The organism is Erwinia aphidicola (genome assembly GCF_024169515.1).
GTDB lineage: Bacteria > Pseudomonadota > Gammaproteobacteria > Enterobacterales > Enterobacteriaceae > Erwinia > Erwinia aphidicola.
Map to the genome: position 1 here is coordinate 1,951,135 of NZ_JAMKCQ010000001.1, position 57,671 is coordinate 2,008,805.

Annotated in this window: 46 protein-coding genes, 6 tRNA genes, 3 rRNA genes and 1 pseudogene (1 of these 56 running past the window's edge); 44 read left to right on the top strand and 12 right to left on the bottom strand. The window is 55.6% G+C overall.

The genetic code is table 11. From position 1 onward, the window contains the following. The first annotated feature begins 219 nt into the window (after positions 1–219). The 8 genes from J2Y91_RS09050 to corA all read left to right on the top strand — a co-directional run bounded on the left by J2Y91_RS09050 (position 220) and on the right by corA (position 9,739). The gene (locus J2Y91_RS09050; protein WP_133622254.1) at positions 220–2,775 is read left to right on the top strand and encodes a class I adenylate cyclase; all 2,556 of its coding nucleotides are present in this window, start codon (positions 220–222) and stop codon (positions 2,773–2,775) included. A 104-nt stretch (positions 2,776–2,879) separates the two neighbouring features. Continuing rightward, on the top strand, positions 2,880–3,089 hold the full coding sequence (gene lptM, locus J2Y91_RS22985; protein WP_099753797.1) for an LPS translocon maturation chaperone LptM: 210 nt from the start codon (positions 2,880–2,882) through the stop codon (positions 3,087–3,089). 27 nt (positions 3,090–3,116) lie between these two features. Then, a complete protein-coding gene (gene dapF, locus J2Y91_RS09060; protein WP_048914376.1) occupies positions 3,117–3,941 on the top strand; it encodes a diaminopimelate epimerase in 825 nt (274 codons plus the stop codon). Beyond that, complete coding sequence (locus J2Y91_RS09065) at positions 3,938–4,648, top strand: DUF484 domain-containing protein (protein ID WP_048914365.1); 711 nt, start codon at positions 3,938–3,940, stop codon at positions 4,646–4,648. The genes dapF and J2Y91_RS09065 overlap by 4 nt, the downstream gene beginning before the upstream one ends. Further along, positions 4,645–5,553: a tyrosine recombinase XerC gene (xerC, locus tag J2Y91_RS09070; RefSeq protein WP_048914366.1), complete on the top strand. Its 909-nt coding sequence runs from the start codon at positions 4,645–4,647 to the stop codon at positions 5,551–5,553. The genes J2Y91_RS09065 and xerC overlap by 4 nt, the downstream gene beginning before the upstream one ends. After that, positions 5,553–6,269, top strand: a complete 717-nt coding sequence (gene yigB / locus J2Y91_RS09075) for a 5-amino-6-(5-phospho-D-ribitylamino)uracil phosphatase YigB (RefSeq protein WP_253537924.1) — start codon at positions 5,553–5,555, stop codon at positions 6,267–6,269. The genes xerC and yigB overlap by 1 nt, the downstream gene beginning before the upstream one ends. 59 nt (positions 6,270–6,328) lie before the next feature. Continuing rightward, positions 6,329–8,491 carry a DNA helicase II gene (gene uvrD / locus J2Y91_RS09080; protein ID WP_048914368.1) on the top strand — a complete coding sequence of 721 codons (2,163 nt, stop codon included), beginning with the start codon at positions 6,329–6,331 and terminating at the stop codon, positions 8,489–8,491. A gap of 288 nt (positions 8,492–8,779) precedes the next feature. Further along, positions 8,780–9,739 (top strand): magnesium/cobalt transporter CorA, encoded by a 960-nt coding sequence (gene corA / locus J2Y91_RS09085; RefSeq protein ID WP_048914369.1) that lies wholly within the window; start codon positions 8,780–8,782, stop codon positions 9,737–9,739. Positions 9,740–9,787: 48 nt separating this feature from the next. Here the strand turns inward: corA and J2Y91_RS09090 are convergent, their stop codons facing one another. Next, the gene (locus J2Y91_RS09090) at positions 9,788–10,513 is read right to left on the bottom strand and encodes an ankyrin repeat domain-containing protein (RefSeq protein WP_133622251.1); all 726 of its coding nucleotides are present in this window, start codon (positions 10,511–10,513) and stop codon (positions 9,788–9,790) included. A gap of 230 nt (positions 10,514–10,743) precedes the next feature. Here J2Y91_RS09090 and J2Y91_RS09095 point away from each other — a divergent pair, with 230 nt between their 5' ends. Next, on the top strand, positions 10,744–11,787 hold the full coding sequence (locus J2Y91_RS09095) for an AbrB family transcriptional regulator (protein WP_048914370.1): 1,044 nt from the start codon (positions 10,744–10,746) through the stop codon (positions 11,785–11,787). Position 11,788: 1 nt separating this feature from the next. On the opposite strand, the gene J2Y91_RS09100 is transcribed toward J2Y91_RS09095, so the two are convergent. Continuing rightward, positions 11,789–12,259 carry a thioesterase family protein gene (locus tag J2Y91_RS09100; protein ID WP_099753792.1) on the bottom strand — a complete coding sequence of 157 codons (471 nt, stop codon included), beginning with the start codon at positions 12,257–12,259 and terminating at the stop codon, positions 11,789–11,791. Between the two features lie 172 nt (positions 12,260–12,431). Here J2Y91_RS09100 and pldA point away from each other — a divergent pair, with 172 nt between their 5' ends. Together pldA and recQ are read left to right on the top strand one after the other, a co-directional pair. Further along, on the top strand, positions 12,432–13,307 hold the full coding sequence (pldA, locus tag J2Y91_RS09105; protein ID WP_048914372.1) for a phospholipase A: 876 nt from the start codon (positions 12,432–12,434) through the stop codon (positions 13,305–13,307). 69 nt (positions 13,308–13,376) lie between these two features. Beyond that, positions 13,377–15,209 carry an ATP-dependent DNA helicase RecQ gene (gene recQ / locus J2Y91_RS09110; protein ID WP_048914373.1) on the top strand — a complete coding sequence of 611 codons (1,833 nt, stop codon included), beginning with the start codon at positions 13,377–13,379 and terminating at the stop codon, positions 15,207–15,209. A 32-nt stretch (positions 15,210–15,241) separates the two neighbouring features. Here recQ and rhtB read toward each other — a convergent pair whose 3' ends face one another. Beyond that, the gene (gene rhtB, locus J2Y91_RS09115; RefSeq protein WP_253537926.1) at positions 15,242–15,865 is read right to left on the bottom strand and encodes a homoserine/homoserine lactone efflux protein; all 624 of its coding nucleotides are present in this window, start codon (positions 15,863–15,865) and stop codon (positions 15,242–15,244) included. A gap of 113 nt (positions 15,866–15,978) precedes the next feature. Between rhtB and pldB the strand changes: the two genes are divergently transcribed. Continuing rightward, positions 15,979–16,971 (top strand): lysophospholipase L2, encoded by a 993-nt coding sequence (pldB, locus tag J2Y91_RS09120; protein ID WP_253537928.1) that lies wholly within the window; start codon positions 15,979–15,981, stop codon positions 16,969–16,971. 59 nt (positions 16,972–17,030) lie between these two features. Continuing rightward, the gene (gene yigL, locus J2Y91_RS09125) at positions 17,031–17,831 is read left to right on the top strand and encodes a sugar/pyridoxal phosphate phosphatase YigL (RefSeq protein WP_253537930.1); all 801 of its coding nucleotides are present in this window, start codon (positions 17,031–17,033) and stop codon (positions 17,829–17,831) included. Positions 17,832–17,869: 38 nt separating this feature from the next. Here the strand turns inward: yigL and glpQ are convergent. From glpQ to metR, 4 genes and pseudogenes are all read right to left on the bottom strand, one after another. Next, positions 17,870–18,919: pseudogene (gene glpQ / locus J2Y91_RS09130) on the bottom strand (glycerophosphodiester phosphodiesterase). Between the two features lie 14 nt (positions 18,920–18,933). Further along, positions 18,934–20,280, bottom strand: coding sequence for a glycerol-3-phosphate transporter (gene glpT / locus J2Y91_RS09135; protein ID WP_048914380.1), 1,347 nt, complete (start codon positions 20,278–20,280; stop codon positions 18,934–18,936). A gap of 357 nt (positions 20,281–20,637) precedes the next feature. Further along, positions 20,638–21,120 carry a YehS family protein gene (locus tag J2Y91_RS09140; RefSeq protein ID WP_048914381.1) on the bottom strand — a complete coding sequence of 161 codons (483 nt, stop codon included), beginning with the start codon at positions 21,118–21,120 and terminating at the stop codon, positions 20,638–20,640. A gap of 98 nt (positions 21,121–21,218) precedes the next feature. Further along, positions 21,219–22,157: an HTH-type transcriptional regulator MetR gene (gene metR / locus J2Y91_RS09145; protein WP_048914382.1), complete on the bottom strand. Its 939-nt coding sequence runs from the start codon at positions 22,155–22,157 to the stop codon at positions 21,219–21,221. A gap of 136 nt (positions 22,158–22,293) precedes the next feature. Between metR and metE the strand changes: the two genes are divergently transcribed. Beyond that, positions 22,294–24,564, top strand: coding sequence for a 5-methyltetrahydropteroyltriglutamate--homocysteine S-methyltransferase (gene metE / locus J2Y91_RS09150; RefSeq protein WP_133622246.1), 2,271 nt, complete (start codon positions 22,294–22,296; stop codon positions 24,562–24,564). Between the two features lie 47 nt (positions 24,565–24,611). On the opposite strand, the gene J2Y91_RS09155 is transcribed toward metE, so the two are convergent. Next, positions 24,612–25,448 carry a dienelactone hydrolase family protein gene (locus J2Y91_RS09155; protein ID WP_048914384.1) on the bottom strand — a complete coding sequence of 279 codons (837 nt, stop codon included), beginning with the start codon at positions 25,446–25,448 and terminating at the stop codon, positions 24,612–24,614. Positions 25,449–25,735: 287 nt separating this feature from the next. On the opposite strand from J2Y91_RS09155, the gene udp reads away from it, so the two are divergent. The 9 genes from udp to tatD all read left to right on the top strand — a co-directional run bounded on the left by udp (position 25,736) and on the right by tatD (position 33,823). After that, a complete protein-coding gene (udp, locus tag J2Y91_RS09160) occupies positions 25,736–26,497 on the top strand; it encodes a uridine phosphorylase (protein WP_048914385.1) in 762 nt (253 codons plus the stop codon). 178 nt (positions 26,498–26,675) lie between these two features. Continuing rightward, positions 26,676–28,205: a DNA recombination protein RmuC gene (gene rmuC / locus J2Y91_RS09165; RefSeq protein WP_133622244.1), complete on the top strand. Its 1,530-nt coding sequence runs from the start codon at positions 26,676–26,678 to the stop codon at positions 28,203–28,205. A 74-nt stretch (positions 28,206–28,279) separates the two neighbouring features. Beyond that, positions 28,280–29,035, top strand: coding sequence for a bifunctional demethylmenaquinone methyltransferase/2-methoxy-6-polyprenyl-1,4-benzoquinol methylase UbiE (gene ubiE / locus J2Y91_RS09170; protein WP_048914387.1), 756 nt, complete (start codon positions 28,280–28,282; stop codon positions 29,033–29,035). A 12-nt stretch (positions 29,036–29,047) separates the two neighbouring features. Beyond that, complete coding sequence (ubiJ, locus tag J2Y91_RS09175; protein WP_133622243.1) at positions 29,048–29,653, top strand: ubiquinone biosynthesis protein UbiJ; 606 nt, start codon at positions 29,048–29,050, stop codon at positions 29,651–29,653. After that, a complete protein-coding gene (ubiB, locus tag J2Y91_RS09180; protein WP_048914389.1) occupies positions 29,650–31,287 on the top strand; it encodes a ubiquinone biosynthesis regulatory protein kinase UbiB in 1,638 nt (545 codons plus the stop codon). The genes ubiJ and ubiB overlap by 4 nt, the downstream gene beginning before the upstream one ends. Positions 31,288–31,405: 118 nt before the next feature. Beyond that, complete coding sequence (gene tatA / locus J2Y91_RS09185; protein WP_048914390.1) at positions 31,406–31,657, top strand: twin-arginine translocase TatA/TatE family subunit; 252 nt, start codon at positions 31,406–31,408, stop codon at positions 31,655–31,657. 3 nt (positions 31,658–31,660) lie between these two features. After that, positions 31,661–32,209 (top strand): Sec-independent protein translocase protein TatB, encoded by a 549-nt coding sequence (gene tatB, locus J2Y91_RS09190; RefSeq protein WP_048914391.1) that lies wholly within the window; start codon positions 31,661–31,663, stop codon positions 32,207–32,209. Beyond that, the gene (gene tatC / locus J2Y91_RS09195) at positions 32,199–32,963 is read left to right on the top strand and encodes a Sec-independent protein translocase subunit TatC (protein ID WP_048914392.1); all 765 of its coding nucleotides are present in this window, start codon (positions 32,199–32,201) and stop codon (positions 32,961–32,963) included. The genes tatB and tatC overlap by 11 nt, the downstream gene beginning before the upstream one ends. An 80-nt stretch (positions 32,964–33,043) precedes the next feature. After that, on the top strand, positions 33,044–33,823 hold the full coding sequence (tatD, locus tag J2Y91_RS09200) for a 3'-5' ssDNA/RNA exonuclease TatD (RefSeq protein WP_133622240.1): 780 nt from the start codon (positions 33,044–33,046) through the stop codon (positions 33,821–33,823). 45 nt (positions 33,824–33,868) lie between these two features. On the opposite strand, the gene rfaH is transcribed toward tatD, so the two are convergent. Beyond that, complete coding sequence (gene rfaH / locus J2Y91_RS09205) at positions 33,869–34,357, bottom strand: transcription/translation regulatory transformer protein RfaH (RefSeq protein WP_048914394.1); 489 nt, start codon at positions 34,355–34,357, stop codon at positions 33,869–33,871. A gap of 393 nt (positions 34,358–34,750) precedes the next feature. Between rfaH and ubiD the strand changes: the two genes are divergently transcribed. Both ubiD and fre read left to right on the top strand, forming a co-directional pair. Then, positions 34,751–36,235 (top strand): 4-hydroxy-3-polyprenylbenzoate decarboxylase, encoded by a 1,485-nt coding sequence (gene ubiD / locus J2Y91_RS09210; protein WP_253537932.1) that lies wholly within the window; start codon positions 34,751–34,753, stop codon positions 36,233–36,235. A gap of 45 nt (positions 36,236–36,280) precedes the next feature. After that, positions 36,281–36,982 carry an NAD(P)H-flavin reductase gene (fre, locus tag J2Y91_RS09215; RefSeq protein ID WP_048914396.1) on the top strand — a complete coding sequence of 234 codons (702 nt, stop codon included), beginning with the start codon at positions 36,281–36,283 and terminating at the stop codon, positions 36,980–36,982. A 90-nt stretch (positions 36,983–37,072) separates the two neighbouring features. On the opposite strand, the gene fadA is transcribed toward fre, so the two are convergent. Continuing rightward, entirely contained in the window at positions 37,073–38,236 is a 1,164-nt protein-coding gene (gene fadA / locus J2Y91_RS09220) for an acetyl-CoA C-acyltransferase FadA (RefSeq protein WP_133622239.1), read from the bottom strand. 10 nt (positions 38,237–38,246) lie between these two features. Then, positions 38,247–40,433, bottom strand: a complete 2,187-nt coding sequence (gene fadB / locus J2Y91_RS09225; protein ID WP_133622238.1) for a fatty acid oxidation complex subunit alpha FadB — start codon at positions 40,431–40,433, stop codon at positions 38,247–38,249. Positions 40,434–40,619: 186 nt separating this feature from the next. On the opposite strand from fadB, the gene pepQ reads away from it, so the two are divergent. The 11 genes from pepQ (at position 40,620) to birA (ending at position 52,630) form a co-directional block, all read left to right on the top strand. Further along, on the top strand, positions 40,620–41,951 hold the full coding sequence (pepQ, locus tag J2Y91_RS09230; protein WP_133622237.1) for a Xaa-Pro dipeptidase: 1,332 nt from the start codon (positions 40,620–40,622) through the stop codon (positions 41,949–41,951). Beyond that, positions 41,951–42,562, top strand: a complete 612-nt coding sequence (locus J2Y91_RS09235; protein ID WP_133622236.1) for an IMPACT family protein — start codon at positions 41,951–41,953, stop codon at positions 42,560–42,562. Before pepQ ends, J2Y91_RS09235 begins: the two co-directional genes overlap by 1 nt. A gap of 28 nt (positions 42,563–42,590) precedes the next feature. Further along, on the top strand, positions 42,591–44,042 hold the full coding sequence (gene trkH / locus J2Y91_RS09240) for a Trk system potassium transporter TrkH (RefSeq protein ID WP_048914401.1): 1,452 nt from the start codon (positions 42,591–42,593) through the stop codon (positions 44,040–44,042). 14 nt (positions 44,043–44,056) lie between these two features. Then, positions 44,057–44,593, top strand: a complete 537-nt coding sequence (hemG, locus tag J2Y91_RS09245; protein ID WP_133622235.1) for a menaquinone-dependent protoporphyrinogen IX dehydrogenase — start codon at positions 44,057–44,059, stop codon at positions 44,591–44,593. A gap of 409 nt (positions 44,594–45,002) precedes the next feature. Continuing rightward, positions 45,003–46,543, top strand: a 16S ribosomal RNA gene (locus J2Y91_RS09250). A 73-nt stretch (positions 46,544–46,616) separates the two neighbouring features. Then, a tRNA-Ile gene (locus J2Y91_RS09255) sits at positions 46,617–46,693 on the top strand. A 154-nt stretch (positions 46,694–46,847) separates the two neighbouring features. Beyond that, a tRNA-Ala gene (locus J2Y91_RS09260) sits at positions 46,848–46,923 on the top strand. A 207-nt stretch (positions 46,924–47,130) separates the two neighbouring features. Continuing rightward, positions 47,131–50,036: ribosomal RNA gene (locus J2Y91_RS09265) — 23S ribosomal RNA — on the top strand. A 213-nt stretch (positions 50,037–50,249) separates the two neighbouring features. After that, positions 50,250–50,365, top strand: a 5S ribosomal RNA gene (gene rrf / locus J2Y91_RS09270). Together the 16S, 23S and 5S rRNA genes with 2 tRNA genes alongside form the textbook arrangement of a ribosomal RNA operon. Before the next feature lie 268 nt (positions 50,366–50,633). Continuing rightward, on the top strand, positions 50,634–51,671 hold the full coding sequence (murB, locus tag J2Y91_RS09275; RefSeq protein WP_133622234.1) for a UDP-N-acetylmuramate dehydrogenase: 1,038 nt from the start codon (positions 50,634–50,636) through the stop codon (positions 51,669–51,671). Beyond that, complete coding sequence (gene birA, locus J2Y91_RS09280; RefSeq protein WP_253537935.1) at positions 51,668–52,630, top strand: bifunctional biotin--[acetyl-CoA-carboxylase] ligase/biotin operon repressor BirA; 963 nt, start codon at positions 51,668–51,670, stop codon at positions 52,628–52,630. The genes murB and birA overlap by 4 nt, the downstream gene beginning before the upstream one ends. Positions 52,631–52,653: 23 nt before the next feature. On the opposite strand, the gene coaA is transcribed toward birA, so the two are convergent. After that, a complete protein-coding gene (coaA, locus tag J2Y91_RS09285) occupies positions 52,654–53,604 on the bottom strand; it encodes a type I pantothenate kinase (protein WP_048914306.1) in 951 nt (316 codons plus the stop codon). A 485-nt stretch (positions 53,605–54,089) separates the two neighbouring features. Here coaA and J2Y91_RS09290 point away from each other — a divergent pair. From J2Y91_RS09290 to rplK, 8 genes are all read left to right on the top strand, one after another. Then, positions 54,090–54,165 (top strand) — tRNA-Thr (locus tag J2Y91_RS09290). 20 nt (positions 54,166–54,185) lie between these two features. Beyond that, a tRNA-Tyr gene (locus J2Y91_RS09295) sits at positions 54,186–54,270 on the top strand. Between the two features lie 212 nt (positions 54,271–54,482). Then, positions 54,483–54,557, top strand: a tRNA-Gly gene (locus J2Y91_RS09300). 6 nt (positions 54,558–54,563) lie between these two features. Next, positions 54,564–54,639: transfer RNA gene (locus J2Y91_RS09305), tRNA-Thr, on the top strand. Positions 54,640–54,764: 125 nt separating this feature from the next. Further along, positions 54,765–55,949, top strand: a complete 1,185-nt coding sequence (gene tuf / locus J2Y91_RS09310; RefSeq protein ID WP_133622231.1) for an elongation factor Tu — start codon at positions 54,765–54,767, stop codon at positions 55,947–55,949. A gap of 269 nt (positions 55,950–56,218) precedes the next feature. Then, positions 56,219–56,602 carry a preprotein translocase subunit SecE gene (secE, locus tag J2Y91_RS09315; protein WP_048914308.1) on the top strand — a complete coding sequence of 128 codons (384 nt, stop codon included), beginning with the start codon at positions 56,219–56,221 and terminating at the stop codon, positions 56,600–56,602. Between the two features lies 1 nt (position 56,603). Then, entirely contained in the window at positions 56,604–57,149 is a 546-nt protein-coding gene (gene nusG, locus J2Y91_RS09320; protein ID WP_017803043.1) for a transcription termination/antitermination protein NusG, read from the top strand. Positions 57,150–57,307: 158 nt separating this feature from the next. Further along, on the top strand, positions 57,308–57,671 hold the 5' portion of the coding sequence (gene rplK, locus J2Y91_RS09325; RefSeq protein ID WP_012439921.1) for a 50S ribosomal protein L11. The gene runs 65 nt beyond the window's last position; 364 of the gene's 429 nt are visible here — the first part of the coding sequence; the start codon lies at positions 57,308–57,310; its stop codon lies beyond the right edge, outside the window.

Sequence of the window (57,671 nt, forward strand, 5' to 3'; positions counted from 1 at the left end):
ACACGGACGTATTGCAGTAGGTTGAACGCAAAATGTGCTAAACTGTTAAGTAGCGCAACTTTCTTTACGGTCAATCTGCCAGGTGTTAGATTGATCACGTTTCCAGCAAAATTCTGCACGACTATTTTTAAAGCAAACGGCAGATTTCGGAAACCGAACTTTTATATACCCTTTTCAGTCCATAAGGGTGTAAGCACTGGGACAATCAGGCGAGACGTCTTGTACCTCTACATTGAGACACTGAAACAGAGACTGGATGCCATTAACCAGCTGCGCGTTGACCGCGCACTGGCCGCTATGGGACCTGCATTCCAACAGGTTTACAGTCTGCTGCCGACCTTATTACATTGTCATCATCCGCTGATGCCGGGTTACCTTGAAGGTAACGTTCCACATGGCATCAGCTTCTACTCGCCTGATGAAAGCCAGATTAGCTATCTTAATGATTTGGAAGATAAATCCGGATCTCTTGCCGCCATTCCCGCCGCGGGTGAAATGCCGATTACCGGTGTTTACTCCATGGGCAGCACCTCCTCTATCGGCCAAAACTACACTTCTGACCTCGATATCTGGGTCTGCCATCAGTCGTGGCTGGACAATGACGAGCGCCTCAGCCTGCAAAAAAAATGCACCCTGCTGCAGAAGTGGTGCGCCTCAATGGGGGTGGAAGCCAGCTTCTTCCTGATTGATGAAAACCGTTTCCGTCATAATGAGAGCGGTAACCTGGGTGGAGAAGACTGTGGTTCAACCCAGCACATTCTGCTGCTTGATGAGTTCTATCGCACCGCCGTGCGTATGGCGGGCAAACGTATTCTGTGGAATATGGTGCCGCGTGAAGAGGAAGAGCATTACGACGACTACGTGATGTCGCTGTATCAGCAGGGGGTTCTGACGCCCAACGAGTGGCTCGACCTCGGTGGGCTTGGCACGCTGTCGGCGGAAGAGTATTTCGGCGCCAGCCTGTGGCAGCTGTATAAAAGTATCGACTCGCCGTACAAAGCCGTGTTGAAAACCCTGCTGCTGGAAGCCTATTCATGGGAATATCCGGCCACCCGCCTGCTGGCAATGGATATCAAACAGCGCCTGCACGATGGAGAAATCGTCTGCTACGGGCTGGATCCTTACTGCATGATGCTGGAGCGGGTAACGCACTATCTGACCAGCATTGACGACCACGCACGCCTTGATCTGGTGCGCCGCTGTTTCTATCTGAAAGTGTGTGAGAAGCTCTCACTCGCGACAGAGGATGCCGGCTGGCGCCGCGAGATCCTCAGCCAGCAGGTAAAAGAGTGGGGCTGGGACAGCGCACGTCTGGCGATGCTCGACAGCCGAGCCGACTGGAAAATCGGCCAGGTACGCGAAGCGCACAACGAGCTGTTAGACGCGATGATGCAGAGCTATCGCAACCTGATCCGCTTTGCGCGGCGCAACAATTTAAGCGTGAGTGCCAGCCCGCAGGATATTGGCGTACTGACGCGTAAACTGTATGCCGCGTTCGAAGCGCTGCCGGGGAAAGTCACGCTACTGAACCCGCAGATCTCCCCGGATCTCTCTGAGCAGCACCTGACCTTTATTCACGTGCCTAACGGCCGCGCCAATCGTGCAGGCTGGTATCTGTACAACCAGTCGCCGGATATGAGCTCGATCATCAGCCATCAGCCGCTGGAATATAACCGCTATCTCAATAAGCTGGTGGCGTGGGCATGGTTCAACGGATTGCTGACCAGCAAAACAAGGCTGCATATTAAAGGCAATGAGATTTGCGACCTGGCGCGTCTGCAGGAGCTGGTGGCCGATGTGTCACACCATTTCCCGCTGCGCCTGCCTTCTCCGACGCCCAAAGCGCTCTACAGCCCCTGCGAAATTCGCCATCTGGCCATTATCGTCAATCTCGAATATGACCCGACGGCCGCGTTCCGCAATCAGGTGGTTCACTTTGATTTCCGCAAGCTGGACGTGTTCAGCTTTGGCCAGCAGCAGCAGTGCCTGATTGGCAGCATCGATCTTCTGTACCGCAACTCGTGGAATGAAGTGCGTACCCTGCATTTCAACGGCGAGCAGTCGATGATCGAAGCGCTGAAAACCATCCTCGGCAAAATGCATCAGGACGCCTCACCGCCGGACAATGTTGAGGTGTTCTGCTACAGCCAGCATCTGCGCGGACTGATCCGTACCCGCGTGCAGCAGCTGGTGTCCGAGTGTGTTGAGCTGCGTCTCTCCAGTACCCGCCATGAGCCGGGCCGTTTTAAAGCGCTGCGCGTGGCGGGCCAGACGTGGGGGCTGTTCTTTGAGCGCCTCAGCGTGTCAGTACAGAAGCTGGAAAATGCCGTGGAGTTCTACGGTGCTATCTCCAATAACAAGCTGCACGGCCTGTCGCTGAAGGTGGAAACTGACCAGGCGCGCTTACCGGCAGTGGTGAACGGCTACGCCAGCGAAGGGATTATCCAGTTCTTCTTTGAAGACACGCGCGACGATCGCGGCTTCAATATCTATATCCTCGACGAAACTAACCGCGTTGAGGTTTATCACCATTGCGAAGGCAGTAAAGAGGAGCTGGTGCGCGACGTCAGCCGCTTCTACTCCTCTTCACACGATCGCTTCACCTACGGTTCCAGCTTTATTAACTTCAATCTGCCGCAGTTCTACCAGATTGTGCCGCTTGACGATCGCTTCCAGGTGATCCCGTTTCGCAGTCAGACTCTGACCCAGCTGTGCGCCACGCTACCGGAAAGCGGCTCCAGCGAAGATTACGCCCAGCGCTATCAGATGCATTAATAGCGTCACGGCGGCTTCTGCTGCGCGATTCGCTTTTCCTGTTGCTTTTCGAACTTCAGCTGCGATGATAGACAGCATTAGGTATCTTTCACGAGCAGAAAAGAATGAAGAAAACGATTTGCCAGCTGGCACTGTTACTGACTGTCGTCAGCCTGGCGGGATGCGGGCTAAAAGGGCCGCTCTATTTCCCAAAGGATGAGCAGCCGAAGTCACAGGTGACCCAACCGGTCCAAACCACGCCATCAACGACGCCATCCACCGATACCGGGCAAACGCCTGCAAGCGGCGGGACGAGTGTGCAACCGGCTCAGTAACCCATGACGCACCCGGCGGAGCAGAAAATGCAGTTCTCAAAAATGCACGGCCTTGGCAACGACTTTATGGTTGTGGATGCCGTCACGCAAAACGTCTATTTCTCTCCAGAGCTGATCCGCCGCCTGGCCGATCGTCATCTGGGGATCGGCTTTGATCAGTTGCTGATCGTCGAACCGCCTTACGATCCCGATCTCGATTTTCACTACCGTATCTTCAACGCCGACGGCAGTGAAGTAGCGCAGTGCGGCAATGGCGCCCGCTGTTTTGCCCGCTTTGTGCGCCTGAAAGGGCTGACCAATAAAAGCGATATTCGCGTCAGTACGCAAAATGGCCGCATGGTGCTGAGCGTCAACCAGGATGAACTGGTGTGCGTGAATATGGGCGAGCCGAATTTTGAGCCGCAGCAGGTGCCGTTCCGCGCCAACAAAGCTGAATCAATCTATCTGATGCGCGCCGCTGAGCAAACGGTGATGTGCGGCGTAGTGTCGATGGGTAATCCTCACTGCGTGCTGCAGGTTGAAAGCATTCAGACCGCCACGGTCGAGGTCCTCGGACCGGTGCTGGAAAGCCACGAGCGCTTCCCGGAGCGCGTTAACGTCGGCTTTATGGAAGTGGTCAGCCGTGAACACATTCGCCTGCGCGTCTATGAACGCGGCGCGGGAGAAACCCAGGCCTGCGGCAGCGGCGCCTGTGCGGCGGTGGCGGTGGGAATTCAGCAGGCGCTGCTGAGCGATAAAGTGCGGGTCGACCTGCCTGGCGGCACGTTGCACATCGCCTGGAAAGGTCCGGGGCATCCGCTGTACATGACCGGGCCAGCCACTCACGTTTACGACGGGTTTATTCATCTATGAAATATGTCGGGGAGCCACAGCAGGAAGAGAGCGAACTTCTGCTGGACGATCGCGCCGTCAGCGATTTTCTGCTGCAAAATCCAGACTTCTTTATTCGCAATGCGCGCCAGGTTGAACAGATGCTGGTACCGCACCCGGTCCGCGGCACCGTGTCGCTGGTCGAGTGGCAGCTGGCGCGCCAGCGCAACCATATCCAGCAGCTGGAAGAAGAGATTACGCTGCTGATGGAGCAGGCGAGCGCCAACCAGCAGCTGTTCGATCGGCTGTTTGCGCTGCAGGCGCAGTTGGCTTCGGCCCCGAGCCTGCATGAGATGCTGAATCGTCTGCACCGCTGGGCGCGTGAATTTGGGCTGGCCGGGGCGAACATCCGCCTGTTCAGCGAGAAATGGCATATCGGTGCGCCATCCGATTTCACCCAGCTGGCGTTGCCGCGTCAGGCTTTCGAATCCGTGCGCATTCAGCGTCTTGGCAAGCAGAATCACTATCTCGGCAGCCTCAACGGCCCTGAACTGCTGCTGCTGTTACCGCAGGCGAAAGCCATCGGTTCAGTCGCCATGTCGCTGCTGGGCGAAGAGGGCGACCTCGGCGTGTTGATCTTCAGCAGCCGCGACAGCCAGCACTATCAGTCCGGGATGGGTACCGTCCTGCTCCAGCACCTGGCGCTAATGCTGCCGCAGCTGCTGTCGCGCTGGATTGAGCGCGTGTGAGCAGCGAATCGCCTCTGCAACCTGCCGTAGAGGGCTTCCTGCGTTACCTGAAGGTTGAGCGCCAGCTCAGCCCGCTGACCCAGATCAACTACCAGCGCCAGCTGACGGCAGTGATCGCCCTGCTGGACGAACTCAAGGTCAGCGACTGGCCGCGCCTCGATGCCGCGCTGGTACGTTCGCTGGCTGCACGCAGCAGCCGCAGCGGACTGAAACCCGCCAGCCTGGCGCTGCGCCTCTCTGCGCTGCGCAGTTTTCTTGACTGGCTGATTAGCCAGGGCGTGATTAAAGCGAACCCGGCGAAAGGGGTGGCGACGCCGCGTGCGCCGCGCCACCTGCCGAAAAATATTGATGTCGATGAAGTGGATCGCCTGCTGGAGATCGACCTTAACGATCCGCTGGCGGTGCGTGACAGGGCGATGCTGGAAGTGATGTACGGCGCAGGGCTGCGTCTGTCTGAACTGGTCGGTATCGACCTCGGTCATCTCGACCTCGCGACGGGTGAAGTCTGGGTGATGGGTAAAGGCAGCAAAGAGCGCCGCCTGCCGATTGGCCGCACGGCGGTGCTGTGGCTTGAACACTGGCTGGCGCTGCGCGAGCTGTTTGCACCCGAAGATAACGCGCTGTTCCTGGCGAAACAGGGCCGGCGTATCTCGGCGCGCAATGTACAGAAGCGCTTTGCCGAATGGGGCGTGAAGCAGGGGCTGTCGGGCCACGTACATCCGCACAAACTGCGCCACTCTTTTGCCACGCATATGCTGGAATCCAGCGGAGATTTGCGTGCGGTGCAGGAGCTGCTGGGTCATGCCAACCTGACCACCACCCAGATCTATACTCATCTCGACTTTCAACACCTGGCGTCGGTTTACGATGCTGCTCATCCCCGTGCGAAACGAGGAAAATCCTGATGCACTTTTACCGACCACTGCGCCCGATTGCGGCGATGACCTTCGATCTCGACGATACCCTGTATGACAACTCACCGGTGATCCGTCGTACCACTAAAGAGTCCCACGCTGCGCTGCAGGCGCATCATCCTTTACTGAAGGATTACAGCGTTGAACAGTATCAGCAGGTGCGCGATCGCCTGCTGGCCGCCGAGCCGGAAATCTATCATGACGTTAGCGAATGGCGCCGCCGTGCGGTTGAGCAGGCGATGCTGGATGTCGGTATTGCTGCGACCCAGGCCGCCAGCGGCTCGCGCGAGGTGATGGACGTGTTCGCCCACTGGCGCAGCCAGATCGACATTCCTGAAGAGACGCACCAGACGCTGACCGCGCTGGCCAAACGCATTCCGCTGGTGGCGATCACCAACGGTAACGCTGAACCGCATCTGTGCGGGCTGGATCACTACTTCCAGTTTGTGCTGCGTGCCGGTCCGGACGGGCGTGCTAAACCGTATCAGGATATGTATCAAACGGCGGCTGAAAAGCTGAATCTGCGTCCTGAGCAGATCCTGCATATCGGTGACGATCTCACCACCGATGTTGCCGGTGCGGTTCGCTGCGGGATGCAGGCGTGCTGGATTAACCTGCGTGAAGGGAATCTGATGCATATCGACGATACCCGCCTGCTTCCCACGCTGGAAATTTCGCAGTTGGCTTCTTTAACTGCGCTTGTATAATAAGCTGGTTAAATATCCAGTGGGTGGCCTGACGCCGCCCCCGATCTCCGACGGTGCCTATGGACGTTTCTGACCTGCTCGACAGCTTGAATGATAAACAACGCGAAGCCGTAGCCGCCCCGCGCAGCAACCTGCTGGTGCTGGCCGGTGCCGGCAGTGGTAAAACCCGCGTGCTGGTGCATCGCATTGCCTGGCTGATGGCGGTTGAAAACTGTTCTCCGTATTCGATCATGGCCGTCACCTTCACCAATAAAGCGGCGGCGGAGATGCGCCACCGCATCGAGCAGCTGATCGGCACCAGTCAGGGCGGCATGTGGATCGGGACCTTCCACGGCCTGGCGCACCGCCTGCTGCGTGCGCACCACCTCGATGCTAACCTGCCGCAGGATTTTCAGATCCTCGACAGTGAAGACCAGCTGCGCCTGCTTAAGCGCCTGATCAAGGCGATGAACCTTGATGAGAAGCAGTGGCCGGCCCGCCAGGGGATGTGGTACATCAACGGCAAAAAAGATGAAGGGCTGCGGCCGAAACATATTGAGAGCTACGGCAACCCGATTGAGCAGACCTGGCTGAGGATCTACCAGGCCTATCAGGAAGCCTGCGATCGCGCCGGGCTGGTGGACTTCGCCGAGCTGCTGCTGCGTGCACACGAGCTGTGGCTGAACAAGCCGCATATCCTTAATCACTACCGCGAGCGCTTCACCAATATTCTGGTGGACGAGTTCCAGGATACCAATAACATCCAGTACGCCTGGATCCGCATGCTGGCGGGCGACAGCGGCAAAGTAATTATCGTCGGCGATGATGACCAGTCAATCTACGGCTGGCGCGGGGCGCAGGTGGAAAATATCCAGCGTTTCCTCAACGATTTTCCCGGCGCGGAAACTATCCGTCTTGAGCAGAACTACCGCTCGACCAACAACATCCTTAAAGCCGCCAACACCCTGATCGCTAACAACAACGGGCGCCTGGGTAAAGAGCTGTGGACCGAAGACAGCGACGGTGAACCGATCGCCATCTACTGCGCGTTTAACGAGCTGGACGAAGCGCGCTTTGTGGTAAACCGCATTAAGGTGTGGATGGAGAACGGCGGCGCGCTGAACGACTGTGCCATTCTCTACCGCAGTAACGCCCAGTCGCGCGTGCTGGAAGAGGCGCTGCTGCAAACCAGCCTGCCTTACCGGATTTACGGCGGGATGCGCTTCTTCGAACGGCAGGAGATCAAAGATGCGCTGGCCTATCTGCGTCTGATCTCTAACCGCAACGATGACGCGGCATTTGAGCGCGTGGTGAATACGCCAACGCGCGGTATTGGCGACCGCACGCTGGATGTGGTGCGCCAGACTTCGCGCGAGCGCCAGCTGACGCTGTGGCAGGCTACGCGTGCGCTATTGCAGGAGAAAGCGCTGGCCGGGCGTGCTGCCTCCGCGCTGCAGCGCTTTACCGAACTGGTCGACTCGCTGGCGCAGGAAACGGTTGAGATGCCGCTGCACGTACAGACCGACCGGGTAATCAAAGACTCCGGCCTGTGGATCATGTACGAGCAGGAGAAAGGTGAGAAGGGCCAGGCGCGTATTGAGAACCTTGAAGAGCTGGTAAACGCCACGCGCCAGTATGCCTATCAGGATGAAGATGAAGATCTAATGCCGCTTCAGGCGTTCCTGTCCCATGCCGCGCTGGAAGCGGGTGAAGGCCAGGCTGACAAATGGCAGGATGCGGTGCAGCTGATGACCCTCCATTCGGCCAAAGGGCTGGAGTTTATGCAGGTGTTTATCGTCGGCATGGAAGAGGGGATGTTCCCGAGCCAGATGTCGCTGGATGAGGGCGGGCGGCTGGAGGAAGAGCGTCGTCTGGCCTACGTTGGCGTGACGCGTGCCATGCAAAAGCTGACCCTGACCTATGCGGAAACCCGACGTTTGTATGGCAAAGAGGTGTATCACCGTCCGTCGCGCTTTATCGGCGAGCTGCCGGAAGAGTGCATCGAGGAGGTTCGCCTGCGCGCCAGCGTTACCCGCCCGGTGAATCATCAGCGCATGGGCACGCCGGTAGCACAAAACGACAGTGGCTTTGCCCTTGGTCAGCGCGTGCGCCACGCCAAGTTTGGTGAAGGGACTATCGTCAATCTGGAAGGCAGCGGCGAACACAGTCGTCTGCAGGTCGCGTTCCAGGGGCAGGGCATAAAGTGGCTGGTTGCGGCCTACGCGAAACTGGAAACAGTCTGATACTTTACGGGCGCGTGGCCTGCTTGACGGCTTTTTCGTCTCAGCGTAACATGCGCCCACCATTACCCTTAGAGGACACCCGCCTTGGACACACCCAGTACATACTGGCTCATTGACCTGCTCACCAGGTACAACTCCTAAGGCTATCCTCCTTTGCCGATAGCCTTCGTGGTTGTTGGCGACCCCCGTATATCGTCGCACTGAGTCAGTTTTGCTCGCTGACTGAAACGCTTGTTTCCCGTGTTCAACGCTTTGTCCCATTTGTTGTTACGAATTGGGAGTACAGCTATGCTGAGCGCATTTAAACTGCATCAAAACCGTCTGACCCGCCTTGAACTGGATGATGCTGATGCCAGTGAAGAGCTGACGGGGTCCGTTTGGGTCGACCTGATTGAACCCGAAGAAACCGAGCGTGACCGTGTGCAGACCGAACTGGGTCAGAGCCTTGCGACACGTCCGGAACTGGAAGATATCGAAGCCTCGGCGCGTTTCTTCGAAGACGAAGATGGCCTGCATATCCACTCCTTTTTCTTCTATGAGGATGCGGACGATCACGCGGGTAACTCCACCGTGGCGTTCACCATCCGCGAAGGGCGACTCTACACGCTGCGCGAGCGTGAGCTGCCGGCGTTCCGTCTCTACCGCATGCGCGCCCGCAATCAGACGCTAATCGACGGCAATGCCTTCGAGCTGCTGCTTGACCTGTTTGAAACCAAGATCGAACAGCTGGCGGATGAGATTGAAAATATCTACAGCGACCTGGAAAAGTTGAGCCGCGTGATTATGGAAGGGCAGCAGGGTGATGCCTTCGACGAAGCGCTGTCGACGCTGGCGGAGCTGGAAGATATTGGCTGGAAAGTGCGCCTGTGTCTGATGGATACCCAGCGCGCGCTTAACTTCCTGGTGCGCAAGGCCCGCCTGCCGGGTAACCAGCTGGAGCAGGCGCGCGAGATCCTGCGCGATATCGAATCCCTGCTGCCGCACAACGAGTCGCTGTTCCAGAAGGTCAACTTCCTGATGCAGGCGGCAATGGGCTTTATCAATATTGAGCAGAACCGCATTATCAAGATCTTCTCGGTGGTTTCGGTGGTATTCCTGCCGCCAACGCTGGTGGCTTCCAGCTACGGGATGAACTTTGAATTTATGCCGGAGCTGAAGTGGAGCTTTGGCTATCCAGGGGCGATTACCCTGATGATCCTGGCGGGGCTGGCACCTTACGCCTACTTTAAGCGTAAAAACTGGCTGTAAGATAAGAGTAAAAACCCCGCGTTCAGCGGGGTTTGCTTACGTAGACAATTACTGGCAGCTTGAACGACCGGTTTTATTGTTAACTGCACCGTTGCTGATGAGCAGCTGTGCCACATCATAAAAACCTTTCTCACAGGCCACGCTCAGCGAGCTGGTTTCATTACCGGTAGTGCTGTTTTTCACCACCACATTCAAATCGGGTTTGAACTGCAGCGCCCATTTTACAAAGTCGTAGCGGCCATCCACAGCGCCGACGAGGAATAATGTCTCCCCGTCTGATTCACGCGCATTCCAGTCGGTCTCTTTTTTTAACTTCTCGTAGAGATAGCTAATCACTTCGACGTGGCCCCCCATCACGGCAGACTTCAACGCGTTGTACACATCGGCGCGGTCAGTGGCGCGAATATCGGCCCCTTTATCCACTAAATAGTGAACAATGTCGCTATAACCAATGAAGGCCGCCCAGCCCAACGCGGTTTGCCCCTGTGATGCCTCGTCTTTAGCTTCAAGATTCTGACCCGCTTCGACCCGTTTTTTAATCTCGGCCAGATTCCCCTGCTTCACCGCATCAAACCACGCTGCATCCGGTCCGACAGAGGGCTTGTCATAGAAGGTGCGGTGCTGAAGAAGGTTAGGGTTAGCAATAAGGTACATTTCGTTAAAGCTGAGACGAAACTTTGAGTAATCAACCTGCATCAGCGGGTCGCTGTCGGCCGATACTGCGGTTGCCGATGCGCCTATCAGGGTGAGCATCACCATAATTCTTTTCAACATGTCCTTTCTTCCTTGTTAACTCATTATCAGTAAATAGCAGCACGACTCAGCTCATTAGCCTCGCGCTGAGGTTAAGGCTGACGAGGTTTCTCATCAGACGCGGCATTTTGCCACGGTTAGGGATGGTTGATGCGGCGGGACGATGAATACAAGACGGGTCCTGGGCTGGCGCATCCCGGCGGTAACGCGTACTCTTTAACCTCTTCTTTCAATAGATAAAGTTTTACTCTATGGAACGCATTTCCCTGCACGGGCAGTGGGCGATTCTGCTTGGCGTCTCGCTGTTACTCGGTTTTATACTCCAGACTTTTCACGTACCGGCGGCGCTGCTGCTTGGCCCGATGATTGTCGGCGTGGTAATGGGGCTATGTGGTGCAACCATCCGCATTGATAAACGTATTTTCGTGCTGTGCCAGGCGGTACTGGGCTGCATGATCGCTCAGAGCCTGTCGCCATCTATCCTGCAACCGCTGATTGCCGACTGGCCGATAGTGCTGGCGGTATTGATCCTGACGCTGGCGGCCAGTGCGCTCTCCGGGTTTTTACTGGTGCGCTTTAGTAGCCTGCCGGGGCCGACCGGGGCGTGGGGATCCTCCCCTGGCGGGGCATCCGCCATGGTGGCGATGGCAGGGGACTTTGGGGCTGATACCCGGCTGGTGGCATTTATGCAGTATCTGCGGGTACTGTTTGTCGCTACCGCTGCCGCCATTGTGGCGCGTATCGGCTTAGGCGACAGCGCACATGCGGCCGATACTGACTGGTTTCCCGCACTTGGCTCGCCGTTTGCCGCCACGATTGGCGTGATGCTGCTGGGCGCATTTCTCGGGCAAAAGTTTCGCATCCCTTCCGGCGCACTGCTGCTCCCGGCGATTATTGGCGCGACATTGCACTCCAGTGGAACGCTGAGTTTGCAGGTGCCGGAGTGGCTGCTGGCGCTGGCCTATGCGCTGATTGGCTGGACCGTCGGGCTGCGTTTTACCCGCCCGGTATTCCTGCTGGCGTTGCGCACGCTGCCGCAGATGGTGATATCGATAATTGGTCTGATGCTGCTGTGTGGCGCGATGGCATGGATGCTGACCAAAACGCTGCATGTCGATATGCTCACGGCCTATCTGGCAACCAGCCCCGGCGGGTTGGATACCGTGGCGATCATTGCGGCCGGCAGCCGGGTGGATATGGCGTTTGTGATGGCGATGCAGACGCTGCGCCTGTTTACCATTCTGTTCACCGGCCCGGCGCTGGCACGTTTTCTCTCGCGCTATGCGCGCAGCTGACTCAGCCAATCATATAGGTGGCCGTGGCGCTGGCGATATGCAGGCCCGCATCGTTATGCAGTTCGACGCGCGCCACCGACACTTTATTACCGCCGCGCAGCAGGCTGCTGCTGGCGATAAAGCGCTCACCGCGCCCCGGACGCAGGTAATCCACCCGTAAATCGATGGTGCCCATGCGCGATAATCGCTGGCGCAGCTCCTCTTCGGTAATACTCTCCTGGCGGGTCAGCGCGCTGGTGACGCACACCAGCCCGGCGGCGACATCCAGCACCGATGCAATCACCCCGCCGTGCAGGATCTTCTGCGCGGAGTTGCCGACCAGCATCGTCTGGTTGGCCAGGCTAAGCTCGGCGTAATCGGACTCCAGCCGGTCAAGTTCCAGCCCCAGGGCGCGATTGAAGGGCATGTGGTAGACAAAAATTTCACCGATCAGGCGGCGGGCGGCAGCCTGATCCATAGGTACTGCTGACATTATCGGCTTTTCCTGTGATGCGTGCTGAGTGAAAGTCAGGTTAACGGAGTGTGTATATTATGCTTCGTTGTTAGTGCTTTCCACTTTCGAAAATGAGCACTAATCCCTCATGATTTTTCTGTGTAGAATGGCGTGCTTTTTATTCAATCATTCGCCTCTCTGGGAGAACCCTATGGCTCTGCTGAAAGGATTGCTGGCGTCAGCAATTCTGTTTCCTACATTAGTGCTGGCTCAGGAAGCCACGGTTAAAGTGATTCATGACCGTCCTGCGGTGAAGGGCAGTATTATTGCCAACATGCTGGAGAAACACGACAACCCGTTTGTCCTGTTGCCTTATGAAAGCAACTATCTGCTGTATACCGATACCAGCAACATTAATAAGGAAGCGATCGAGTCTTATAACTGGGACAAAACGAAACACGATGAAGTGAAGTTTCAGCTGAGCCTCGCATTCCCGCTGTGGCGCGGCATTCTCGGTGAAAACTCGGTGCTTGGCGCATCCTATACTCAGAAATCCTGGTGGCAGCTCTCTAACCGCAGCGCCTCTTCGCCGTTCCGCGAAACTGACTACGAGCCACAGGTCTTCCTCGGCTGGGCAACAGACTACAGCCTGGGCGGCTGGACGCTGCGCGATGTGGAAACCGGTGTGAACCATCAGTCCAACGGCCGCTCCGACCCAACCTCGCGCAGCTGGAACCGCGTCTATGCGCGTCTGATGGCGGAAAACGGCAACTGGCTGGTGGAAGTGAAACCCTGGTACCGTATTCCAGAAAATGAAAATAATGACGATAACCCGGATATCACTAAGTACATGGGGTATTATCGCCTGACGGTGGGATATCAGTGGGGCGAGAGCATCTTCAGCGTGAAGAGCCAGTATAACTGGAACAGCGGCTACGGCGGCGCTGAACTGGGCTGGAGCTACCCAATGACTGAGCATGTGCGTTTTTACACGCAGGTGTATAGCGGTTATGGTGAATCCCTGATCGATTACAATCATCGTCAAACGCGCGTCGGTGTCGGCGTGACGCTCAACGACCTCTTCTAAGGTCGCCGCTTACCGGGCAGGCACTGCCGCCCGGTTAAAAATTCAGTCACTTCAGATTTTGGGGACAATGTGTCTACGGCAGCAGTCATCAATAAAGAAACGCTGGCAGAGCAGGTATTACGCGATACCTTCGGCTACCAGCAGTTTCGTCCGGGGCAACAAACTATCATTCAGGAATCGCTTAACGGCCGCGACTGTCTGGTAGTCATGCCGACCGGCGGCGGAAAATCACTCTGTTATCAGATCCCGGCGCTGGTGCGCGAAGGGCTGACGCTGGTGGTGTCGCCGTTGATCTCGCTGATGAAAGACCAGGTGGACCAGCTGCTGGCAAACGGCGTGGCGGCAGCCTGCCTCAACTCGACGCAGAACCGTGAAGAGCAGCAGGAAGTGATGGCGGGCTGTCGTACTGGCCGCATCCGCCTGCTGTACATTGCGCCTGAACGTCTGATGATGGACAACTTCCTCGACCAGCTGACGCACTGCAATCCGGCCATGCTGGCGGTCGATGAAGCTCACTGTATCTCCCAGTGGGGCCACGATTTCCGTCCGGAGTATGGCGCTTTAGGCCAGCTGCGCCAGCGCCTGCCGGATGTGCCGGTGATGGCGCTGACCGCGACCGCCGATGAAACCACGCGTAACGATATTGCCCGCCTGTTACAGCTTGACGATCCGCTGATCCAGATCAGTAGCTTTGACCGCCCCAATATCCGCTACACGCTGGTGGAAAAATTCAAACCAACCGAACAGCTGCTGCGCTATGTGCAGGATCAGCGCGGTAAGTGCGGCATTATTTACTGTAACAGCCGGGCAAAAGTGGAAGACACCGCAGCCCGACTGCAAAGCCGTGGGCTCAGCGTCGGGGCTTATCATGCCGGAATGGATAACGCTCACCGTGCGCACGTGCAGGAAGCGTTTCAGCGCGACGATCTGCAAATCGTGGTGGCGACCGTCGCATTCGGCATGGGCATCAACAAACCCAACGTGCGCTTCGTGGTGCACTTTGATATCCCGCGTAATATTGAATCCTACTATCAGGAAACCGGCCGCGCCGGGCGTGACGGTCTGCCTGCTGAAGCGCTGCTGCTGTACGATCCGGCCGATATGGCCTGGTTACGTAAGTGCCTGGAAGAGAAAGCGCCAGGCCCGCTGCAGGATATCGAGCGCCATAAGCTGAATGCGATGGGCGCGTTTGCCGAAGCGCAAACCTGCCGCCGCCTAGTGCTGCTGAACTACTTCGGCGAAGGCCGTCAGCAGGCGTGCGACAACTGTGATATCTGCCTCGATCCGCCGCGCCGCTACGACGGACTGGTGGAGGCACAGAAAGCGCTGTCCTGCATTTACCGCGTGGGTCAGCGTTTCGGGATGGGCTATATCGTCGAGATCCTGCGCGGGGCCAACAACCAGCGCATCCGCGATATGCAGCATGATAAATTGCCAGTCTATGGCATTGGCCGCGAGCAGACGCACGAGCACTGGACCAGCGTGCTGCGCCAGCTCATTCACCTCGGTCTGGTGACGCAGAACATTGCGATGCACTCGGCGCTGCAGCTGACCGAAGCCGCCAGGCCAATTCTGCGCGGGGAAGCGCCGCTCCAGCTGGCGGTGCCGCGCCTGGTCAGCATCAAGCCGCGCAGCAGCAGCCAGAAGTCGTTCGGCGGCAACTACGACCGCAAGCTGTTTGCCAAACTGCGCAAGCTGCGTAAAGCGATTGCGGATGAAGCGAACGTGCCGCCATACGTGGTGTTTAACGATGCGACGCTGATTGAAATGGCGGAGCAGATGCCGATTACCGCCTCAGAGATGCTGAGCGTGAACGGGGTCGGTCACAAGAAGCTGGAACGTTTTGGCAAGCCGTTCCTGGTGATGATCAAAGAGCACGTCGACGGCGACGATGTGGAGTAATCCGTAGGGGCGGGCATGCCCGACCCTGTTGGTTACGCTATTCTGCGCGCCGAAGCCAGCAGTGCACCCACCGCGATAAACAATCCGCCAAAGGTCCGGTTCAACAACTTCATCTGATGCGGGCCTTTAATCCACACCGCAATGCGCGTCGCCAGCGTGGCGTAGCCAATCATCACAATGATATCGACCACCACCGTGGTGACGCCGAGCACCAGATACTGCATCGCCTGGGGCTGATGCGGAATAATGAACTGCGGGAACAGCGCGGCGAGGAATATGATGCTCTTCGGGTTGGTCAGATTGACCAGCACGGCGCGGCGAAACAGCTTGCGGCGTGGCATCGCCTTCGCCACCGCGCTGAGATCAATCGCGCCGGATGAGCGCCACTGCTGAATGCCCAGCCACACCAGATAGGCGGCACCCGCCCACTTAAGAACTTCAAACGCCAGCACTGACTGAGAAAACAGCGCGCCCAGCCCGACGCCGACCAGCACGATATGCAGCGAAAGCCCGACCTGCAGCCCGGCAATGGAGGCCAATGCACCGCGATAGCCGTGGCTGATGCCGGTACTCATGGTGTTAATCGCCCCGGAACCGGGCGACAGGCTTAAGATGCTGGTTGTTAATAAATAGGTCAGCCACCATTCGATGGTCATGGGGTAAAGCTCCCTGAAAACGCTCAATTGTGACACAATACGACATTGTTGAATGTTGCGCTATGGGTAACAATGTCCGCTGCCCGCAGTTTGTCTCTTCTGGGAAACGCCCGATGGAACATCTTAAAAACAGCTGGCTGACGCGGGAGAGAGCCTTCGCCGCTTTTGCCACCGGCCCGCTGCTGGATTTCTGGAAGCAGCGTGAAGAGGGTGAGTTTGCCGGCGTGGAAAATGTGCCTATTCGCTATGTCCGCTTCATCTCCCCGCAACACGATAAAGTTATTTTGCTGTGTCCCGGCAGGATTGAAAGCTATGTGAAATATCCCGAGTTGGCCTACGACCTGTTCCACAGTGGGTACGACGTGGTGATTATCGACCATCGAGGCCAGGGGCGCTCCGGTCGACTTCTTGCTGATTCACATCGCGGCCACGTGGTGGAATTTGAAGATTACGTCGACGATCTGGAAACCCTGTACCTGAAAGAGATCGTCGCACGCCACTATCGTCACCGCTACGCACTGGCCCACTCGATGGGCGGGGCGATCCTCGCACTGATGCTGGCGCGTCAGCCAGCAGCCTTCGACGCGGTGGCGCTGGCATCGCCGATGTTCGGCATCTATCTGCCGATGCCGCTGTGGATGGCGCATCAGATCCTTAACTGGGCGGAGAAACGCCCGGCGGTGCGCGATGGCTATGCGCTCGGCACCGGAAAATGGCATGCGCGCCCCTTTGCCATCAACGAGCTGACGCACAGCCGCGAACGCTATCGCCGTAATCTGCGCTTCTACGCTGACGACCCGGGGCTGCGCGTCGGCGGACCAACTTATCACTGGGTGCGTGAAGGCGTGCGCGCCGGGCAGAGCATCCTCAGTCAGGCCGCGCAGATTGCCACGCCGCTGCTGCTGCTGCAGGCGTCAGAGGATAAGGTGGTGGACAACCGCGCTCAGGATCTGTTCTGTCAGACGATGGTGGCGGCAGGCCAGCCCTGTGCCGGCGGCAAGCCGTGGGTGATTGACGGTGCCCGGCACGAGATCCTGTTTGAGAGCGACCGCATGCGTGCCGAAGCGCTGGAGGCGATCCTCACCTTCTTTGCACGCCACCCGTAAGTGGCCAGTATTCAGTGACCGGCGGGGAGTTCCGCCAGAAAATGTTAACCAGAGGATTTATGTTCCATATTGTTGCTTCAGACCTGGATGGCACGCTGCTGTCACCGGATCACACCCTTTCTCCTTTTGCACGCGAAACGCTACAGCTGCTGACGCGTAAAGGCGTGCACTTTGTCTTCGCCACCGGTCGTCACTACATTGATGTGGCGCAGATGCGCGACAGCCTCGGCATCGACGCTGACATGATCACCTCAAACGGCGCGCGCGTGCACAACACCGCCGGTGAGCTGGTGTTCAGCCATAATCTGGATGAAGATATCGCGCAGGAGCTGTTTGCCATGCAGCACGCCAACCCGGATATCTACACCAACGTCTATCGCGATGAAGAGTGGTTCCTTAACCGCCATCGTCCGGAAGAGGTGGATTTCTTCCGCGAATCAGACTTTAACTACCAGATTTTTCAGCCGGGCCAGCTGCAGACCGACGGTATCAGCAAGGTGTTCTTTACCTGCGCGATCCCTGAGCTGCTGGTGCCGCTGGAGCAGGCGCTGATGGCGCGCTGGGGCGACCGGGTAAATGTCAGCTTCTCGCTGCCGACCTGTCTGGAAGTGATGGCGGGCGGCGTGTCGAAAGGGCACGCGCTGGATGCCGTCGCAAAATCGCTCGGCTATTCGCTGCAGGAGTGCATCGCCTTTGGTGACGGCATGAACGATAAAGAGATGCTGAGCATGGCGGGTAAGGGCTGCGTGATGAGCAACTCGCATCAGCGCCTGAAGGATATTTTGCCGGAGCTGGAAGTGATTGGTTCAAATGCCGATCTGGCGGTGCCGAAGTATCTGCGCGAGCTGTTTGACGTCTAAGCTTTTAAAACGGGTCAGGCATGCCTGACCCCTACGTTTTATCGTCCTAAAAAATGCACCGCTTTATCCGGGAAGTCGGTAAACAGCCCGTCGACGCCGGCCTTGTGATAGAGCAGGTCATACAGCTGGTCGACATCACTGACATACGGCGGCAGCTGATCGGCGCGCACGGTTTAAGGGTGCACCACCATCTTATTCAGATGTGCTTCTTTGACCATGTCGGTGAAGCGCACGTCGCCGCGCTGCGATCCGTCCGCTATCAGCATGTGGTAATCCGGCCCGATACCGTCGGCATACTGCGCAATCGTCTTCATCGCGCCCGGTTTAAACATCCAGTCGTAGCTGTAGTTAACCCACTTGCCGTTCTGCTGCTCCTGGGTTTCATCCCATTTGGTATAGGCAATCAGCTGCACCAGCTTGAGGTTCATCGCGCGCTGCGGCTCCAGCTCAGTTTTGATGCGCTTCACTTCGTTATAGTCAAAGCACTGCAGATAAACCTTATCGTCCTTGCCGCTGTAACCGTATTGCTTCAGCACATCCAGCACCTTCGCCGAGATGTCTTTGCCCTCCTTACGGTGGAACCACGGTGCTTTGATTTCGGTATAGATACCGATGTTCTTGCCGGTGGAGTGGTTCAGACCCTGGATAAACTCCAGCTCCTCCTCGAAGGTGTGCACGCGGAAGTCCGATTTTCCCATCGGGAAACGACCGGGGAAGGTCTGCACTTTTTTGCCGTTCTCAATCTCAAACCCTTCGCTGAATTTGAGGCTTTTGATCTCGGCCAGCGTAAAGTCGATGGCGTAATAGCGCCCGTCGGGACGGGCACGCTGTGGGAAGCGCGTGGCAACATCGGTGACGCGATCGAGGTAGTGGTCATGCAGCACCACCAGACGATCGTCTTTGGTCATCACCAGATCCTGCTCAAGATAATCGGCACCCTGGGCGTAGGCCATCGCCTTCGCCGGCAGCGAATGTTCCGGCAGATACCCGCTGGCCCCGCGATGGGCAATCACGATGGGTGCGGTACTCGCGGCAGTAGCCGCGAGAGAGGTCGAAAGCAGTAAAGTTGCGATAACGTTTTTCAACATAATGGCGTCTCCTTTCAGCGAGTTTTCAGTGCCTGCTTGTGTTTGTTCTCACTTACCATGGTCATAAACAGCAGGATCACTGCCAGTACGCAGCCGCCGATCATCACCATAAAGCCGCCGTCCCAGCCGAAGAAGTCCACGGTGTAACCGACGATGGCGCTGGCCGCGACGGAGCCGCCGAGGTAGCCAAACAGCCCGGTGAATCCGGCCGCCGTCCCTGCCGCTTTCTTCGGTGCCAGCTCCAGCGCATGCAGTCCAATCAGCATCACCGGGCCGTAGATCAGGAAGCCGATAATCGTCATACACGCCATATCAACGCCCGGATTGCCGGCCGGGTTCATCCAGTACACCACGGTGGCAATCGTCACCAGTACCATAAAGAACACGCCGGTGGCACCGCGATTGCCCTTGAAGACTTTATCCGACATCCAGCCGCACAGCAGCGTCCCTGGAATACCGGCGTACTCGTAGAAGAAGTAGGCCCACGAAGATTTATCCAGCGTGAAGTGCTTCACCTCTTTCAGGTAGGTCGGTGACCAGTCGAGGATGCCGTAACGCAGCAGATAGACGAACACGTTCGCCAGCGCGATATACCACAGCAGCTTGTTGGGCAGGATGTACTGCATAAAGATCTGTTTCGCCGTCAGCTCTTCTTCATGCTTTTCATCATAGTCCGGCGGATAGTCGTTCTTATACTCTTCAATCGGCGGCAGGCCGCATGACTGAGGGGTGTCACGCATTAAAGCAAAGGCAAAGATGGCGATAAGAATGGCGCCGAAGGCAGGCATATACAGTGCGGCTTTCCAGTCGTTAAACCACGCCATCCCCAGCAGGAACAGCAGTGGAGGGATCCCGCCGCCAACGTTGTGCGCGCAGTTCCACACCGACACGATACCGCCGCGCTCTTTTTGCGACCACCAGTGCACCATGGTGCGTCCGCACGGTGGCCAGCCCATTCCCTGGAACCAGCCGCACAGGAACAGCAGCACGAACATCACCATAATGCTCGACGTCGCCCACGGCACGAAGCCCATAAACAGCATCACCACCGCGGCCAGGATCAAGCCAGCAGGCAGAAATACGCGCGGGTTTGAGCGGTCCGATACCGAACCCATAATAAATTTGGAGAAGCCGTAAGCAATGGAGATCCCGGACAGGGCAAAGCCGAGGTCGCCGCGCGAAAAGCCCTGCTCAACCAGGTAAGGCATTGCCAGTGCGAAATTCTTTCGCACCAGATAGTAGGCGGCGTAGCCAAAGAAAATACCCAGAAAGATCTGCCAGCGCAGTTTGCGGTACAGCGGATCGACGCGGCTGTCATCGACACGCGGTTGATGTGCAGCAGGTTTGAAAATACTTAGCATGTAAACGGCCTCCCGTGGCTTATAAAACTGACACCCTGATGGATGTACAGCAAAAGGAACAAAATCCGGCCAGTGCAGGGTTAAATGTTCCATTTCGCGCACAGCCTAGTGGTTATCAGCACAAAGGACTGTGAAGAAGGGCGCAGATGTTACACTTTTATGACAAAGTGGCTATATGTGCATCACAAAATGATGAAATATTTTCGCAATGAAACGATAAAGCGTGATGACTATCACGTTTTGAGCGAGAGGGGATGCTGCGGTGTTCGTTTGGTGAGTGGTTATGTTCTAAATGGAAGATATGGCGAAGGGAAGATAAATGCGATTAACGCAGTCGGGCGTTAATCGCATCAGGCGTTAAGCCTGCGCTTTAGGTTTGGCCGGGCGAATTTTCATCGTCAGGCCTTTGAGGAAGTTACGCAGGATCTGATCGCCACATTCGCGGTAGTTTTTATGCCCCGGTTTACGGAAGATCGCGCCGATCTCTGACTGACCTACCGCAAAATCGGTGCTTTTCAGCAGCTCAATAATGTCGGTAGTTTTCAGGTCGAATGCCACGCGCAGCTTTTTCATCATGATGTTGTTGGTCATCTTGCGTTCGATAGAGGGCGCCGGGGCATCTTCGCTTTTGCCGCGACGCTCGAAAATCAGACCGTTGAGAAAGTAACCCATGATGACATCCGGGCAGGCGCGAAAACCGGGCTCTTCCTCTTTCTTCAGGAAGCTGGCAACTTCGGCTTCTGTTACTTCGCTCTCTGCCAGCGCCAGAATGCTTACCACTTTCGCATCGCTTAAATTCAGCATGTAACGCACGCTGCGCAGGACATCATTATTCGTCATAGGAACTCTCTTTCATTGAAACCATAGCAATGAGCGCATTATAGAGACAATTCGTGAGTTAAACAGGAAAAACCGCCAGCGGCAGGCTGGCGATGGTGTTACAGAGGATTGATCGCGGATAACGGCGTGCCGGGGCGTGAAGCGTCACGCACCAGCGGCAGGTGATCGCAGGCGTGCTGACGGGCGGAACGGATAAACGCCTCCACGATTGGCTGGCGCTGTTCGCCGTCGCGCACGGCGGCATACAGCCTGCTCCACAGGCCGTCCCCTAACGTTTTCGTCACCACCAGCCCCTGGTGTTCAAAACTTTCTACCACCCAGTGCGGCAGTGCGGCAATGCCCATCTGCGCGGAAACCATCTGAATCAGCAGCAGCGTATTATCGACGTTTTTCAGCGCCGGGCTGATGCCCGCGGGCTGCAGGAAATGGCGCCAGATATCCAGGCGCTGGCGCTGTACCGGGTAGATCATCAGCACTTCACTGGCCAGATCCTCCGGCGTGATGTGATCCTTCTGTGCCAGTGGGTGATCCGGGGCCAGCACCAGGCGTACCTCAAAATCAAACATCGGCGTATAGAACAATCCGCTGCGCGGCAGAATATCTGAGGTCAGGACGATATCCAGCTCGCCCTGCTGTAAAGCGGGCTGTGGATCAAAGGTCACGCCCGACTTGAAGTCCATCACGACCTGCGGCCAGCTCTGACGGAAGTTATTCAGCGCGGGCGTCAGCCACTGAATACAGCTGTGACACTCAATGGCAATGCGCAGCGTGGTCTGATGCGGCTCGTGGCATGCCTGAAGCGCGTGCTGGATCTGCGGCAATACCTGCTCTGCCAGCTGAAGCAGGATCTCCCCCTGTGGCGTAAAGCGCAGCGGCTGGCTTTTTCGCACAAACAGGCGAAAGCCAAGGCGCTGCTCCAGATCGCTGAACTGGTGAGATAACGCCGATTGCGTCTGGTGGAGCTGAGCGGCAGCGGCGGCCAGCGACCCGGTATTTCGCAGTGCCTGCAGCGTTCGCAGGTGCTTGAGTTCGATCATGAGAGTCCTTCACATCGACAGTGAACATTTTGCGCTTGTGGTGAATACACTACCTGCGGATTATAGCGGTGTAAACATCTGGATGGCTAAATGAGTCAGCCAGCCCGGTAAATATGGATTCTACGAGGCAAAACTGATGACTATTCTGAACCATACACTTGGATTTCCGCGTGTCGGTCTGCGCCGCGAACTGAAAAAAGCACAGGAAAGCTACTGGGCGGGTAACAGCTCTCAGGAAGCGCTGTTGGCGACCGGTCGTGAACTGCGCGCCCGCCACTGGCAGCAGCAGAAAGAGGCCGGTGTTGACCTGCTGCCGGTCGGCGATTTCGCCTGGTACGATCACGTCCTGACGACCAGCCTGCTGCTGGGGAACGTTCCGGCGCGCCATCTCAATAAAGACGGTTCAGTTGACCTCGACACCCTATTTCGCCTGGGCCGTGGCCGTGCACCCGGCGGTGAACCGGCGGCGGCGGCAGAAATGACCAAATGGTTTAACACCAACTATCACTACATGGTGCCGGAATTTGTGCAGGGCCAGCAGTTCAAGCTGAGCTGGACTCAGCTGCTGGACGAAGTGGATGAAGCGCTGGCGCTTGGACACAAAATCAAACCTGTGCTGCTTGGCCCGGTAACCTATTTATGGCTGGGGAAAGTGAAGGGCGCCGCGTTTGACCGCCTGAGCCTGCTCAAAGCGATCCTGCCGGTTTACCAGCAGGTGCTGGCTGAGCTGGCAAAACGCGATATCGAGTGGGTGCAGATTGACGAGCCAGCGCTGGCGCTGGAACTGCCAGCCGTATGGCTTGCGGCCTTCAAACCTGCTTATGCTGCATTGCAGGGCCATACCAGACTGCTGCTGACCACCTACTTCGACAGCATCGGCCAGAATATCGATACCATTCGCGTACTGCCGGTGCAGGGCCTGCATGTGGACCTGGTGCACGGTAAAGACGATATCAACGCGCTGAACCGCCAGCTTCCGGCGAGCTGGCTGCTGTCGGTTGGGGTGATCAATGGCCGTAACGTCTGGCGTGCCGACCTCAGCCGCTGGTTTGAGCGCCTGCAACCGCTTGTCGCCGCCCGTAAGCAGCTGTGGATTGGCTCTTCCTGCTCGCTGCTGCACAGCCCGATTGACCTGAGCGTGGAGACCCGCCTCGATGACGAGGTCAAAAGCTGGTTCGCCTTTGCCCTGCAGAAATGCGCAGAGCTGTCGCTGTTGAGCCATGCGCTAAATAACAGTGACCCGGCCTCGCTGGAAGCCTGGAGCGCCCCAATCCGCGCCCGAAAATCCTCGACCCGAGTGCACAATCCGGCAGTAGGCCAGCGCCTGGCGGCAATAACCGCTCAGGACAGCCAGCGTAATCACCGCTATGCGGTGCGCGCGGAGGCTCAGCGCCAGCGCTTCCAGCTGCCTGCGTGGCCCACCACCACCATCGGTTCGTTCCCGCAGACCAGCGAAATTCGTGGCCTGCGCCTCGATTTTAAGCAGGGGCGTCTGGATGCTAACCACTACCGCACCGGTATCGCTGAGCACATCAAGCAGGCGATTGTCGAGCAGGAGCGCCTGGGGTTGGACGTGCTGGTCCACGGGGAAGCCGAGCGCAACGACATGGTGGAGTACTTTGGGGAAAACCTCGACGGCTTCATCTTTACGCAAAATGGCTGGGTGCAGAGCTACGGCTCACGCTGCGTGAAGCCACCGGTGATTATTGGCGACGTCAGCCGCCCTCAGGCCATCACCGTGGAGTGGGCAAAGTATGCCCAGTCGCTGACCAACAAGCCGGTGAAAGGCATGCTGACCGGTCCGGTGACCATTCTCTGCTGGTCATTCCCGCGTGAAGACGTTTCGCGTGAAACCATCGCTAAGCAGATTGCCCTGGCGCTGCGTGATGAAGTGGCAGACCTGGAAAAAGCGGGAATTGGCATCATCCAGATTGATGAGCCAGCGCTGCGAGAAGGGCTGCCGCTGCACAAATCCGACTGGGCCGCCTACCTGGAGTGGGCAGTGGACGCTTTCCGCCTGAACGCCGCCGTGGCGCAGGATGACACCCAGATCCACACCCACATGTGCTACTGCGAGTTCAACGACATTATGGATTCGATCGCTGCGCTGGACGCCGACGTGATCACCATTGAAACCTCACGGTCCGATATGGAGCTGCTGGAGTCGTTCGAAGAATTTGAGTACCCGAATGAGATTGGCCCGGGCGTGTACGACATTCACTCGCCGAACGTGCCGTCGATAGAGTGGATAGAAGCGCTGCTGCTGAAAGCGGCTCAGCGCATCCCGACTGAACGTCTGTGGGTTAACCCGGACTGCGGCCTGAAAACCCGTGGCTGGGCTGAAACCCGCCAGGCGCTGGCGAACATGGTACAGGCGGCGCAAAACCTGCGTAACGCCAAAGCGTAATTATCTGTGTTGTTGATGTGTATTTGGGGCGCTAAGCGCCCCCTTTTTTATGCCTTTGGCGCAACGCCATACTGTTTAAACCACGCCAGCATACGTTGCCAGCCGTCCTGGGCGGACTCGGCGTGATAGCTGGCGCGATAGTCAGCATTAAAGGCGTGACCGGCATCGGGATAGACAATAATTTCCGCATTCGCATTGGCCGCCCGCAGTGCCTGACGCATGGTTTCCACGCTCTCCTGCGGGATGCTGTCATCTTTACCACCGTACAGCCCTAATACCGGGGCATTCAGATCGACGGCGATATCGACCGGCTGCTTCTGCTGCTTCATGGTTTTATCACCGACCAGCTTGCCGTACCAGGCGACGGCAGCCTTCAGCTGCGGATTGTGCGCCGCATAGAGCCAGGTAATGCGCCCGCCCCAGCAGAAACCGGTAATCGCCATATTGCGCATATCGCCGTCGTGACGCGATGCCCAGTTAGCCACATGATCCAGGTCGGCCAGCACCTGATTGTCCGGCACTTTACTCACCAGCTCTGAGAACAGGGTTGGGATATCGTCATATTCGCTCGGGTCGCCCTGGCGGAAGTAAAGCTCAGGAGCGACAGCCAGATATCCCTCCGCCGCCAGGCGGCGACAGATATCGCGGATGTGTTCGTGAACGCCGAAGATCTCCTGGACGACTAACACCACCGGCAGCGGGCCCGTGGCATTACGCGGTTTGGCGTGAAACGCCGGCATATTCTCCCCCTGAGTGGGAATCGAGGTTTCCCCGGAGATAATCCCGGCGCTGTCGGTAATAATTGTGGTGGCAGCCGTCGGCAGGACTGCGGGCGCAAAGCCTTTTTCGCTCAGTTCTTGAGTCATGTTATCTTCGTTTTTCATGGTTCTCTCCGTGCAGGCGCGAATGCAATCAGCTAACTATAGCCAGGAATGCGATGGGGTCAGAGCTTGAGTGAGGGTATCTCTTTATCACCTGATAAAGCTGAACCACAGGGCAAGTTGTGTCAAAGTGGCATGAGCAAATAATGAAATGTGATGCTGGTCACTATTTTCAGTGTAAGGCGTGTAACTTTCATTTTAATCAGCGACATTAATCACACTAAAGAGCGCCGTTATTCCTTACAGTAGCGCTTAATTACTATCCCCGCTTTCCGCGACAGGAGTTTGAAATGGCACATTCTGACGTTTTCCATCTTGGCCTCACTAAAGCCGATCTCCAGGGCGCGACGCTGGCCATCGTGCCTGGCGACCCGGAGCGCGTAAAGAAAATTGCTGCCCTGATGGACAATCCTGTCCACCTGGCTTCACACCGTGAATTTACCACCTGGCGCGCCGAGCTTTCCGGTAAGCCGGTGATCGTCTGTTCGACCGGTATCGGCGGTCCTTCGACGTCTATTGCCGTGGAGGAGCTGGCGCAGCTCGGCGTACGCACCTTCCTGCGTGTAGGTACCACCGGTGCTATTCAGCCAGACATCAACGTTGGCGATGTGCTGGTGACGACCGGTTCCGTACGTCTCGACGGTGCCAGCCTGCACTTTGCGCCGCTGGAGTTCCCGGCGGTAGCGGATTTCACCTGCACCACCGCGCTGGTCGATGCGGCGAAAGAGGCCGGCGCGCGCACCCACATCGGCATCACTGCTTCATCTGATACTTTCTATCCGGGCCAGGAACGTTACGACACCTGGTCAGGCCGGGTGGTGAGCCGCTTCCAGGGGTCGATGAAAGAGTGGCAGGAGATGGGCGTGCTGAACTATGAAATGGAGTCCGCTACCCTGCTGACCATGTGTGCCAGCCAGGGGCTTCGCGCCGGAATGGTCGCTGGGGTGATTGTTAACCGTACCCAGCAGGAGATCCCGGATGCGGAAACCATGAAAAAAACCGAAAGCGATGCGGTGAAAATCGTGGTTGAGGCTGCACGCCGCCTGATCTAAATTTCTCACTTTGCGGGCAGCGTCTGAAAGCTGCCCGCAAACCGCAACCGCCCCCTCATTTATCTGCGTACCCTCTCCAAAATTTCTCCTAAGCCCGTGAGCAAGTTGCTTTTTATCTGGACATTTATACAGTGCGCCTCTATTTTTCCCCTGTCAGGGTTTCAGCAGGAGAAGCAGGGTGGATCCAACAATCGTTTATAGCGCAGGTATCGGTCTGGTCGGGCTACTGGCAGGGTGGCTGTTCGCCTCTTATCGCAGCCAGCAGCAGCTGGCGAAGGGCGAGACGGAGCGACAGCTGCTGTTACAGGCGTCTGAGCAGGCGCAGGCTGAACGTCAGCGCTTACAGCAGCAGCTTGAGGCCCAGTTACTTGTCCATAAGCAGAGCGAGCAGGAGCTGCGCCAGCTCCACGCTGCGCATGCCGCAGCCGGTGAAAAGCTACAGCACCTCGATCACTGGCGCGCAGAGAGCGACCAGCTCACGCGTGAATTGCGCACTCAGCTGGAGATCAACAGCGCCCAGGAGGCGGAGCTGCGTGAAGTTACCATCCGCCTGGAAGAGACGCGCATGGCGGCTGAAGAGAAGCAGCGCCTGCTGGTCAACAGCGAGCAGCGCCTTAATGCGCAGTTTGAAAACCTGGCAAACCGAATTTTTGAAAACAGCGGCCGTCGCGTCGATGAACAGAACCGCCAGAGCCTGAATGGGCTGATTACGCCGCTGCGTGAACAGCTGGAGGGCTTCCGCCGTCAGGTGCAGGAAGGTTTCGGTCAGGAAGCGCGCGAACGCCATACGCTTTCTCACGAAATTCGTAACCTGCAGCAGCTCAATGCCCAGATGGCGCAGGAAGCGATTAACCTCACCAAAGCGCTGAAGGGCGATAACAAAACTCAGGGCAACTGGGGGGAAGTGGTACTCAGCCGGGTGCTGGAGGCTTCCGGCCTACGCGAAGGTCATGAGTATGAGACTCAGGTGAATATACAGCTGGAACAGAGTGGCCGCATGCAGCCGGATGTCATTGTGCACTTGCCGCAGGGCAAAGACGTAGTGATCGACGCCAAGATGACGCTGGTGGCCTATGAACGCTACTACAATGGTGAAGATGAAGCCGGGCGTGAAGCGGCGATTAGCGAGCACATCGCCGCCATCCGCAGCCACCTGCGGGGCCTTAGCCGAAAAGATTACCAACAATTGCCCGGTTTACGCTCGCTGGATTATGTGTTGATGTTTATCCCGGTGGAGCCGGCCTTTCTGCTGGCTATCGACCGTCAGCCAGAGTTGATCAACGAGGCGCTAAACCTCAATATCATGCTGGTCAGCCCGACCACGCTGCTGGTGGCGCTGCGCACGATCAACAACTTATGGCGCTATGAGCATCAGAGCCGTCATGCCCAGCGCATTGCCGACCGGGCCGCCAGGCTCTATGACAAAATGCGCTTATTCGTTGACGATATGAGTGCTATCGGCCAGAACCTGGATAAAGCTCAGGATAGCTACCGTCAGGCGATGAAAAAGCTGTCGGAAGGGCGCGGCAACCTGATTGCGCAGACGGAAGGCTTCCGCCAGATGGGCGTTGAGATCAAACGCCCGATAAATCCTCGTCTGGTCGAGCAGGCGCTGCCCGCGGAACAGGGGGAGGAAGATGACGCTGCCGGGGAAGCAGAAAGTGAAGAATTTTCTCCTGCCGCAATGCCACACCGCATCAATGAATAAGCGAGTGGCAAGTGCCTGGTCTGCGTGACTCTGGTACACTTGGCAAATATTTGATTGTAGAGCAGGCAAAACAAATGGCAGATGAATCAAAGGACACCACCCACTTCGGCTATCGCACGGTAGCGAAAAACGAAAAGGCCGAGATGGTGGCTGATGTTTTCCATTCCGTTGCGGCCAAATATGATCTGATGAATGACCTGATGTCTATGGGCATCCACCGCATCTGGAAGCGTTTTACCATCGACTGCAGCGGCGTGCGCCGTGGGCAGCGCGTACTTGATTTAGCAGGCGGCACCGGCGATCTCACGGCAAAATTCTCACGTCTGGTCGGTGAGACCGGTGAAGTGGTGCTGGCCGATATCAACAGCTCAATGTTGAAAGTGGGCCGTGAAAAGCTGCGCAACAAAGGCGTCATCGGCAACGTAAATTACGTTCAGGCCAATGCCGAAGCACTGCCGTTCCCGGATAACTACTTCGACTGCATTACTATCGCTTTTGGTCTGCGTAACGTGACCGAAAAAGAGAAAGCGCTGGCCTCGATGTTCCGGGTGCTGAAGCCGGGCGGGCGTCTGCTGGTGCTGGAGTTCTCCAAGCCGCAGTTCGAACTGCTGAACAAAGCCTATGACGCTTACTCTTTCCACATCCTGCCGCGTATTGGCGAGCTGGTGGCGAAAGATGCAGGTAGCTACCGCTACCTGGCAGAATCCATCCGAATGCATCCCGATCAGGAAACCCTGAAGCAGATGATGATGGACGTTGGCTTTGAAAACACCACGTATCACAATCTGACGGGCGGCATTGTTGCCTTGCACCGCGGATTTAAGTTTTAAGCAGGAAAACGCATGACATTAACGCCGCTGTTAACTGCCAGTCTGGAGAGCGCGCTTAACCAGATTTTATACCGCGATCGCGGCCTGAAGGCGGCGCGTCAACGTCTTAACGGGCGTAGCCTTGCTATCGTTCTTGCGGAACTGCAACAGCCCGTCACCTTCGTCTTCAGTGAAAACCAGGTGGATGTGATAGGTGCGTGGGGTGACACGCCAGACTGTACGGTGAAAACCCGTCTGGCAACCTTGCCCAAACTGCGCGACCGCCAGCAGCTGACGGCCCTGATCCGCAGCGGCGAGCTGGAGGTGGAAGGTGACCTGCAGCTGGTGCAGCAGTTCTCTGCACTGCTGGACCTCGCAGAACTCGACCCGGCGGAATATCTTGCCCCGTGGATTGGCGACATAGCTGCGCAAGGGCTGACAAAGTTTGCCCGCCGTGGTTTCAACGCGCTGCGCCGTGATGTCGAGCGTAAGCAGAGTTATCTGGGCCAGACGCTGACGGAAGAGTGGCGGCTGGCACCGGGTAAGCTCGAGCTCGCCTGGTTCAGTGAAGAAGTGGATGCCTTAACCCGATCGTTGGATGCCCTTGATGCCCGAATTAATCAGCTGGAGGTCAAATGACCTTCGGTGAACTGCGTCGTCTCTACCTGATTATCCGCGTTTTTCTCAGCTACGGCCTGGATGAACTGATCCCCAAAACCCGCCTGACTTTACCCATTCGCCTGTGGCGCAAATGCCTGTTCTGGATGCCAAATCGCCACAAAACTCAGCCGCTGGGCGAGCGTTTGCGTCTTGCGCTGGAGCAGCTCGGGCCGGTGTGGATCAAGTTTGGTCAGATGATGTCGACCCGCCGCGATCTGTTCCCGCCACATATCGCTGACCAGTTGGCAATGTTGCAGGACCGCGTGGCGCCGTTTGATGGTGCCAAAGCGTTGAAGCTGATTGAACATTCACTCGGTGCGCCAATTGAAAGCCAGTTCGACGACTTCGAGATCGTCCCGCTGGCTTCTGCCTCGATTGCTCAGGTTCACACGGCGACGCTGAAAGAAAACGGTCGCGAGGTGGTGATCAAAGTGATCCGCCCTGACATTCTTCCGGTCATTAAAGCGGATATGCGCTTGATCTACCGCCTGGCCCGCTGGGTGCCGCGCCTGCTGCCTGATGGCCGCCGTTTGCGCCCGCAGGAAGTGGTCGCCGACTATGAAAAAACGCTGCTGGATGAACTGAATCTGCTGCGCGAAGCCGCGAACGCCATTCAGCTGCGGCGTAACTTTGACAACAGCAGAATGCTGTATGTCCCAGAAATCTATTCCGATTACTGCAGTGAAAATATGCTGGTTATGGAGCGTATTTATGGCATCCCGATCTCTGATGTGGTGACGCTGGAGCAGCACGGTGTCAACATGAAGCTGCTGGCCGAGCGCGGCGTGCAGGTGTTCTTTACCCAGGTGTTCCGCGACAGCTTCTTCCATGCGGATATGCACCCGGGCAATATTTTCGTCAGCTATGAACACCCTGAAGATCCGCAATATATCGGCATTGACTGCGGTATCGTCGGCTCGCTTAACAAAGAAGATAAGCGCTACCTGGCGGAAAACTTTATCGCCTTCTTCAACCGCGATTATCGCAAAGTGGCTGAACTGCACGTCGATTCAGGCTGGGTGCCGCCGGATACCAATGTTGAAGACTTCGAGTTCGCCATTCGTACCGTGTGTGAGCCGATCTTCGAGAAGCCGCTGGCAGAGATCTCTTTCGGCCACGTGCTGCTTAACCTGTTTAACACTGCGCGACGTTTCAATATGGAAGTGCAGCCGCAGCTGGTACTGTTACAGAAGACGCTGCTGTATGTTGAAGGCGTCGGCCGCCAGCTTTATCCACAGTTGGATCTCTGGAAGACAGCCAAGCCGTTCCTTGAAGACTGGATTAAAGACCAGATCGGCATTCCCGCTATCGTGCGTGCACTGAAAGAGAAAGCGCCGTTCTGGGCAGAGAAGATGCCGGAGCTGCCGGAGCTGTTTTATGACAGCCTGCGGCAGCATAAGCAGCTGCGTCACAGTGTTGACCGCCTGGCAAGCGATCTCAAAGGGGAGAGGACCAGGCAGCATCAGTCACGCTATCTGTTTGGCGTGGGTGCCACGCTCCTGCTGAGCGGAACGGCTATTTTGCTGACGCGCCCTGAGTGGGATATGTTCTCCGCCGCCCTGATGGCTGCAGGTGCTGTCGCCTGGCTGATAGGTTGGCGCAGAACAAACTGATTGTCATGAAAGGTAAATAGGCAGTTTATTGTGCGTGGGTGGGGTTTGCGCATCGTCAGCAAGACATAAGCTGTTATATACTCGAAATTCGCATCAATTATTGATATCAGAGGTAATAATGGGTGGCATTACACTTCCACATTTGTTGATCATCGCCGTACTGGTTGTCCTGCTGTTCGGTACTAAGAAACTGCGTTCGCTGGGTTCTGACCTCGGTTCATCAATCAAAGGCTTTAAAAAAGCCATGAGCGATGAAGACGACAAGGAAAAGGATAAAGCGCATGCTGATGATGCTGACTTCAACGCCAAACTGGCGGACAAACAGCATACTGAAGCAAAAAAAGAAGACGTTAAGAACGACAGGGTATAAACCGTGTTCGACATAGGCTTTAGTGAGCTGGTACTGGTATTCGTTATTGGACTGGTGGTTCTGGGTCCGCAGCGTCTACCCGTAGCGGTTAGAACAGTGATGGGCTGGATCCGCGCACTGCGTTCGCTGGCGACCAGCGTGCAGAATGAACTGGCGCAAGAGCTGAAAATTCAGGAGCTGCAGGACGGCCTGAAGAAAATCGAACAGGCGAGCAAAGACAGCCTCTCCCCTGAGCTTAAAGCCTCGGTGGAGGAGCTGAAGCAAACGGCTGACTCGATGAAACGCTCTTACCTTGGTGATAATGAAAAAGCTGACGATGAAGCGCACACTATTCATAACCCGCTGGTAAAAAACCCGCAGGAATCCCATGAAGGCGTGACGCCAGCCGAAGCGGACCATCAGGCTAGCGCACCAGCACAGGCACCGGTCACCGTGACCCAGACCGCCGCGACGCCGCAGCCTGAAGTCAACCCTGAGCCGGCTGTACCCGCTGAACCGAGAGCCCCCGTGAATTCCACTCAAGCGAGCGATAACGTAAAACATGGCAGTTGAAGATACCCAACCGCTTATCAGTCATCTGATCGAGCTACGTAAGCGCCTGCTGAACTGCATCATTGCTGTTCTGGCAATATTTCTGTGCCTGGCTTACTTCTCCAACGATATCTACCAGCTGGTTTCCGCACCGCTGATTAAGCAGATGCCTGCGGGCGCCAGCATGATCGCCACCGATGTCGCCTCGCCATTCTTTACGCCGATTAAGCTGACAATTATTGTCTCGCTGTTCCTGTCGGTACCGGTGATCCTCTATCAGGTCTGGGCATTCGTTGCGCCTGCGCTGTATCGCCACGAGCGCAAGCTGGTTATGCCGCTGCTGTTTTCCAGTTCATTCCTATTCTACCTGGGGATGGCTTTCGCCTACTTTATTGTCTTCCCGCTGGCGTTTGGCTTCTTCGCCAAAACCGCGCCTCAGGGCGTACAGATTGCCACCGACATCAATAACTATCTCGACTTCGTGATGACGTTATTTATGGCGTTTGGTGTGTCGTTTGAAGTGCCGATTGCTATCGTGCTGCTGTGCTGGACCGGTGTGACCACGCCAGAAGATCTGCGCGCTAAGCGCCCTTATGTGCTGGTTGGTGCGTTCGTCGTTGGGATGTTGCTGACGCCGCCGGATATCTTCTCCCAGACGCTGTTAGCCATCCCGATGTACTGCCTGTTTGAAGTCGGGGTTTTCTGCGCACGCTTCTATGTGGGTAAAAATCGTCGCGACGGAGATGAAGAAGAGCAGGACGCCGAATCGGAGTAATTGCCGCGAACGGCTGCCTCTGGCAGAACATATTGAGTTTACTAACCGCCCGTCAGGGCGGTTACTGTTTGGAAGAGACTATGTTTGATATTGGTGTGAACCTGACCAGCACGCAGTTTGCTAAAGATCGCGCTCTGGTGGTGAAACGTGCGCGCGAAGCGGGCGTTGAAGGCATGTTGATTACCGGGACCAGCGCGCTGGAGAGCCAGCAGGCCTGCAGTCTGGCGCAGCAGCACCCGGACTATTGCTGGTCCACTGCCGGCGTGCATCCACATCACGCCAGCGAGTGGTCGGCGGAAACCGCGTCAACCTTACGCCGCCTGGCAGAGAATCCACAGGTCGTCGCCATTGGCGAATGTGGCCTGGACTTCAACCGCAACTTCTCTGACCCGCAACAGCAGGCCTACGCGTTTAACGCGCAGCTGGAGCTGGCGGCTGAGCTGGCGCTGCCTGTTTTCCTGCACTGCCGGGAAGCGCACCAACGTTTTATTGAGATCCTTGAACCCTGGCTGACAAAACTTCCGGCGGCGGTGCTGCACTGTTTTACCGGCACGCGTGAAGAACTGGAATCCTGCCTGTCGCTGGGATTGTCGATTGGCATTACTGGCTGGGTATGTGATGAGCGGCGCGGGCAGGAACTGCGTGAGCTGATGCCATTGATCCCGGCAGAGCGCCTGCTGCTGGAAACCGATGCACCGTGGCTACTGCCGCGTGATATGCGCCCGCGCCCGGCGACGCGCCGAAATGAGCCCTGCTTCCTGCCGCATATCGTTCAGCAGGTGGCGCTGCTACGGGGTGAGGATGCACACACCCTGGCGCAGCAAACGGCGCTGAATGCGCGCACGTTGTTCCGGCTTTAAGGGGTGAAGTCTGTCGCTGAGAAGAGTGACGCTCTTGCGGATGAATTACAGTTTTTGAAACTGGCGATTGCCAACGCTGCGAACCACCTGCTTATTAAGCAAGTTAAGCAACAGCATCGACCGGGCTTCACCATCGGGCTCGGTAAAGATTGCTTTCAATCCTTCAAATGCCCCTTCGGTTATGATCACGGTATCACCGGGCTGCGGCAGGTCGTGATCGATAACAATTTCTACCGGGTCATTTTGCAGCGCGGTGATCACATCCAGCGGCACGGTGGCGGGCTGGTTTCCAAAGCGGACAAAATGGCTCACGCCACGCGTTGCGCTAATGGTGGTGGTGTGGATGGATTCCGGATCAAACTCAATAAAAAGATAGTTGGGAAATAGCGGCTCGCTGACCTGAGTACGTTTTCCGCGCACGGTTTTCTCTAAAGCAATCATTGGGCTAAGGCAATGCACGGCCTGACGCTCAAGATGTTCTTTCGCGCGCAGCAGCTGACCTCGTTTGCAATAAAGTAAATACCAGGATTCCATAACGTCACTTTCCAATTATCTGGCCGATAAGGATAGCAAAATCGCTCACATAGATATAGCGGGATTGGCAGTAACCGCGGGTTTTCACGCGCGTTCTTATTAACGAAACGCATAACCCTATGGCTTTAAATTAGCAATAATTAGCCGCGCCGTTTGCCAATATACGCGCTATTTGAATTTGACGTCATCTGGCAAGTTGTATCAGTATCCAGCTCTGTCTATTGGCAACGTTGAACAGGCGAAAGTGGAACTGTTCCTGCTGCGTAATGACAAATTGGCGCATGGTGAGCCGCAGGTGCCGTTCCACTGCGGCTAAACTTCATAACAAAACTAACGACGAGCGCAGGATCGGCACTATAATGACCGACTCACTGACCGTACTGATGGAAAGTCATGAAATACCACGACTTACGCGACTTCCTTTCTCTGCTTGAACAGCGTGGGGAATTAAAACGCATCAAACACGAGATCGATCCCGATCTGGAAATGACCGAAATTGCCGACCGCACGCTGCGTGCCGGCGGCCCGGCGCTGCTGTTCGAAAACCCCAAAGGTTACGACATGCCGGTGCTGTGCAATCTGTTTGGTACCCCGGATCGCGTGGCGATGGGCATGGGCCAGGAAGATGTTAAGGCGCTGCGTGAAGTTGGCCGCCTGCTGGCCTTTCTGAAGGAGCCGGAGCCGCCGCGCGGTTTTCGCGACTTCTTCGACAAAATGCCGCAGTGGAAACAGGTGCTTAATATGCCGACCAAACGGCTGCGTAATGCGCCGTGCCAGGAGCAAATCTTCGAAGGGGATGAGGTGGACCTGAACCGCATCCCGGTGATGAAATGCTGGCCGGATGATGCGGCCCCGCTGGTCACCTGGGGGCTGACGGTCACCCGTGGGCCACTTAAAGAGCGGCAGAACCTCGGTATTTATCGCCAGCAGGTGATTGGCAAAAACAAACTGATTATGCGCTGGCTGTCACACCGTGGCGGCGCGCTGGACTTCCAGGAGTGGTGCCAGCAGCATCCGGGCGAACGCTTCCCGGTTTCGGTAGCATTAGGCGCTGACCCGGCCACTATTCTGGCGGCCGTCACACCGGTGCCGGATACCCTGTCGGAATATGCTTTTGCTGGCCTGCTGCGCGGGACCAAAACCGAAGTGGTGAAATGCGTTTCTAACGATCTTGAAGTTCCCGCCAGTGCTGAAATTGTGCTGGAAGGCTACATCGAGCCGGGCGAAATGGCGCCGGAAGGACCCTACGGTGACCACACGGGTTACTATAATGAAGTAGACAGCTTCCCGGTGTTCACCATCACGCATATCACGCAGCGCCGCGATGCTATCTATCATTCGACCTATACCGGGCGTCCGCCGGATGAACCTGCGGTGCTGGGCGTGGCGTTGAATGAAGTGTTTGTGCCGATCCTGCAAAAGCAGTTCCCGGAAATTGTGGATTTCTATCTGCCGCCAGAGGGCTGCTCTTATCGCCTGGCCGTGGTGACGATCAAGAAACAGTATGCCGGGCATGCCAAACGCGTCATGATGGGCGTCTGGTCTTTCCTGCGGCAGTTTATGTACACAAAATTTGTTATCGTTTGCGATGACGACGTTAATGCGCGTGACTGGAACGATGTGATCTGGGCCATCACTACGCGCATGGATCCGGCTCGTGATACGGTACTGATCGAGAATACGCCGATCGACTATCTCGATTTTGCCTCACCGGTTTCCGGCCTGGGGTCAAAAATGGGGATGGATGCGACTAATAAATGGCCTGGCGAAACGCAGCGCGAGTGGGGCACGCCAATCCGTAAGGACCCGGCGGTGGCTGCTCGCATTGATGCGATTTGGGATGAGTTAGGCATCTTGAGTGATACACCAGCGCGCTGAAGCGCTGGCGGTCAAATGATAATGACGACCCGACAGAGGGAACGCATGACAACCTTAAGCTGTAAAGTGACCTCAGTAGAGGCGATTACCGATACCGTGTACCGCGTACGACTGATCCCGGAGGCGGATTTCAACTTCCGCGCCGGTCAGTACCTGATGGTCGTGATGGACGAGCGTGATAAGCGTCCGTTCTCACTGGCTTCTACGCCGATGGAAAAAGATATTATCGAACTGCATATCGGTGCTTCCGAGCTGAATCTGTATGCGATGGCAGTCATGGAGCGCATTCAGCAACAGCGTCAGATCACCGTAGATATTCCTCACGGTGACGCGTGGCTGCGCGAGGAGGGCGATCGCCCCCTGGTGCTGATTGCAGGCGGTACCGGTTTCTCCTATGCGCGTTCTATTCTGCTGACCGCACTGTCGCAGCAGCCGGATCGCCATATCGCCATTTACTGGGGCGGGCGCGAGCTGAAGCACCTGTATGATTTGGATGAACTGAACGCGCTGGCAGTTAAGCACCCGAATCTGCAGGTGATACCGGTTGTTGAGCAGCCGGAAGAGGGCTTCACCGGTCGTAACGGCACCGTGCTGACTGCCGTAATGCAGGATTATACCAGCCTTGCCGGGCACGATATCTATATTGCCGGTCGTTTTGAAATGGCGAAAATTGCCCGTGAGCGTTTCTGTGCCGAGCGTGGCGCACTGGAAGCGCACATGTTTGGCGATGCCTTTGCCTTTATCTGATGGTTCAGGGGGCTGCAATGCTGCCCCCGCAGGATAAAAAAACCGCCCTGACGGGCGGTAAATTAGCAATAAAACTGCCAGATCAACGTATCACAGACGCTCGAAAACCGTCGCGATCCCCTGGCCCAGGCCAATACACATTGACGCTAAACCAAACTGTGCATCGCGGCGCTCCATCAGATTAAGCAAGGTAGTACTGATACGTGCTCCCGAGCAGCCCAGTGGATGCCCTAACGCAATGGCACCGCCGTTCAGATTGACCTTCTCATCCAGTTGCCCCATCAGCCCCAGATCTTTAATGCACGGCAGTACCTGCGCAGCAAAAGCCTCGTTCAGCTCAAAAATATCGATATCTGCAGCGCTCAGCCCGGCGCGTTTCAGCGCCAGCTGCGAGGCCGGAACCGGGCCGTAACCCATAATCGACGGATCGCAGCCCACGACTGCCATCGAGAGAATACGTGCGCGCGGCTTCAGGCCCAGCTCCAGCGCACGGGATTCGCTCATAATCAGCATCGCGGCTGCACCGTCGGAAAGTGCCGAACTGGTACCTGCCGTCACGCTGCCGTTAACCGGATCAAATGCCGGGCGCAGTGCGGCCAGGCTTTCAACGGTGGTTTCAGGGCGGATTACCTCATCAAAGTCATAGCGTTTGAGGACGCCGTCGGCGTCGTGCCCGGAGACCGGGGCGATCTCATTGGCGAAATGCCCAGCCTGGGTAGCGGCAGCTGCACGCTGATGCGAACGGGCAGCAAACTGATCCTGCATTTCACGGCTGATACCGTGCAGGCGTGCCAGCATTTCTGCGGTCAGTCCCATCATGCCTGCGGCTTTTGCTACGCTGCGGCCCAGGCCAGGGTGGAAATCCACGCCGTGATTCATCGGCACATGGCCCATGTGCTCCACGCCGCCGATCAGACAGGCGCGGGCGTCACCGACCATAATCATGCGCGCCGCATCGTGCAGCGCCTGCATGGATGAACCACACAGGCGGTTAACGGTGGTGGCAGGAACGCTGTGAGGGATTTCCGCCAGCAGCGCGGCATTGCGGGCAATATTGAACCCCTGCTCCAGCGTCTGCTGCACGCAGCCCCAGTAAATATCATCCAGCGAGGCGGCTTCCAGCGCCGGGTTACGGCTCAATAGGCTACGCATCAGATGGGCGGAGAGATCCTCAGCGCGCACGTGGCGGAAGGCTCCCCCTTTCGAACGGCCCATCGGCGTGCGGAGGGCATCAACGATGACTACTTTTTCCATTTTGCTTTCCTCACGCAGTTTTCAGAGTGGCGTCAGCCAGGGGGGTTGCCTGTGGATACCAGCTGGCACGTTGCGCCGCCTTGTCACGCAGTGCCTCCGGCACCTGATACAGCGCACCCAGTTCGGCAAAAGGTTCGGCACCCGCGACAAAAGTATCGCTGCCCAGGGTATCCAGATAGCGGAATGCTCCGCCGTGGAACGGAGGAAAACCGAGGCCATACACCAGCGCCATATCGGCTTCCGCCGGGCTGGCAATGACGCCCTCTTCAAGGCAGCGCACCACTTCATTAATCATCGGGATCATCATGCGGGCGATAATTTCCTCATCGCTGAACACCCGTTTCGGCTGGCAGACGCTCTGCAGCAGACGATCGGTTTCGCTATCGCCGACCTTTTTCGCTTTGCCTTTGCTGTCGGTTTCCCAGCGCCAGAAGCCCTGCTGATTTTTTTGTCCATAGCGTTTAGCGTCGAACAGCACATCAATGGCATCGCGGTAATCTTTCTTCATACGCTGAGGGAAGCCATCGGCCATCACGCTTTGGGCATGGTGCGCAGTATCAATACCGACCACATCGAGCAGCCACGACGGGCCCATTGGCCAGCCAAACTGTTTTTCCATCACCCTGTCGATTTGGTGAAAATCGGCACCGTCGCGCAGCAGCAGGCTGAAGCCGGCAAAGTAGGGGAACAGCACGCGATTGACGAAGAAGCCTGGGCAGTCATTCACCACAATCGGCGTTTTGCCCATTTTGCTGGCCCAGGCAACCACTTTGGCGATGGTCGCATCGGCAGTTTTGTTACCGCGGATCACTTCAACCAGCGGCATACGCGGTACCGGGTTAAAGAAGTGCATGCCGCAGAAGTTTTCCGGGCGGGTTAAGGCTTCCGCTAACTGGCTGATGGGAATAGTTGAGGTGTTCGATGCCAGAATCGTATCCGGGCGAATATGACTTTCCGTCTCCGCCAGCACGGCGGCTTTGATCCTGGGATTTTCCACTACCGCTTCCACCACCACATCGACGCGGTCAAAACCGGCATAATGTAGCGTTGGCTGAATGGTGCTGATGACGCTGGCCAGCTTCATGCCGTCGATTTTGCCGCGCGCCAGCTGTTTGTTCAGCAGCTTGGCAGCCTCGCCCATGCCCAGCGCCAGCGATTTCTCACTGATATCTTTCATCATCACCGGCACGCCTTTCCAGGCCGACTGATAAGCAATACCGCCGCCCATAATCCCGGCGCCCAGCACGGCTGCCTGTTTGGGTGTTTCCACATCGCGCGTCAGTTTTTTCGCTTTGGCTTTCACTGCCTGATCGTTAAGGAAGATGCCAACCAGCGCCCGCGCTTCATTAGAACGCGCCAGCGGAACAAAAGCGGCGGTTTCCAGCTGTAATGCTGCATCACGACCCATCCCGGCGGCGGCTTCAATGGTTTTGACCGCGGTGATTGGCGCCGGATAGTGTTTCCCGGCGGTCTGCATCACCAGCGCTTTGGCCGTGCTGAAGCTCATTGCCGCTTCGATTTTGCTCAGCTTCAGCGGCTCCAGCTTCGGCTGGCGGCGTTCACGCCAGGCCTGTTGACCCGCAATCGCCTCTTTTAATACGCTTAGCGCTGCGGCGTGTAGTTTTTCTGCTGCGACCACGGCGTCCACCAGGCCCAGCTTCAGCGCCTGAGCAGCATCGATATCTTTACCGGCAGCGATAATTTCCAGCGCGCTATCCGCCCCTAACAGGCGTGGCAGGCGTACCGAACCACCGAAGCCCGGCATAATACCCAGTTTGGTTTCTGGCAGACCGATGCGCGTGTCCGGCGTGGCGATGCGGAAGTCTGTGGCCAGCACGCATTCGCAACCGCCGCCGAGCGCATAGCCGCTGATGGCGGAAACTGTCGGAACCGGCAGATCCTCCAGACGGTTAAAGATACCGTTGGCAAAGGCCAGCCACTGCGTCAGTTTTTCGGCCGGTGCCGCAAACAGAGAAAGAAATTCTGTAATATCGGCACCGACGATAAAGGCCGATTTGCGCGAGCTGAGTAGCAGCCCGCGCAGCTGCGGCTGCTGTTCCAGCACGGTAAGCGCGTCGCCCAGGCTGGCGACGGTTTGGGTATCCAGCTTGTTGACCGAGCCGGGGGCATCAAATACCAGTTCGGCTATGCCGTCTTCCAGCCAGTCGAGGGAAAGGGTTTCGCCTTGGTAGAGCATGTCTGTCTCCTGAGCCGCGATTAAGGGATCTGGTCATACCAGATGATCGTGAGTGTGGGAGCGATGTTAATTATTTGCAAACGATACGTTGTCGATTTGCAAACAAGATCACAGCTGCGCCAAAACGGCATACCCCAGCGGGCTGTGATAAGATGCGGGCACTATCGCCACAACGGAGACAGGGGTATGGAGTCGCTAGTTACGCTCTATCAGGAGCATGTGAAAACACTGCAACAGCGCGCGCAGCAGGTTCTGGCGCGTCACCATCTTGATGCAATGCTGATTCATTCCGGGGAATTACTGACGGTATTTCTCGACGATCACACCTATCCATTCAAGGTCAATCCGCAGTTTAAAGCCTGGGTGCCGGTTACTCAGGTGCCGAACTGCTGGCTGTGGATTGATGGGGTGAACAAACCCAAGCTGTGGTTTTACTCTCCTGTCGACTACTGGCATAACGTCGAACCCCTGCCAAACAGCTTCTGGACGGGTGCGGTGGAGGTTATCGGCCTAAAGAATGCCGATGATATCGGCCAGCAGCTGCCAGCGCAGCGCCAGAACGTGGCCTATATTGGCCCGGTCGCCGAGCGCGCGCGCCAGTTGGGCTTCAACAGCGATTCGATTAACCCTAAAGGGGTGATCGACTTCCTGCACTATCATCGCGCCTATAAAACCGGTTATGAGCTTTACTGCATGCGCCAGGCGCAGAAAATTGCGGTTACCGGCCATCGTGCGGCAAAAGAAGCCTTCAAATCGGGGATGAGTGAGTTTGATATTAATGTCGCTTACCTCAGTGCGACCGGCCACCGCGATACCGACGTGCCGTATGGCAATATCATTGCGCTGAACGAGCATGCGGCGGTGCTGCACTACACTAAACTCGATCAGCATGTGCCTGAGCAGCTGCGCAGCTTCCTGATTGACGCCGGAGCCGAGTATAACGGTTATGCCGCCGATCTGACGCGCAGCTACGCGGCGAATAGCGGTAGCGAATATGCCCAGCTGGTGAAAGAGATGAATGCCGAAGAGCTGGCGCTGATCGGCACCATGAAAGCTGGCGTACGCTACAGCGAGTATCATGAGCAGATGCATTTTCGTATCGCCAGCCTGCTGATTAAGCATCAGTTGGTCAACGGCATCAGTGCGGAAGCGATGGTGAAGGACGATCTTACCGGGCCATTTATGCCGCACGGTATTGGTCATCCACTTGGCCTGCAGGTGCATGATGTCGCCGGCTTTATGCAGGACGATCGCGGCACGCATCTGGCCGCTCCGCAGCAGTATCCCTATCTGCGCTGCACGCGTATGGTGGAGCCGGGCATGGTGCTGACTATCGAGCCGGGCATTTACTTTATTGAGTCACTGCTTGCACCATGGCGCGCCGGGAAGTTCAGTAAACATTTTGACTGGGCGAAAATCGATGCGCTGAAGCCTTACGGCGGTATCCGCATTGAGGATAACGTGGTGATCCATGCACACAGCGTGGAAAACATGACGCGCGACCTGAACCTGGCCTGATGGACGCTTACGACATCCCGGCGGAGCTGTTCAGCTACAGCGAAGAGATCAAGAAAAGCCGCTTTATTACGCTGTTAGCACATACTGACGGCGTGGAAGCGGCCCGGGCTTTTGTTCAGCAGGTTAAACAGCAGCACCCAACGGCCCGGCATCACTGCTGGGCCTTTGTCGCCGGGGCACCGGATGACTCGCAGCAGTTGGGTTTTTCTGATGACGGTGAGCCTTCGGGTACCGCAGGCAAACCGATGCTGGCGCAGCTGATGGGTAATAATATCGGCGAAGTCACGGCCGTTGTGGTGCGCTACTATGGCGGCATTATGCTGGGCACCGGGGGGTTGGTAAAAGCCTACGGCGGTGGCGTACAGCAGGCATTACGCTTGCTACCACGTACGATTAAAGTGCCGATGCTCAGTTTTCAACTTATCTGTGATTATGCGCAACTGAGCGATATTGAACGCATGGTGGGCCGGTTTGACGGGCAGCTGTTACACAGTGAGTTTTTACACAATATCACCCTGACGCTGGCGCTGCCTCATGCGCAGGTTGCAGGTTTCAGGCAGAATTTATCCGACTTTAGCCGGGGCGCACTGCAGCTAGCCCCGCTCAAATAACTCTTAACGTCAGGAAAGGAACGGCAGAATGCATTTTCGTGCCATAACCCGCATAGTGGGTTTGCTGGTCATCTTATTCTCAGGGACGATGATCGTGCCCGGACTGGTGGCACTGATCTACCGCGACGGGGCGGGGCGTGCATTCACGCAGACGTTCTTTATGGCGTTGATGATCGGAACACTGCTGTGGTGGCCGAACCGTAAGCAGAAAAGCGAGCTTAAGCCACGCGAAGGCTTCCTTATCGTAGTGCTGTTCTGGACCGTGCTGGGCAGCGTAGGGGCAATGCCCTTTATCTTCGCCGAGCAGCCGAATCTCTCGTTAACCGACGCCTTCTTTGAATCTTTCTCCGGTCTGACAACCACGGGTGCGACGACGCTGGTGGGGCTGGATTCCTTGCCGAAAGCGATTCTCTTCTATCGCCAGATGCTGCAGTGGCTGGGGGGGATGGGGATCATCGTACTGGCCGTTGCCATTCTGCCGATCCTCGGCGTCGGTGGCATGCAGCTTTATCGTGCGGAAATGCCAGGCCCGCTGAAAGACAACAAAATGCGGCCACGCATTGCGGAAACCGCTAAAACGCTGTGGCTAATCTATGTACTGCTGACCGTGGCCTGCGCGCTGGCGTTATGGCTGGCGGGGATGCCGTTGTTTGATGCCATCGGTCATAGTTTTGCCACTATCGCGATTGGCGGCTTTTCCACCCATGATGCCAGCATCGGCTTTTTTAATAGTCCGACGATTAACACCATCATCGCTATCTTCCTGCTGATCTCCGGCTGTAACTATGGTCTGCACTTCTCATTATTAAGTGGACGTAGCCTGCGAGCATACTGGCGCGACCCGGAGTTTCGCATGTTTATTGGCGTGCAGATCACGCTGGTGGCTATCTGTACCGTGGTGCTCTACTTCCATAATGTTTACCAGACCGGGCTACAAACGCTGAATCAGGCATTCTTCCAGGTGGTCTCAATGGCCACCACCGCCGGCTTTACCACTGACAGTATTGCTCGCTGGCCACTATTCTTGCCGGTGCTATTGCTGTGCTCAGCGTTTATTGGGGGCTGTGCCGGCTCAACCGGCGGCGGCCTGAAGGTGATCCGCATTCTGCTGCTGTTCAAGCAGGGCTCGCGTGAGCTGAAAAGGCTGGTGCACCCGAATGCGGTATACACCATCAAGCTCGGCAACCGTGCGCTGCCGGAACGTATTCTGGAAGCGGTGTGGGGGTTCTTCTCCGCCTACGCGCTGGTGTTTATTCTCAGCATGCTGGCGATCATTGCCACCGGCGTTGACGACTTCTCGGCGTTTGCTGCGGTCGCTGCGACGCTCAATAACCTTGGCCCCGGTCTGGGCGTGGTCGCGGACAACTTTACTTCCATGAACGACACCGCGAAGTGGATCCTGATTTTAACGATGCTGTTCGGGCGTCTTGAAGTCTTTACCTTGTTAGTCCTGTTTACGCCGACCTTCTGGCGCGAATAATTGAGAGTGTAATCATGAAAGCGTTAATCCTGTTTTCCAGCCGCGATGGCCAGACCCGTGAAATTGCCTTCTATATAGCTAACCAGATAAAGGGAGAGCGCGAGTGTGACGTGTTCAATATCCAGCTGGTTGATGAGATTGAATGGGCGCAGTATGACCGCGTGCTGATCGGCGCGTCTATCCGCTATGGACACTTCCAGCCGGTGGTAGCGAAGTTTGTGAAAACACACCTTAAAGAGCTGCAGCAGCGTTCAAGTGGCTTCTTCTCAGTAAATCTCACTGCGCGTAAACCAGAAAAGCGTACTCCGCAGACCAATGCATATACCCGTAAGTTTTTACTACAGTCGCCATGGGAGCCAGATTGCTGCGCAGTTTTCGCAGGTGCGCTGCGCTATCCACGCTATGGCTTCTTTGATCGCATCATGATCCAGCTGATTATGCGTATGACAAACGGCGAAACCGATGCGAGTAAGGAAGTGGAGTATACCGACTGGCAACAGGTGACACGATTTGCCCATGAATTCGCTGCTTTACCGAGCAAATTGTCGTAAAAAACCACGCTTCGCTGAAAAATGACGCGCTCAGTCATTTATTTGCAATAAACGCTTGTCACGCGTCAGGATCTCCCTATAATGCGCAACCACTGAGACGGCACAACGGCTTACAGGCCAGCGGCTCAGGAGGTTCAGGAAGTATCTGAACCGCCGGAAAAACTTCTCAAAAAGAAGTTGACTCCGAAGGAGGAAAGCGTAATATACGCCACCTCGCGACAGGAAGCCTCGGCACTGCTCGCAACGCTCTTTAACAATTTATCAGACAATCTGTGTGGGCACTCGCAGGATTGATATCAACGTCTCCGGACGTAAAAAATATCAAGCCTCACGAGTGAACACATAATGAAATTCATTATGACGTTTTACAGATGAGCACCGCTGAACTTGTTTCAGCAAATCGAACTTTTAATTGAAGAGTTTGATCATGGCTCAGATTGAACGCTGGCGGCAGGCCTAACACATGCAAGTCGAACGGTAGCACAGAGAGCTTGCTCTTGGGTGACGAGTGGCGGACGGGTGAGTAATGTCTGGGAAACTGCCCGATGGAGGGGGATAACTACTGGAAACGGTAGCTAATACCGCATAACGTCTTCGGACCAAAGTGGGGGACCTTCGGGCCTCACACCATCGGATGTGCCCAGATGGGATTAGCTAGTAGGTGGGGTAACGGCTCACCTAGGCGACGATCCCTAGCTGGTCTGAGAGGATGACCAGCCACACTGGAACTGAGACACGGTCCAGACTCCTACGGGAGGCAGCAGTGGGGAATATTGCACAATGGGCGCAAGCCTGATGCAGCCATGCCGCGTGTATGAAGAAGGCCTTCGGGTTGTAAAGTACTTTCAGTGGGGAGGAAGGCGATGAAGTTAATAGCTTCGTCGATTGACGTTACCCGCAGAAGAAGCACCGGCTAACTCCGTGCCAGCAGCCGCGGTAATACGGAGGGTGCAAGCGTTAATCGGAATTACTGGGCGTAAAGCGCACGCAGGCGGTCTGTCAAGTCGGATGTGAAATCCCCGGGCTCAACCTGGGAACTGCATTCGAAACTGGCAGGCTAGAGTCTTGTAGAGGGGGGTAGAATTCCAGGTGTAGCGGTGAAATGCGTAGAGATCTGGAGGAATACCGGTGGCGAAGGCGGCCCCCTGGACAAAGACTGACGCTCAGGTGCGAAAGCGTGGGGAGCAAACAGGATTAGATACCCTGGTAGTCCACGCCGTAAACGATGTCGACTTGGAGGTTGTGCCCTTGAGGCGTGGCTTCCGGAGCTAACGCGTTAAGTCGACCGCCTGGGGAGTACGGCCGCAAGGTTAAAACTCAAATGAATTGACGGGGGCCCGCACAAGCGGTGGAGCATGTGGTTTAATTCGATGCAACGCGAAGAACCTTACCTGGCCTTGACATCCACGGAATTCGGCAGAGATGCCTTAGTGCCTTCGGGAACCGTGAGACAGGTGCTGCATGGCTGTCGTCAGCTCGTGTTGTGAAATGTTGGGTTAAGTCCCGCAACGAGCGCAACCCTTATCCTTTGTTGCCAGCGAGTAATGTCGGGAACTCAAAGGAGACTGCCGGTGATAAACCGGAGGAAGGTGGGGATGACGTCAAGTCATCATGGCCCTTACGGCCAGGGCTACACACGTGCTACAATGGCGCATACAAAGAGAAGCGACCTCGCGAGAGCAAGCGGACCTCATAAAGTGCGTCGTAGTCCGGATCGGAGTCTGCAACTCGACTCCGTGAAGTCGGAATCGCTAGTAATCGTAGATCAGAATGCTACGGTGAATACGTTCCCGGGCCTTGTACACACCGCCCGTCACACCATGGGAGTGGGTTGCAAAAGAAGTAGGTAGCTTAACCTTCGGGAGGGCGCTTACCACTTTGTGATTCATGACTGGGGTGAAGTCGTAACAAGGTAACCGTAGGGGAACCTGCGGTTGGATCACCTCCTTACCTGAAGATACCTTCCCGCGTAGTGTCCACACAGATTGTCTGATGAAAAAGTAACGAGCAGAAAAACCTCTACAGGCTTGTAGCTCAGGTGGTTAGAGCGCACCCCTGATAAGGGTGAGGTCGGTGGTTCAAGTCCACTCAGGCCTACCAAATTTGCACTCATGCGGCGTTATGCACTCGGTCGTTTACCAAAGTAAACTTCCCTCCTGCATGCCTTGCCTGAGCACAAATTACATTTTCTCTTTCTTCTATAAAGGAAAAGAAAATGTACCTGGTACCGTAGATGGTTTCTGTAAGACTGTATGGGGCTATAGCTCAGCTGGGAGAGCGCCTGCCTTGCACGCAGGAGGTCAGCGGTTCGATCCCGCTTAGCTCCACCATACTGTTTTTCTAAATAAAATACTTCAGAGTGTGCTGGATAACAGCATGCTGCGAAGTATTATGCTCTTTAACAATCCGGAACAAGCTGAAAATTGAAACGACGCGTCGTATTCATTCTCCGTAATAAGAATGAAGTTAACGATGCGTTCGAGTCTCTCAAATGCTCACGACAGCATGCTGTCCTTCGGGACGCTTGTGGGTTGTGAGGTTAAGCGACTAAGCGTACACGGTGGATGCCTAGGCAGTCAGAGGCGATGAAGGGCGTGCTAATCTGCGATAAGCGTCGGTAAGGTGATATGAACCGCAACAACCGACGATACCCGAATGGGGAAACCCAGTGTGATACGTCACACTATCATGTCATGAATACATAGTGGCATGAGGCGAACCGGGGGAACTGAAACATCTAAGTACCCCGAGGAAAAGAAATCAACCGAGATTCCCCCAGTAGCGGCGAGCGAACGGGGAACAGCCCAGAACCTGAATCAGCTTGTGCATTAGTGGAAGCGTCTGGAAAGTCGCAGGGTACAGGGTGATACTCCCGTACACAAAAATGCACTCGCTGTGAGTTCGATGAGTAGGGCGGGACACGTGACATCCTGTCTGAATATGGGGGGACCATCCTCCAAGGCTAAATACTCCTGACTGACCGATAGTGAACCAGTACCGTGAGGGAAAGGCGAAAAGAACCCCGGCGAGGGGAGTGAAACAGAACCTGAAACCGTGTACGTACAAGCAGTGGGAGCACCTTCGTGGTGTGACTGCGTACCTTTTGTATAATGGGTCAGCGACTTATATTCTGTAGCAAGGTTAACCGTATAGGGGAGCCGCAGGGAAACCGAGTCTTAACTGGGCGTTAAGTTGCAGGGTATAGACCCGAAACCCGGTGATCTAGCCATGGGCAGGTTGAAGGTTGGGTAACACTAACTGGAGGACCGAACCGACTAATGTTGAAAAATTAGCGGATGACTTGTGGCTGGGGGTGAAAGGCCAATCAAACCGGGAGATAGCTGGTTCTCCCCGAAAGCTATTTAGGTAGCGCCTCGTGAACTCATCTTCGGGGGTAGAGCACTGTTTCGGCTAGGGGGCCATCCCGGCTTACCAACCCGATGCAAACTGCGAATACCGAAGAATGTTATCACGGGAGACACACGGCGGGTGCTAACGTCCGTCGTGAAGAGGGAAACAACCCAGACCGCCAGCTAAGGTCCCAAAGTCATGGTTAAGTGGGAAACGATGTGGGAAGGCACAGACAGCCAGGATGTTGGCTTAGAAGCAGCCATCATTTAAAGAAAGCGTAATAGCTCACTGGTCGAGTCGGCCTGCGCGGAAGATGTAACGGGGCTAAACCATGCACCGAAGCTGCGGCAGCGGCGCGTAAGCGTTGTTGGGTAGGGGAGCGTTCTGTAAGCCGTTGAAGGTGTGCTGTGAGGCATGCTGGAGGTATCAGAAGTGCGAATGCTGACATAAGTAACGATAAAGCGGGTGAAAAGCCCGCTCGCCGGAAGACCAAGGGTTCCTGTCCAACGTTAATCGGGGCAGGGTGAGTCGACCCCTAAGGCGAGGCCGAAAGGCGTAGTCGATGGGAAACGGGTTAATATTCCCGTACTCGGTGTTACTGCGAAGGGGGGACGGAGAAGGCTATGTTGGCCGGGCGACGGTTGTCCCGGTTTAAGCGTGTAGGCTTGAGTTCCAGGCAAATCCGGAACTCTTTAAGGCTGAGGCGTGATGACGAGGCACTACGGTGCTGAAGTAACAAATGCCCTGCTTCCAGGAAAAGCCTCTAAGCATCAGGTAACATCGAATCGTACCCCAAACCGACACAGGTGGTCAGGTAGAGAATACCAAGGCGCTTGAGAGAACTCGGGTGAAGGAACTAGGCAAAATGGTGCCGTAACTTCGGGAGAAGGCACGCTGTCGCTAGGTGAAGTCACTTGCTGACGGAGCTGAAGGCAGTCGAAGATACCAGCTGGCTGCAACTGTTTATTAAAAACACAGCACTGTGCAAACACGAAAGTGGACGTATACGGTGTGACGCCTGCCCGGTGCCGGAAGGTTAATTGATGGGGTTATCCGCAAGGAGAAGCTCTTGATCGAAGCCCCGGTAAACGGCGGCCGTAACTATAACGGTCCTAAGGTAGCGAAATTCCTTGTCGGGTAAGTTCCGACCTGCACGAATGGCGTAATGATGGCCAGGCTGTCTCCACCCGAGACTCAGTGAAATTGAACTCGCTGTGAAGATGCAGTGTACCCGCGGCAAGACGGAAAGACCCCGTGAACCTTTACTACAGCTTGACACTGAACATTGAGCCTTGATGTGTAGGATAGGTGGGAGGCTTTGAAGCGTGGACGCCAGTCTGCGTGGAGCCAACCTTGAAATACCACCCTTTAACGTTTGATGTTCTAACCTGGCGCCGTGATCCGGCGTGGGGACAGTGTCTGGTGGGTAGTTTGACTGGGGCGGTCTCCTCCTAAAGAGTAACGGAGGAGCACGAAGGTTAGCTAATCACGGTCGGACATCGTGAGGTTAGTGCAATGGCATAAGCTAGCTTGACTGCGAGAGTGACGGCTCGAGCAGGTGCGAAAGCAGGTCATAGTGATCCGGTGGTTCTGAATGGAAGGGCCATCGCTCAACGGATAAAAGGTACTCCGGGGATAACAGGCTGATACCGCCCAAGAGTTCATATCGACGGCGGTGTTTGGCACCTCGATGTCGGCTCATCACATCCTGGGGCTGAAGTAGGTCCCAAGGGTACGGCTGTTCGCCGTTTAAAGTGGTACGCGAGCTGGGTTTAGAACGTCGTGAGACAGTTCGGTCCCTATCTGCCGTGGGCGCTGGAGAATTGAGAGGGGTTGCTCCTAGTACGAGAGGACCGGAGTGAACGCACCACTGGTGTTCGGGTTGTCATGCCAATGGCATTGCCCGGTAGCTAAGTGCGGAAAAGATAAGCGCTGAAAGCATCTAAGCGCGAAACTTGCCTCGAGATGAATTCTCCCTGACTCCTTGAGAGTCCTGAAGGGACGTTGAAGACTACGACGTTGATAGGCCGGGTGTGTAAGCGCAGCGATGCGTTGAGCTAACCGGTACTAATGACCCGTGAGGCTTAACCTTACAACGCCAGAAGCGTTCTGGTGGCGTTCGAGAGACGCAAAAGAGATTTTCAGCCTGTGACCGGATAACAATTTAGCGGGAACGAAAGATTTTGTGCTGAAGCAAGGCGGCAAGCGAAGGAAAGGAGGGAGCATACTGAAGTATGTGACTGACTTTGCGAGCGCGGCCAACGCAGCAGCAGTGCAAAATATTCGTTTCGTGCACCAAGATTTGCCTGGCGGCTTTAGCGCGGTGGTCCCACCTGACCCCATGCCGAACTCAGAAGTGAAACGCCGTAGCGCCGATGGTAGTGTGGGGCCTCCCCATGCGAGAGTAGGGAACTGCCAGGCATCAAATAAACAAACAAGCCTCATGCGAAAGCATGGGGCTTTTTTGTGTTTGTCGCCTGCTAAAATACATACCCGTATTAACAGCACTCCCTCTCAAACTGCATATTTTTATTAGATAGCGATAATAGCTGTTTAATATCCCCCCAGATTACGACCGATAACTGCACAAAACTCGATGAATTCACCACTGTTTGCGGCGATAAAATCCTCAACTCACCCCTGATGAATCGGGTACACTACCCGCAGTTTAATATTTAAAGGTTTTATTATGTCCTGCCAGCAGCATTCATTAAAAACATGGAATACATTCAGCCTCGACGCCTGTGCCAACAAGATCAGCGTGGCAGAAAGTGCCGAGGCTCTTTGCCAGTTTTGGCAGCAGAGCACCAATCAAAATGAACCGGTATTACTGCTGGGAGAAGGAAGCAACGTACTGTTTCTGGATGATTTCTCTGGGCAGGTCATCATTAACCGCATCAAAGGCATCCGCGTATCTGAAACGGCTGATGCATGGTCTCTGCACGTGGGCGCGGGTGAGAACTGGCATCAGCTGGTTGAAACGTCTCTGGAGCAGGGACTCTCTGGTCTGGAAAATCTGGCACTCATTCCGGGCTGTGCCGGTTCAGCGCCGATTCAAAATATCGGTGCTTATGGCGTCGAGCTGGATCGGGTCTGTGAATATGTGGATATCGTTAGCCTTGCCGACGGTGTACAGCAGCGTTTAACTGCCGCCGAGTGCCAGTTTGGCTACCGTGACAGCATATTTAAACATCAGTACCGCGACGGGTATGCCATTATCGCTGTCGGCCTGCGCCTGGCAAAAATCTGGCAGCCGGTGCTGAGCTATGGCGATCTGCGTACTCTCGACCCGCTAACGGTCACGCCGCGCGAAGTGTTTAACGCCGTCTGCCAGATGCGCCGCAGTAAACTACCTGATCCAAAAGTGACGGGAAATGCCGGGAGTTTCTTCAAAAACCCACTGGTGAGCGCTGAAGTTGCCGCTAAGTTGCAAGCAGAGTATCCGCATATTCCGCACTATCCTCAGGTCAGTGGCGATGTGAAGTTGGCCGCCGGTTGGCTGATCGATCAGTGTGACTTAAAGGGTTTCCATATGGGGGGAGCGGCGGTGCATGCCCAGCAGGCGCTGGTGCTGATTAACGCCAACGAAGCGACGGGGCAGGACATCGTCAACCTTGCCCGGACCATACGTCAGCGCGTGGCAGAGAAATTCAACGTCTGGCTGGAGCCTGAAGTGCGCTTTATCGCAGCACAAGGCGAAACAGATGCCTTAGAGGTTATTGCATGAAAGACAACACCGTACCGTTAACGCTGGTTGGTATTCTGGCAGACGGCGAGTTCCATTCTGGTGAGCAGCTGGGCGAGCAGCTGGGCATGAGCCGCGCGGCAATCAATAAGCATATTCAAACCCTGAAAGAGTGGGGCATTGATGTCTTCACCGTGACCGGCAAAGGCTATAGCCTGCCCTCGGCCATGCAGTTATTGAATGAACAGGCCATTAATGCCCGGCTGGATAACGGGCGCCTGGCGGTCATCCCAGTGATTGATTCCACTAACCAGTATCTGCTCGATCGCATGGATACGCTGCAATCTGGCGACGCCTGCGTAGCCGAATATCAGCAGGCTGGACGTGGTCGCCGAGGTCGTCAGTGGTTTTCACCCTTTGGCTCTAACCTCTATCTGTCTATGTACTGGCGTCTTGAACAGGGTCCGGCGGCTGCCATGGGGCTGAGCCTGGTGATTGGGATTGTGCTGGCGGAGGCGTTACAGGAGCAGGGCGCGCCCGATATTCGCGTGAAATGGCCGAATGATATCTATCTGGACGATCGTAAACTGGCCGGTATCCTCGTTGAATTGACGGGAAAAACGGGTGATGCTGCGCAGATCGTGATTGGCGCCGGAATTAACCTGGCCATGCGCGCACCCGCTGCAGACGTCATCAATCAGGGCTGGATCAACCTGCAGGAAGCCGGAGTAAACGTTGATCGTAACGCGCTCTCTGCGCTGATCGTCAATAAAATGCGCACCGCACTGGTCGAGTTTGAGCAGGAGGGGCTGGCACCGTTTATCGAGCGCTGGGCGCGGCTCGATAACTTTATTAACCGGCCGGTAAAACTGTTGATTGGCGATCGGGAAATATTCGGCATTGCCAGAGGTATTGACCAGCAGGGTGGCTTGATTCTGGAACAGGATGGCGTCAGAAAGTCCTGGGTTGGCGGGGAAATATCGCTGCGACCGCAGAGTTAAAAAAAGGGCCTCAGGCCCTTTTTTTATTTGCGTAATCTGACAAGGTCAACCGCATGACCGATGCTCTTGGTCATTATCAGGCTGGCACGCTCGCGCGTAGGCAGAATGTTTTCCTTCAGATTCAGGTAGTTGATCTCTTTCCACAGCTGGCTGGCGACACCTACCGCCTCGTCTTCAGGTAGCTGTGCATAGTGGTGGAAATAAGAGTCGGGATCGGTAAACGCGCCCTGACGGAATTTCAGGAAACGATTGATATACCAATGCTCTAATAAATCTTCCGGCGCATCGACATAGATCGAGAAATCAACGAAGTCTGAAACAAATACGTGATGCGGATCGTGGGGATAATCCATTCCACTCTGCAATACATTCAAACCTTCCAGAATCAAAATATCCGGCTGCTTAACGACTTTATCCCCATCCGGAATCACATCATAAATCAGATGCGAATAGACCGGCGCAGTGACCTGTGCAGCACCAGATTTCAGGTCGGAAACAAAGTTCACCAGGCGGTGCATGTCATAAGAGAGGGGAAAGCCCTTTTTCTTCATCAGGCCGCGCTCTTTCAGCACCGCATTCGGATGGAGAAAACCATCAGTGGTGATCAATTCGACCCGACGATGCTCCGGCCAGCGGCTGAGTAAAGCCTGCAGCACGCGCGCTGTCGTGCTTTTCCCGACCGCGACGCTGCCTGCAATGCTGATGATATAAGGGATCTTCTGTCCTTTGGTGCCGAGGAACTGCTCCAGCACCGTCTGACGACGCGAATTTGAACTGATATAGAAATTCAACAGACGAGACAAAGGCAGATAAATCTCCGCCACTTCTTCCATGGAGAGATCTTCGTTAATGCCTTTCAGACGGGCAATCTCGTCTTCAGAAAGGGTCATTGGCACCGAATCACGCAGCGCAGCCCACTGGGAGCGATTGAACTGGAGGTAAGGCGTAGTTAACAAGGAATCTTTTTTGCTCATATGCGTGCTTCTGCCAGCAATTAATGCCCTTCGATAGGTTCGCCTGTTAATCACAGTGAATGGCACCACTGCCAGGCTGGCGTACTAAGGGAAATTTCATCAAACAATGGGCGGAGGGTATCACCAGACGGGGATGAATAAGAAGGAAAAAAGATGCTCAGCGGATGCAAACGTAACCGTACCCGCATTAATGATAATTTTAGCTGGCAATTGCAGGGGCAATGCGCACAGGGCCGCACAGAACAAAAATAAACCAACGGTTGGCAAATCACATGCTGCCGGCGCAATTTCCTGCGAAAAGTTTTATCGCAGAGAACACTCTGTGGTGAGGTGATAAACGTCAGAACTGATGTTTCTTTAAACGAAATGACTGTGCAACAGCGCCATTTTGAGTAGAATTGCACAAATAGTAAGCGTAAGAACATTTATCGCAATTTTTTTGTTGCATACTGCGCCCGGTCTTCCTAGAATGCGCACCACTTGATGCCGGCTTAGCTCAGTTGGTAGAGCAACTGACTTGTAATCAGTAGGTCACCAGTTCGATTCCGGTAGCCGGCACCATCAAGTAACGAAATACCCCAGGTGGGGTTCCCGAGCGGCCAAAGGGAGCAGACTGTAAATCTGCCGTCATCGACTTCGAAGGTTCGAATCCTTCCCCCACCACCATTTCGACCCAGCTTTCAGGGGTTGAGACCAGAAGAGAGAATCATCACTCGACTGGGAAGATGGCTTCCTCCAAAAGGTTGTTCATCAAGATTTCCGACTGAGCTCAAGCACAGTCAAAGTCAGCAAGCTAATGCGGGTTGACTGGAGCAACGAAGAGGGCATCTTCTTAGTTGTTCAAGCTACAGACAGAACAGGTAGCCGAGTTCCAGGATGCGGGCATCGTATAATGGCTATTACCTCAGCCTTCCAAGCTGATGATGCGGGTTCGATTCCCGCTGCCCGCTCCAAGCCGTGCTGATATGGCTCAGTTGGTAGAGCGCACCCTTGGTAAGGGTGAGGTCCCCAGTTCGACTCTGGGTATCAGCACCACTTTCAAAATCTCCCTCCCTGCTTCTTTTCTCTGTACATTAAATTCAAAAAAATTCAACAATTCAGGCGATGCCTGGTTGATGTGGTGATATCACCGATTAATCCGTGTCTTAGAGGGACAAGCGATGTCTAAAGAAAAATTTGAACGTTCCAAACCGCACGTCAACGTTGGTACTATCGGCCACGTTGACCACGGTAAAACTACCCTGACTGCTGCTATCACCACCGTTCTGGCTAAAACCTACGGCGGTTCTGCTCGTGCGTTCGACCAGATCGATAACGCGCCAGAAGAAAAAGCACGTGGTATCACCATCAACACTTCTCACGTTGAATATGACACCCCAACTCGCCACTACGCGCACGTTGACTGCCCAGGCCACGCCGACTATGTGAAAAACATGATCACCGGTGCTGCTCAGATGGACGGCGCGATCCTGGTTGTTGCTGCGACTGATGGCCCAATGCCACAGACTCGTGAGCACATCCTGCTGGGTCGTCAGGTAGGCGTTCCTTTCATCATCGTGTTCATGAACAAATGTGACATGGTTGATGACGAAGAGCTGCTGGAGCTGGTAGAAATGGAAGTGCGTGAGCTGCTGTCTGCTTACGATTTCCCTGGTGATGACCTGCCAATCGTGCGCGGTTCTGCACTGAAAGCCCTGCAGGGCGAAGCTCAGTGGGAAGAGAAAATCATCGAACTGGCTGGTTACCTGGATAGCTACATCCCAGAGCCAGAGCGTGCGATTGACAAGCCATTCCTGCTGCCTATCGAAGACGTATTCTCCATCTCCGGCCGTGGTACTGTTGTGACCGGTCGTGTAGAGCGCGGTATCGTTAAAGTGGGTGAAGAAGTTGAGATCGTGGGTCTGAAAGACACCGTGAAATCTACCTGTACCGGCGTTGAAATGTTCCGTAAGCTGCTGGACGAAGGTCGTGCAGGTGAGAACTGTGGTATCCTGCTGCGCGGTATTAAGCGTGAAGACGTTGAGCGCGGCCAGGTTCTGGCTAAGCCAGGCTCAATCAAGCCACACACCAAGTTCGAGTCAGAAGTTTATATTCTGTCTAAAGAAGAAGGCGGCCGTCATAGCCCATTCTTCAAAGGTTACCGTCCACAGTTCTACTTCCGTACAACTGACGTGACCGGTACCATCGAACTGCCAGAAGGCGTTGAGATGGTCATGCCAGGCGACAACATCAAACTGGTTGTTGAACTGATCAAACCAATCGCAATGGACGACGGTCTGCGTTTCGCAATTCGCGAAGGCGGCCGTACCGTTGGTGCGGGTGTTGTTGCTAAAGTTATCGCTTAATCGCTGATAATATTTGACGCAATGCACATGGAAAGGGCATCATTTGATGCCCTTTTTGCACGCTGTAACATAGAACCTGACTCATCAGTGATTTTTTCGACCATAATCATTGCTGAGGCAGGCTCTGTAGCACGGCGTTAAGCCAATAGTTTTCAAGCTACGGCTTGGGATTAAAGGATATGCCGAGTTAAGCCTAACAGCATTATTCGGTTCGGTTGCCTCGTCTTTCGGGGCAAAAGTGTTTCTGATTTATTGTGGCAGGTTGGTTTATGAGTGCTAATACCGAAGCTCAAGGAAGCGGGCGCGGCCTGGAAACGATGAAGTGGTTAGGTGTAGCCGTCCTTCTGGCCGTGGCTATCGCCGGCAACTACTACTATCGTGAAGTAACATTACCTCTGCGTGCCCTGGCTGTCGTTGTTCTGATGGCTGCAGCAGCTGGCATTGCCCTGCTGACCACCAAAGGTAAAGCAACGTTGGCTTTCGCCCGTGAAGCGCGCACTGAAGTTCGTAAGGTCATCTGGCCTACTCGTCAGGAAACGTTGCACACCACGTTAATCGTTGCCGCGGTCACTGCCGTGATGTCACTGATTTTGTGGGGACTGGATGGAATTCTGGTTCGTCTGGTATCGTTTATCACTGGCCTGAGGTTCTGAGATGTCTGAAGCTCCAAAGAAGCGCTGGTACGTCGTTCAGGCGTTTTCCGGTTTTGAAGGCCGTGTAGCACAATCGCTGCGCGAGCATATCAAGTTACATAACATGGAAGAGCTGTTTGGCGATGTCATGGTTCCGACTGAAGAAGTGGTTGAGATCCGTGGTGGCCAGCGTCGCAAGAGCGAGCGTAAGTTCTTCCCAGGCTACGTGCTGGTACAGATGGTAATGAACGATGCAAGCTGGCACCTGGTGCGCAGCGTGCCGCGTGTCATGGGCTTCATCGGTGGTACGTCTGACCGTCCGGCACCGATCAGCGACAAAGAAGTTGACGCGATTATGAACCGCCTGCAGCAGGTGGGTGATAAGCCACGTCCGAAAACCATGTTTGAGCCAGGTGAAATGGTGCGCGTGAGCGATGGTCCATTTGCTGACTTCAACGGCGTGGTCGAAGAAGTTGACTACGAGAAAAGCCGCCTGAAAGTGTCTGTTTCCATCTTTGGCCGTGCAACACCGGTTGAACTGGACTTCGGCCAGGTCGAGAAAGGCTGATAAAAAAGTAACCGATCGCCTGCATCAGGTGGTTGCGAGAGGCGCGAAATTGCACTATAATTTCGCGCCTTTTGTTTTTATGCGCTGCTAAAAGCGTGTGAAAAATTTAATCACGGGGAGCTCCACCAGGAGCGTTATTACCCAATAGAGGAATTATCATGGCGAAGAAAGTACAAGCCTACGTTAAGCTGCAGGTTGCAGCTGGTATGGCAAACCCAAGTCCTCCGGTTGGTCCAGCACTGGGTCAGCAAGGCGTTAACATCATGGAATTCTGTAAAGCGTTTAACGCCAAAACAGAATCCCTGGAGAAAGGTCTTCCAACACCAGTTGTGATCACCGTTTACTCTGACCGTTCTTTCACCTTCGTTACCAAAACCCCTCCTGCAGCAGTACTGCTGAAGAAAGCGGCTGGTATTAAGTCTGGTTCTGGCAAGCCGAACAAAGACAAAGTAGGTAAAGTATCGCGTGCTCAGGTACGTGAAATCGCAGAAACCAAAGCTGCGGACATGACTGGTGCTGATA

What these genes read in the sequence shown, in the direction of transcription:
- pldA (WP_048914372.1), top strand. Translation starts at nt 12,432, where the DNA reads ATGGCTCTGCTGAAAGGATTGCTGGCGTCAGCAATTCTGTTTCCTACA.
- metR (WP_048914382.1), bottom strand. Translation starts at nt 22,157, where the DNA reads ATGATCGAACTCAAGCACCTGCGAACGCTGCAGGCACTGCGAAATACC.
- nusG (WP_017803043.1), top strand. Translation starts at nt 56,604, where the DNA reads ATGTCTGAAGCTCCAAAGAAGCGCTGGTACGTCGTTCAGGCGTTTTCC.
- metE (WP_133622246.1), top strand. Translation starts at nt 22,294, where the DNA reads ATGACTATTCTGAACCATACACTTGGATTTCCGCGTGTCGGTCTGCGC.
- J2Y91_RS09140 (WP_048914381.1), bottom strand. Translation starts at nt 21,120, where the DNA reads ATGACGAATAATGATGTCCTGCGCAGCGTGCGTTACATGCTGAATTTA.
- ubiE (WP_048914387.1), top strand. Translation starts at nt 28,280, where the DNA reads ATGGCAGATGAATCAAAGGACACCACCCACTTCGGCTATCGCACGGTA.
- ubiB (WP_048914389.1), top strand. Translation starts at nt 29,650, where the DNA reads ATGACCTTCGGTGAACTGCGTCGTCTCTACCTGATTATCCGCGTTTTT.
- tatA (WP_048914390.1), top strand. Translation starts at nt 31,406, where the DNA reads ATGGGTGGCATTACACTTCCACATTTGTTGATCATCGCCGTACTGGTT.
- fadA (WP_133622239.1), bottom strand. Translation starts at nt 38,236, where the DNA reads ATGGAAAAAGTAGTCATCGTTGATGCCCTCCGCACGCCGATGGGCCGT.
- tatD (WP_133622240.1), top strand. Translation starts at nt 33,044, where the DNA reads ATGTTTGATATTGGTGTGAACCTGACCAGCACGCAGTTTGCTAAAGAT.
- J2Y91_RS09090 (WP_133622251.1), bottom strand. Translation starts at nt 10,513, where the DNA reads ATGTTGAAAAGAATTATGGTGATGCTCACCCTGATAGGCGCATCGGCA.
- rhtB (WP_253537926.1), bottom strand. Translation starts at nt 15,865, where the DNA reads ATGACCATCGAATGGTGGCTGACCTATTTATTAACAACCAGCATCTTA.
- udp (WP_048914385.1), top strand. Translation starts at nt 25,736, where the DNA reads ATGGCACATTCTGACGTTTTCCATCTTGGCCTCACTAAAGCCGATCTC.
- secE (WP_048914308.1), top strand. Translation starts at nt 56,219, where the DNA reads ATGAGTGCTAATACCGAAGCTCAAGGAAGCGGGCGCGGCCTGGAAACG.
- uvrD (WP_048914368.1), top strand. Translation starts at nt 6,329, where the DNA reads ATGGACGTTTCTGACCTGCTCGACAGCTTGAATGATAAACAACGCGAA.
- J2Y91_RS09155 (WP_048914384.1), bottom strand. Translation starts at nt 25,448, where the DNA reads ATGAAAAACGAAGATAACATGACTCAAGAACTGAGCGAAAAAGGCTTT.
- pepQ (WP_133622237.1), top strand. Translation starts at nt 40,620, where the DNA reads ATGGAGTCGCTAGTTACGCTCTATCAGGAGCATGTGAAAACACTGCAA.
- tatC (WP_048914392.1), top strand. Translation starts at nt 32,199, where the DNA reads ATGGCAGTTGAAGATACCCAACCGCTTATCAGTCATCTGATCGAGCTA.
- hemG (WP_133622235.1), top strand. Translation starts at nt 44,057, where the DNA reads ATGAAAGCGTTAATCCTGTTTTCCAGCCGCGATGGCCAGACCCGTGAA.
- birA (WP_253537935.1), top strand. Translation starts at nt 51,668, where the DNA reads ATGAAAGACAACACCGTACCGTTAACGCTGGTTGGTATTCTGGCAGAC.
- ubiJ (WP_133622243.1), top strand. Translation starts at nt 29,048, where the DNA reads ATGACATTAACGCCGCTGTTAACTGCCAGTCTGGAGAGCGCGCTTAAC.
- fadB (WP_133622238.1), bottom strand. Translation starts at nt 40,433, where the DNA reads ATGCTCTACCAAGGCGAAACCCTTTCCCTCGACTGGCTGGAAGACGGC.
- glpT (WP_048914380.1), bottom strand. Translation starts at nt 20,280, where the DNA reads ATGCTAAGTATTTTCAAACCTGCTGCACATCAACCGCGTGTCGATGAC.
- tuf (WP_133622231.1), top strand. Translation starts at nt 54,765, where the DNA reads ATGTCTAAAGAAAAATTTGAACGTTCCAAACCGCACGTCAACGTTGGT.
- lptM (WP_099753797.1), top strand. Translation starts at nt 2,880, where the DNA reads ATGAAGAAAACGATTTGCCAGCTGGCACTGTTACTGACTGTCGTCAGC.
- ubiD (WP_253537932.1), top strand. Translation starts at nt 34,751, where the DNA reads ATGAAATACCACGACTTACGCGACTTCCTTTCTCTGCTTGAACAGCGT.
- dapF (WP_048914376.1), top strand. Translation starts at nt 3,117, where the DNA reads ATGCAGTTCTCAAAAATGCACGGCCTTGGCAACGACTTTATGGTTGTG.
- yigB (WP_253537924.1), top strand. Translation starts at nt 5,553, where the DNA reads ATGCACTTTTACCGACCACTGCGCCCGATTGCGGCGATGACCTTCGAT.
- corA (WP_048914369.1), top strand. Translation starts at nt 8,780, where the DNA reads ATGCTGAGCGCATTTAAACTGCATCAAAACCGTCTGACCCGCCTTGAA.
- rfaH (WP_048914394.1), bottom strand. Translation starts at nt 34,357, where the DNA reads ATGGAATCCTGGTATTTACTTTATTGCAAACGAGGTCAGCTGCTGCGC.
- pldB (WP_253537928.1), top strand. Translation starts at nt 15,979, where the DNA reads ATGGAACATCTTAAAAACAGCTGGCTGACGCGGGAGAGAGCCTTCGCC.
- coaA (WP_048914306.1), bottom strand. Translation starts at nt 53,604, where the DNA reads ATGAGCAAAAAAGATTCCTTGTTAACTACGCCTTACCTCCAGTTCAAT.
- trkH (WP_048914401.1), top strand. Translation starts at nt 42,591, where the DNA reads ATGCATTTTCGTGCCATAACCCGCATAGTGGGTTTGCTGGTCATCTTA.
- murB (WP_133622234.1), top strand. Translation starts at nt 50,634, where the DNA reads ATGTCCTGCCAGCAGCATTCATTAAAAACATGGAATACATTCAGCCTC.
- yigL (WP_253537930.1), top strand. Translation starts at nt 17,031, where the DNA reads ATGTTCCATATTGTTGCTTCAGACCTGGATGGCACGCTGCTGTCACCG.
- J2Y91_RS09065 (WP_048914365.1), top strand. Translation starts at nt 3,938, where the DNA reads ATGAAATATGTCGGGGAGCCACAGCAGGAAGAGAGCGAACTTCTGCTG.
- fre (WP_048914396.1), top strand. Translation starts at nt 36,281, where the DNA reads ATGACAACCTTAAGCTGTAAAGTGACCTCAGTAGAGGCGATTACCGAT.
- J2Y91_RS09095 (WP_048914370.1), top strand. Translation starts at nt 10,744, where the DNA reads ATGGAACGCATTTCCCTGCACGGGCAGTGGGCGATTCTGCTTGGCGTC.
- J2Y91_RS09235 (WP_133622236.1), top strand. Translation starts at nt 41,951, where the DNA reads ATGGACGCTTACGACATCCCGGCGGAGCTGTTCAGCTACAGCGAAGAG.
- J2Y91_RS09100 (WP_099753792.1), bottom strand. Translation starts at nt 12,259, where the DNA reads ATGTCAGCAGTACCTATGGATCAGGCTGCCGCCCGCCGCCTGATCGGT.